At 51.4% G+C, this 56,792-nt stretch carries 56 protein-coding genes (1 of these 56 running past the window's edge); 36 read left to right on the forward strand and 20 right to left on the reverse strand.

All coding sequences use genetic code 11. The features are described 5' to 3' along the window. The 3 genes from ACK5LI_RS03910 to ACK5LI_RS03920 form a co-directional block, all read left to right on the forward strand. On the forward strand, positions 1 to 229 hold a 229-nt coding region (locus ACK5LI_RS03910; RefSeq protein ID WP_416946176.1), incomplete at its 5' end, for a hypothetical protein. 241 nt (positions 230 to 470) lie between these two features. Continuing rightward, a complete protein-coding gene (locus ACK5LI_RS03915; RefSeq protein ID WP_416946430.1) occupies positions 471 to 653 on the forward strand; it encodes a type II toxin-antitoxin system HicA family toxin in 183 nt (60 codons plus the stop codon). A 48-nt stretch (positions 654 to 701) separates the two neighbouring features. After that, positions 702 to 1,112, forward strand: a complete 411-nt coding sequence (locus ACK5LI_RS03920; RefSeq protein ID WP_416946432.1) for a type II toxin-antitoxin system HicB family antitoxin — start codon at positions 702 to 704, stop codon at positions 1,110 to 1,112. 629 nt (positions 1,113 to 1,741) lie between these two features. Here ACK5LI_RS03920 and ACK5LI_RS03925 read toward each other — a convergent pair. Further along, a complete protein-coding gene (locus tag ACK5LI_RS03925; protein WP_416946434.1) occupies positions 1,742 to 2,032 on the reverse strand; it encodes a hypothetical protein in 291 nt (96 codons plus the stop codon). 737 nt (positions 2,033 to 2,769) lie between these two features. Here ACK5LI_RS03925 and tig point away from each other — a divergent pair. From tig to ACK5LI_RS03965, 8 genes are all read left to right on the forward strand, one after another. Further along, the gene (gene tig, locus ACK5LI_RS03930) at positions 2,770 to 4,095 is read left to right on the forward strand and encodes a trigger factor (RefSeq protein WP_416946436.1); all 1,326 of its coding nucleotides are present in this window, start codon (positions 2,770 to 2,772) and stop codon (positions 4,093 to 4,095) included. A gap of 353 nt (positions 4,096 to 4,448) precedes the next feature. Then, positions 4,449 to 5,051, forward strand: coding sequence for an ATP-dependent Clp endopeptidase proteolytic subunit ClpP (clpP, locus tag ACK5LI_RS03935; protein ID WP_416946438.1), 603 nt, complete (start codon positions 4,449 to 4,451; stop codon positions 5,049 to 5,051). 12 nt (positions 5,052 to 5,063) lie between these two features. Next, positions 5,064 to 6,314: an ATP-dependent Clp protease ATP-binding subunit ClpX gene (gene clpX, locus ACK5LI_RS03940; protein ID WP_416946440.1), complete on the forward strand. Its 1,251-nt coding sequence runs from the start codon at positions 5,064 to 5,066 to the stop codon at positions 6,312 to 6,314. A 168-nt stretch (positions 6,315 to 6,482) separates the two neighbouring features. Continuing rightward, positions 6,483 to 8,942 (forward strand): endopeptidase La, encoded by a 2,460-nt coding sequence (gene lon / locus ACK5LI_RS03945; protein WP_416946442.1) that lies wholly within the window; start codon positions 6,483 to 6,485, stop codon positions 8,940 to 8,942. Positions 8,943 to 9,283: 341 nt separating this feature from the next. Beyond that, a complete protein-coding gene (locus ACK5LI_RS03950) occupies positions 9,284 to 9,919 on the forward strand; it encodes a TetR/AcrR family transcriptional regulator (protein WP_416946444.1) in 636 nt (211 codons plus the stop codon). Positions 9,920 to 9,928: 9 nt separating this feature from the next. Further along, positions 9,929 to 10,933, forward strand: a complete 1,005-nt coding sequence (locus tag ACK5LI_RS03955; RefSeq protein ID WP_416946446.1) for a TRAP transporter substrate-binding protein — start codon at positions 9,929 to 9,931, stop codon at positions 10,931 to 10,933. An 85-nt stretch (positions 10,934 to 11,018) separates the two neighbouring features. Then, a complete protein-coding gene (locus ACK5LI_RS03960; protein WP_416946448.1) occupies positions 11,019 to 11,492 on the forward strand; it encodes a TRAP transporter small permease in 474 nt (157 codons plus the stop codon). After that, the gene (locus tag ACK5LI_RS03965; protein WP_416946450.1) at positions 11,492 to 12,808 is read left to right on the forward strand and encodes a TRAP transporter large permease; all 1,317 of its coding nucleotides are present in this window, start codon (positions 11,492 to 11,494) and stop codon (positions 12,806 to 12,808) included. The genes ACK5LI_RS03960 and ACK5LI_RS03965 overlap by 1 nt, the downstream gene beginning before the upstream one ends. Positions 12,809 to 13,223: 415 nt before the next feature. Here the strand turns inward: ACK5LI_RS03965 and ACK5LI_RS03970 are convergent, their stop codons facing one another. The 7 genes from ACK5LI_RS03970 to ACK5LI_RS04000 form a co-directional block, all read right to left on the reverse strand. Then, the gene (locus tag ACK5LI_RS03970) at positions 13,224 to 13,829 is read right to left on the reverse strand and encodes a FlgO family outer membrane protein (protein ID WP_416946452.1); all 606 of its coding nucleotides are present in this window, start codon (positions 13,827 to 13,829) and stop codon (positions 13,224 to 13,226) included. A 22-nt stretch (positions 13,830 to 13,851) separates the two neighbouring features. Further along, a complete protein-coding gene (locus ACK5LI_RS03975; RefSeq protein WP_416946454.1) occupies positions 13,852 to 14,160 on the reverse strand; it encodes a hypothetical protein in 309 nt (102 codons plus the stop codon). Positions 14,161 to 14,170: 10 nt separating this feature from the next. Next, positions 14,171 to 15,010: a FlgO family outer membrane protein gene (locus tag ACK5LI_RS03980; protein ID WP_416946456.1), complete on the reverse strand. Its 840-nt coding sequence runs from the start codon at positions 15,008 to 15,010 to the stop codon at positions 14,171 to 14,173. A gap of 226 nt (positions 15,011 to 15,236) precedes the next feature. Further along, entirely contained in the window at positions 15,237 to 15,677 is a 441-nt protein-coding gene (locus ACK5LI_RS03985; RefSeq protein ID WP_416946458.1) for a Fur family transcriptional regulator, read from the reverse strand. A 41-nt stretch (positions 15,678 to 15,718) separates the two neighbouring features. Next, positions 15,719 to 16,531 carry a metal ABC transporter permease gene (locus tag ACK5LI_RS03990; RefSeq protein ID WP_416946460.1) on the reverse strand — a complete coding sequence of 271 codons (813 nt, stop codon included), beginning with the start codon at positions 16,529 to 16,531 and terminating at the stop codon, positions 15,719 to 15,721. Beyond that, on the reverse strand, positions 16,528 to 17,376 hold the full coding sequence (locus ACK5LI_RS03995; protein WP_416946462.1) for a metal ABC transporter ATP-binding protein: 849 nt from the start codon (positions 17,374 to 17,376) through the stop codon (positions 16,528 to 16,530). Before ACK5LI_RS03995 ends, ACK5LI_RS03990 begins: the two co-directional genes overlap by 4 nt. 1 nt (position 17,377) lies before the next feature. Next, entirely contained in the window at positions 17,378 to 18,448 is a 1,071-nt protein-coding gene (locus ACK5LI_RS04000; protein WP_416946464.1) for a metal ABC transporter solute-binding protein, Zn/Mn family, read from the reverse strand. 217 nt (positions 18,449 to 18,665) lie between these two features. On the opposite strand from ACK5LI_RS04000, the gene ispG reads away from it, so the two are divergent. From ispG to dxs, 7 genes are all read left to right on the forward strand, one after another. Continuing rightward, positions 18,666 to 19,745 carry a flavodoxin-dependent (E)-4-hydroxy-3-methylbut-2-enyl-diphosphate synthase gene (gene ispG, locus ACK5LI_RS04005; RefSeq protein ID WP_416946466.1) on the forward strand — a complete coding sequence of 360 codons (1,080 nt, stop codon included), beginning with the start codon at positions 18,666 to 18,668 and terminating at the stop codon, positions 19,743 to 19,745. 8 nt (positions 19,746 to 19,753) lie between these two features. Beyond that, entirely contained in the window at positions 19,754 to 21,478 is a 1,725-nt protein-coding gene (locus ACK5LI_RS04010) for a proline--tRNA ligase (RefSeq protein WP_416946468.1), read from the forward strand. Positions 21,479 to 21,626: 148 nt separating this feature from the next. After that, positions 21,627 to 23,090 (forward strand): exodeoxyribonuclease VII large subunit, encoded by a 1,464-nt coding sequence (gene xseA, locus ACK5LI_RS04015; protein ID WP_416946470.1) that lies wholly within the window; start codon positions 21,627 to 21,629, stop codon positions 23,088 to 23,090. Further along, entirely contained in the window at positions 23,087 to 24,028 is a 942-nt protein-coding gene (locus tag ACK5LI_RS04020; RefSeq protein WP_416946472.1) for a M23 family metallopeptidase, read from the forward strand. Before xseA ends, ACK5LI_RS04020 begins: the two co-directional genes overlap by 4 nt. A 31-nt stretch (positions 24,029 to 24,059) precedes the next feature. After that, on the forward strand, positions 24,060 to 24,287 hold the full coding sequence (locus tag ACK5LI_RS04025; protein ID WP_416946474.1) for an exodeoxyribonuclease VII small subunit: 228 nt from the start codon (positions 24,060 to 24,062) through the stop codon (positions 24,285 to 24,287). Positions 24,288 to 24,371: 84 nt separating this feature from the next. Beyond that, positions 24,372 to 25,286 (forward strand): polyprenyl synthetase family protein, encoded by a 915-nt coding sequence (locus tag ACK5LI_RS04030; protein WP_416946476.1) that lies wholly within the window; start codon positions 24,372 to 24,374, stop codon positions 25,284 to 25,286. A gap of 169 nt (positions 25,287 to 25,455) precedes the next feature. Then, positions 25,456 to 27,363, forward strand: a complete 1,908-nt coding sequence (dxs, locus tag ACK5LI_RS04035; RefSeq protein WP_416946478.1) for a 1-deoxy-D-xylulose-5-phosphate synthase — start codon at positions 25,456 to 25,458, stop codon at positions 27,361 to 27,363. A 120-nt stretch (positions 27,364 to 27,483) separates the two neighbouring features. Here the strand turns inward: dxs and ACK5LI_RS04040 are convergent, their stop codons facing one another. The 4 genes from ACK5LI_RS04040 to dnaE all read right to left on the reverse strand — a co-directional run bounded on the left by ACK5LI_RS04040 (position 27,484) and on the right by dnaE (position 32,967). After that, on the reverse strand, positions 27,484 to 28,140 hold the full coding sequence (locus ACK5LI_RS04040; RefSeq protein ID WP_416946480.1) for an NAD(P)H-dependent oxidoreductase: 657 nt from the start codon (positions 28,138 to 28,140) through the stop codon (positions 27,484 to 27,486). 321 nt (positions 28,141 to 28,461) lie between these two features. Next, complete coding sequence (locus ACK5LI_RS04045; RefSeq protein WP_416946482.1) at positions 28,462 to 29,085, reverse strand: MarC family protein; 624 nt, start codon at positions 29,083 to 29,085, stop codon at positions 28,462 to 28,464. Further along, positions 29,085 to 29,477 (reverse strand): 6-carboxytetrahydropterin synthase QueD, encoded by a 393-nt coding sequence (queD, locus tag ACK5LI_RS04050; protein WP_416946484.1) that lies wholly within the window; start codon positions 29,475 to 29,477, stop codon positions 29,085 to 29,087. Before queD ends, ACK5LI_RS04045 begins: the two co-directional genes overlap by 1 nt. After that, the gene (gene dnaE / locus ACK5LI_RS04055) at positions 29,470 to 32,967 is read right to left on the reverse strand and encodes a DNA polymerase III subunit alpha (protein WP_416946485.1); all 3,498 of its coding nucleotides are present in this window, start codon (positions 32,965 to 32,967) and stop codon (positions 29,470 to 29,472) included. The genes queD and dnaE overlap by 8 nt, the downstream gene beginning before the upstream one ends. A 276-nt stretch (positions 32,968 to 33,243) precedes the next feature. Here dnaE and ACK5LI_RS04060 point away from each other — a divergent pair, with 276 nt between their 5' ends. From ACK5LI_RS04060 to ACK5LI_RS04075, 4 genes are read left to right on the forward strand one after another with little or no spacing between them, the layout of a single operon-like run. Next, a complete protein-coding gene (locus ACK5LI_RS04060; RefSeq protein ID WP_416946487.1) occupies positions 33,244 to 33,609 on the forward strand; it encodes a hypothetical protein in 366 nt (121 codons plus the stop codon). Then, complete coding sequence (locus ACK5LI_RS04065) at positions 33,610 to 34,494, forward strand: HD domain-containing protein (RefSeq protein ID WP_416946489.1); 885 nt, start codon at positions 33,610 to 33,612, stop codon at positions 34,492 to 34,494. A gap of 45 nt (positions 34,495 to 34,539) precedes the next feature. Then, a complete protein-coding gene (locus tag ACK5LI_RS04070; protein WP_416946491.1) occupies positions 34,540 to 35,715 on the forward strand; it encodes a pyridoxal phosphate-dependent aminotransferase in 1,176 nt (391 codons plus the stop codon). Positions 35,716 to 35,717: 2 nt separating this feature from the next. Further along, positions 35,718 to 36,395, forward strand: a complete 678-nt coding sequence (locus tag ACK5LI_RS04075) for a class I SAM-dependent methyltransferase (protein WP_416946493.1) — start codon at positions 35,718 to 35,720, stop codon at positions 36,393 to 36,395. Here the strand turns inward: ACK5LI_RS04075 and ACK5LI_RS04080 are convergent. Further along, complete coding sequence (locus ACK5LI_RS04080; protein WP_416946495.1) at positions 36,386 to 36,919, reverse strand: GNAT family N-acetyltransferase; 534 nt, start codon at positions 36,917 to 36,919, stop codon at positions 36,386 to 36,388. The two genes, ACK5LI_RS04075 and ACK5LI_RS04080, sit on opposite strands and share 10 nt — an antisense overlap. A gap of 271 nt (positions 36,920 to 37,190) precedes the next feature. Then, positions 37,191 to 37,874, reverse strand: coding sequence for an HAD family hydrolase (locus tag ACK5LI_RS04085; RefSeq protein WP_416946497.1), 684 nt, complete (start codon positions 37,872 to 37,874; stop codon positions 37,191 to 37,193). Between the two features lie 60 nt (positions 37,875 to 37,934). Here ACK5LI_RS04085 and ACK5LI_RS04090 point away from each other — a divergent pair, with 60 nt between their 5' ends. Continuing rightward, positions 37,935 to 39,218 carry an NAD(P)/FAD-dependent oxidoreductase gene (locus tag ACK5LI_RS04090; RefSeq protein WP_416946499.1) on the forward strand — a complete coding sequence of 428 codons (1,284 nt, stop codon included), beginning with the start codon at positions 37,935 to 37,937 and terminating at the stop codon, positions 39,216 to 39,218. 54 nt (positions 39,219 to 39,272) lie between these two features. Here the strand turns inward: ACK5LI_RS04090 and ACK5LI_RS04095 are convergent, their stop codons facing one another. Further along, positions 39,273 to 40,388 carry a DUF3179 domain-containing protein gene (locus ACK5LI_RS04095; RefSeq protein ID WP_416946501.1) on the reverse strand — a complete coding sequence of 372 codons (1,116 nt, stop codon included), beginning with the start codon at positions 40,386 to 40,388 and terminating at the stop codon, positions 39,273 to 39,275. Positions 40,389 to 40,594: 206 nt separating this feature from the next. Between ACK5LI_RS04095 and galE the strand changes: the two genes are divergently transcribed. Beyond that, complete coding sequence (gene galE / locus ACK5LI_RS04100) at positions 40,595 to 41,578, forward strand: UDP-glucose 4-epimerase GalE (RefSeq protein ID WP_416946503.1); 984 nt, start codon at positions 40,595 to 40,597, stop codon at positions 41,576 to 41,578. Between the two features lie 60 nt (positions 41,579 to 41,638). Here the strand turns inward: galE and lpxB are convergent, their stop codons facing one another. From lpxB to rfbB, 4 genes are all read right to left on the reverse strand, one after another. Further along, positions 41,639 to 42,760 (reverse strand): lipid-A-disaccharide synthase, encoded by a 1,122-nt coding sequence (gene lpxB / locus ACK5LI_RS04105; RefSeq protein ID WP_416946505.1) that lies wholly within the window; start codon positions 42,758 to 42,760, stop codon positions 41,639 to 41,641. A gap of 8 nt (positions 42,761 to 42,768) precedes the next feature. After that, positions 42,769 to 43,743, reverse strand: coding sequence for a hypothetical protein (locus tag ACK5LI_RS04110; RefSeq protein ID WP_416946507.1), 975 nt, complete (start codon positions 43,741 to 43,743; stop codon positions 42,769 to 42,771). 151 nt (positions 43,744 to 43,894) lie between these two features. Next, a complete protein-coding gene (rfbD, locus tag ACK5LI_RS04115; RefSeq protein WP_416946509.1) occupies positions 43,895 to 44,779 on the reverse strand; it encodes a dTDP-4-dehydrorhamnose reductase in 885 nt (294 codons plus the stop codon). Further along, the gene (gene rfbB / locus ACK5LI_RS04120) at positions 44,779 to 45,801 is read right to left on the reverse strand and encodes a dTDP-glucose 4,6-dehydratase (protein WP_416946511.1); all 1,023 of its coding nucleotides are present in this window, start codon (positions 45,799 to 45,801) and stop codon (positions 44,779 to 44,781) included. Before rfbB ends, rfbD begins: the two co-directional genes overlap by 1 nt. Before the next feature lie 231 nt (positions 45,802 to 46,032). On the opposite strand from rfbB, the gene ACK5LI_RS04125 reads away from it, so the two are divergent. From ACK5LI_RS04125 to ACK5LI_RS04140, 4 genes are all read left to right on the forward strand, one after another. Beyond that, the gene (locus ACK5LI_RS04125; RefSeq protein WP_416946513.1) at positions 46,033 to 46,881 is read left to right on the forward strand and encodes a sirohydrochlorin cobaltochelatase; all 849 of its coding nucleotides are present in this window, start codon (positions 46,033 to 46,035) and stop codon (positions 46,879 to 46,881) included. Between the two features lie 53 nt (positions 46,882 to 46,934). After that, positions 46,935 to 47,792 carry a hypothetical protein gene (locus ACK5LI_RS04130; protein ID WP_416946515.1) on the forward strand — a complete coding sequence of 286 codons (858 nt, stop codon included), beginning with the start codon at positions 46,935 to 46,937 and terminating at the stop codon, positions 47,790 to 47,792. A gap of 15 nt (positions 47,793 to 47,807) precedes the next feature. Further along, complete coding sequence (locus tag ACK5LI_RS04135) at positions 47,808 to 49,019, forward strand: hypothetical protein (RefSeq protein WP_416946517.1); 1,212 nt, start codon at positions 47,808 to 47,810, stop codon at positions 49,017 to 49,019. Positions 49,020 to 49,131: 112 nt separating this feature from the next. Beyond that, the gene (locus tag ACK5LI_RS04140; protein ID WP_416946519.1) at positions 49,132 to 50,064 is read left to right on the forward strand and encodes a hypothetical protein; all 933 of its coding nucleotides are present in this window, start codon (positions 49,132 to 49,134) and stop codon (positions 50,062 to 50,064) included. A 73-nt stretch (positions 50,065 to 50,137) separates the two neighbouring features. On the opposite strand, the gene ACK5LI_RS04145 is transcribed toward ACK5LI_RS04140, so the two are convergent. Continuing rightward, complete coding sequence (locus ACK5LI_RS04145) at positions 50,138 to 50,326, reverse strand: twin-arginine translocase TatA/TatE family subunit (RefSeq protein ID WP_416946521.1); 189 nt, start codon at positions 50,324 to 50,326, stop codon at positions 50,138 to 50,140. A gap of 200 nt (positions 50,327 to 50,526) precedes the next feature. Here ACK5LI_RS04145 and ACK5LI_RS04150 point away from each other — a divergent pair, with 200 nt between their 5' ends. From ACK5LI_RS04150 to ilvB, 8 genes are all read left to right on the forward strand, one after another. After that, positions 50,527 to 52,158 (forward strand): FAD-dependent oxidoreductase, encoded by a 1,632-nt coding sequence (locus tag ACK5LI_RS04150; RefSeq protein ID WP_416946522.1) that lies wholly within the window; start codon positions 50,527 to 50,529, stop codon positions 52,156 to 52,158. A gap of 11 nt (positions 52,159 to 52,169) precedes the next feature. Then, positions 52,170 to 52,601, forward strand: a complete 432-nt coding sequence (locus ACK5LI_RS04155) for a hypothetical protein (protein WP_416946524.1) — start codon at positions 52,170 to 52,172, stop codon at positions 52,599 to 52,601. Positions 52,602 to 52,628: 27 nt separating this feature from the next. Further along, on the forward strand, positions 52,629 to 53,537 hold the full coding sequence (locus tag ACK5LI_RS04160) for a hypothetical protein (protein ID WP_416946526.1): 909 nt from the start codon (positions 52,629 to 52,631) through the stop codon (positions 53,535 to 53,537). Positions 53,538 to 53,576: 39 nt separating this feature from the next. Next, on the forward strand, positions 53,577 to 54,275 hold the full coding sequence (locus tag ACK5LI_RS04165; protein ID WP_416946528.1) for an HAD family hydrolase: 699 nt from the start codon (positions 53,577 to 53,579) through the stop codon (positions 54,273 to 54,275). Between the two features lie 99 nt (positions 54,276 to 54,374). Then, complete coding sequence (locus ACK5LI_RS04170) at positions 54,375 to 54,677, forward strand: YggT family protein (protein ID WP_416946530.1); 303 nt, start codon at positions 54,375 to 54,377, stop codon at positions 54,675 to 54,677. 13 nt (positions 54,678 to 54,690) lie between these two features. Continuing rightward, on the forward strand, positions 54,691 to 55,194 hold the full coding sequence (locus ACK5LI_RS04175; protein ID WP_416946532.1) for a DivIVA domain-containing protein: 504 nt from the start codon (positions 54,691 to 54,693) through the stop codon (positions 55,192 to 55,194). Positions 55,195 to 55,477: 283 nt separating this feature from the next. After that, entirely contained in the window at positions 55,478 to 55,708 is a 231-nt protein-coding gene (locus ACK5LI_RS04180; protein ID WP_416946534.1) for a DUF465 domain-containing protein, read from the forward strand. Beyond that, positions 55,709 to 56,792: the 5' portion of a biosynthetic-type acetolactate synthase large subunit gene (gene ilvB / locus ACK5LI_RS04185; protein WP_416946536.1), read on the forward strand. It continues 605 nt past the right edge of the window; 1,084 of the gene's 1,689 nt are visible here — the first part of the coding sequence; it begins with the start codon at positions 55,709 to 55,711; its stop codon lies beyond the right edge, outside the window. It abuts the gene before it with no gap.

A 56,792-nucleotide genomic window follows, 5' to 3' on the forward strand; every position in this document is an offset into this window, starting at 1 on the left:
GGTTGCTCTCAAATTTGCGGCAGACGCGGCATATATGGTGAAAGACTGGAAGGCCAGCACCGGCGTGTGGGAAACTCTGGACAAGGCTTTGTTTGAGCGGGTGTACACCGCAGGGGCTGCACACCTTGAAGCAGCTTATGCTTGGCAAAAGGCCAAAGAGGAAGAGTTAGCCGCTACCCCTGACGCAGAGCTTGGCGGGTTTGTCATAACTGAGCGCCTTGAGTTGTAAAAACAAGAAATCGGGCTGCACTCTTTGTACAGCCCGATCCTTTGCAGAGGAACAGGCGGGGGCTGCATGGTGGCAGGTCGGTGCATCGAATAATGGCATGAATTGGTAAAGCTTATTTGCTATAAGTGCTGCCCTCATCTTGTAATAGGTGAGGGCTTTTTTTTGTTTATTTCGGTTTATTCTTTCTTGCGCCTGTTGACCGTGTGTATTTTTGTGTGTATTTATACCACAAGGAGGTTGAATGAAAAGTTCATACATCCTTAGGAAGTTGAAGAAAGCAGGGTTTACAATTCAGGAAGGAGGCAAACACACGAAGGTGTATTCACCGGAAGGGGTGTTTGTCACAACCGTTCCCCGGCATCGTGAAATTAATGATTTCCTAGCCAAGAAGATTGCAAGCCAAGCCGGAATTGAGCTTCCTTAATGAAGAGAGGGGGCTAGCCCCCCTCTCACTAGAACGTAAGGAGTACACATGATTTACTACTTCGCAGTTTTTACTCCCGTTACCGAAGGCGGTTATGTCGTTACTTTCCCAGACTTTCCCGAGGCTTTGTCACAAGGGGAAAGCTTTGAGGAATGCCTTATAAATGCAGAGGATGTGCTGTCTATCGTAATTGAGGAATATACTGCTGCACGCAGGGCGTTACCCAAGGCAAGTACGTTGGAAGAAACACAGCGCTATGCAGAGTCTTTAAAAGAAGAGCTTGATGGTGCTGCTGATTCTTTCTTTCAGCTTGTACAGTCGCCAAGTACCGATACAACACCTGTCAGGATTAATATCAGTTTACCCAAGTATGTGCTTGAACACCTTGACCGTAAAGCGCGTGCTCTTGGCATGAATCGTTCAAAATATATTGCACATAGTGCGCTTCATGGCTCGTAGAAATCCAGCCCTTGCAGCTTTGCAGGGGCTTTTTTTGCGGCTAACCACTTAAACCGCAGTGTCGTATTTCCTGCCATTGGCTAGCCAAGGAAAACCGAAGGACAATAACTGTAATGGTGAGGTTGCTGTATATATAAGGTTACGTGCAAGCGAATGTTTGCAAACGCTATATCACAGCATGATGCGGGGGTACTTTTGGGGGTATTGAAATGGTTTTTTTTGTTTTAAATTTAGATATATAAATGTGTTATGCTGACTTGTTTGTTGCTCCTCTCTCGCACCACAAGCACTTCTTCAGAAGTACTGGAAAGTCCGCAAAAGCTACGGCTGGCGCGGGCTTTCTTGGTTTTGTCGTCCGGTTGTGTCCGGCTACATCTATTGACTTCCGTAAAATTGTTGGTGAGTTATGGTTGCTTAAACGCATGGTGCGCAGTAATACTTCGACGGATAACGAATTTCCGAATCTAGATATGAATAGACTGACGGCCACCTTTTCCGTTTTAGGCACGTCTCACTGAACAGTGAACTTCTGCTGGAAAAGGCTGGCTGTACGCTTTCGTTGAATAAAGGGGGCTAGGTGACTGTGTCTCTGCCAATGGCAATTGTAAAATTTTTTGCTTGGTGAGAACCTACTCTTCAGGCCAAATTCCATTTGTAAAGTAATGGTTGCGGTAGTAAGTGCGAGCCGTGGCTTTAAACTCCTTCCCGTTTTTGTCGCACCATGCTCTCAGTCCCGCAATATCTGCTTTAAGTGTCACGATATCGAAGTGTTGAGTGCGGATATTCTGCAATGCTATTAATACATGCTGGTTGTATTCTTCCCATGTATGCGGGAGCAAAAACTCTTCGCCTAAAAGCTTTAGGGCTTCTGGGTATTCTTCTTCTTCAAATACCAATACAGCAAAGTTTTGATGTTGCATTTGTTCATTTTCCTTTCACTTTATAACGAATAAGAAAGCATTTTCTAATGTAAAATATAGATCTTAGCAATCTGCTAAATTGTTTTGATGTATACGAAAGCAATCTACAGATATGAATACGCCAATTTTAAAAAGAGATATTTGGTATACATTGATCAAGTTAGTGATCCTTGTGGCGGTTCTGCTTGTATGCTGCAGGCCACAATTTGTTAGCTGATGCTTCGTTCTATCCTGTAGTGTAGAGGGAAAAATCATGAATAAATGTGGCTTTGACCTTGGCAGATCGAGTGCTGTTTGCTGGCATTCGTGATGATTAAGCAAAAGATGGAAAATGCCACATTGCTTTTGGTATGGAGTAATGTGGTGTTGTCTTTCGGAGAGGGGTAAGAGATCTTGTTATCATCGAGGACTCTGCTTTGAAATACCTGCCTCATTAGCTGGATTCTGCCTCAGGGATTGACTAGCGGGCGAATTCCGCGTAGCAAAACCCGATTTGCATTTACACTATTTCGCCATCAGGAATGTGTCGTCTATGCGCAGCAAGCTGTTGTTACTGCTTGCTGTCTGTTAGAATTGCATTAAAAAGGGCTCAGTGCCTTTTGTGATGAATATTCAACCGGTACGTATGTGTGTCCGTATTCGGGCCGTGCTGCATAAAAATCCCGCTGGAGCGTCCGCCGGATAAACGGCTAGTGTTGTCCAGCACAGACGCCTCTGGCGTGCAAGGAGCGAATCCCATGGAATATAATGTTGAAGACCTTTCGCCGGTCAAAAAGAAAATTACTATTACCGTTCCTGTAGAAGAAGTGAACGCTGCTCTGGCCGCTACCATTGCGGTATACAAAACCAGCGTAAGCCTTTCCGGCTTCCGTAAGGGTAAAGTACCTTCCAGTGTTATTGAAGGCCGTTTCCACAAAGAAGTGTACACTGAAGCTACTCAGGATCTGGTAAACGTTCACATCAACGAAATCGTGGGTGCCCTTGAAACCCAGCCTGCTTCCCGTATCGACTTTGACGGTGGGCAGTTGGAGCGCGACAAGGAATTTGTATACAGCATTTCCTTCGAAGTTATGCCTGCCTTTGAAATGCCCGACTACGATGGCATGGAAGTAGAACAGGAAAAGCCTGAAGTTGATGAAAAAGAAGTCAACGAAGTGCTGGAACGCATTCGCACCAACTTTGCTGATGTTGTTACTGTTGCAGAACATCGTCCCGCAAAAGACGGTGAAATCGCAGTGCTTGACTTTGCCGCTTTTGAAAACGGTGAGCCTGTGAAGGGTGTTGCTGCTGATAACTTTGAACTGCCCCTTGGCGGAAAGCAGGCCCTTGCTGACTTTGAAGAGCTGGTTAAAAAGGCTGTTCCCGGTGAGCCTATTGAAGGCGACGTTACTTTCCCCGAAGACTTCCTCAACCCCGAATTTGCCGGCAAGACAGTAACCATGAAGGTTACCGTTCATGCTGTTAAAGAGCGTAAGCTGCCCGAACTGGATGACGAGCTGGCTCAAAAGGCCGGTGGCTTTGAATCCTTTGCCAAGATGCGTGAAACCGTGGAACAGTCCTACCTTGAAAGCCGTACTCAGCTTTGCAAAGCTCAGGCTCAGAAGGGTATGATCGACAGCCTGCTGAAGACCCTTGATTTCCCCGTGCCTGAATCCATGCTGGAAATGTATGTCGACAGCTTGCTGGCAGAGCAGAAAGACCGCATCGAGCGTCAGGGCAAAAGCCTTGAGTCTCTTGGCAAGAGCCCCGAAGAATTGCGTAACGAAGTGCTTCCTCAGGCTGAAAACATTGCCCGTACCCAGATTTTTCTGGTAAAGGCTGCCCAGAAAGAAGGCGTTACAGTTTCCGAACAGGAAGTAGACGGACAGCTTCGTCAGATCGCAGCACGCAGCGGTCAGGATTTCCAGACCATGAAGGAACACTACACCCGTACCAACATGATCTTTAACCTGCGCGACCGTATGCTGGCTGACAAAGCAATGGATGCCATCTACGAAAAAGCGAACATCAAAGAAGTTCCCGCAAAGAAAGCAGAAGCTGCTGAAGAAGCCGCAGCTGAATAGCTTTTACTGCCTTAAAGGCTGTTCCGCAGGGGAAGTGCGCTGCACTTCCCCTGTTTTTTGTAAGAGAGTGCCGTCAGTCTATTGACTAGCGGCTTTTGCATGATAACGTTTGAGTTTGGTCTGTTATCATACTTGAGCAGTTGGCGCGCTTTCTGCTAATGTAGTAGCAGACGGTCTTTTGTTTCCGGTCGGGGACCTCCCTTCTTCTTTAGGATAGGTGCCGGAACGAACTACGTGTTGTTTTTACCTGCCCGTCAGCCATTTTTTTGGCTGCGCTATGCGTATATTTACAAAAAAGCCTTATGCGTTGCCTTTACGTGCAACTGCCGAATCTCACGAGGAGTGAACATACCATGCCCATCCCTATGGTTATTGAGTCTACAGGCCGCGCCGAACGTGCCTACGATATTTATTCCAGACTGCTCAAAGATCGCATCATTCTGCTGGGCACCCCTGTAGACGATAATGTTGCTTCGCTCATTTGCGCTCAGCTGCTGTTTCTTGAGTCTGAAAATCCCGAAAAAGAAATTTACCTGTATATTAACTCGCCCGGAGGCGTTGTAACCGCCGGTCTCGCCATCTATGACACCATGCAGTATATTTCTGCTCCTGTTGCCACGTTGTGCATGGGGCAGGCTGCAAGCATGGGCGCATTCCTGCTGGCTGCGGGCGAAAAGGGCATGCGCTACGCGCTGCCTAACAGCCGTATCATGATTCACCAGCCCATGGGCGGTGCTCAGGGACAGGCTACAGACATTGATATTCAGGTTAAGGAAATCCTGCGCCTGAAGGATCAGTTGAATAAACTTCTTGCCCACCATTCCGGGCAGCCTTTGAAAAAAATTGTCGAACACACTGAGCGTGATTACTTCATGAGTTCTGAAGAAGCGAAGAAGTTCGGCATTATCGACCGTATTCTTACATCCCGCAAAGATGTGGAAAAAAGCGGTAAATAGTAGGGTAAACTGATGGATAAGAATCAGGAAGGGACCATGCAGGAGCTGAAATGCTCGTTTTGCCAGAAAGGGCAGGACGGGGTGAAGCGCCTGATCGCCGGTCCTGAAGTGTATATTTGTGATGAGTGTGTCGAACTGTGCAACGAAATTATTGCACAGGAAGCAGTGCAGGAGACTGTAGAGTCCGGCAAGCTGCTGACACCGGCAGAAATCAAGGCCCGCCTTGATGAGTATGTGATCGGACAACATGCAGCCAAAAAGATTTTGTCCGTTGCGGTGCACAATCACTATAAGCGTGTCTTTTTTGCAGAAGCCTTGTCCGACGAGGTTGAGCTGGAAAAGAGCAACATTCTGCTTGTAGGCTCCTCCGGCAGTGGTAAAACTTTGCTGGCTAAAACACTTGCCCGAGTACTTAACGTTCCCTTTGCCATCGCAGATGCAACCACGCTGACAGAAGCCGGTTACGTGGGCGAAGATGTGGAAAACATTCTGGTGCAGTTGCTGCAGAATGCAGATTACGACATAGAAGCAGCTTCAAAGGGTATTGTCTACATTGACGAAATCGACAAGATTTCGCGTAAGGGCGACGGACCTTCTATTACCCGTGACGTGTCGGGTGAGGGCGTGCAGCAGGCACTGCTTAAAATTATCGAAGGCACCGAGGCGAATATTCCTCCCAAGGGCGGGCGTAAGCACCCTCAGCAGGAGTTTATCCGTCTTGATACATCAAACATTCTGTTCATCATGGGCGGGGCGTTTATCGGCCTTGATAAAATTATTGAGCAGCGCATGCATGGCGGGGCTATGGGCTTTGGCGCTACCGTTGCCAAAAAGGAAATTCCGCTTTCTGACCTGCTCAGCAACGTGCACCCCAACGACCTTGTTAAATTTGGCCTGATCCCCGAATTTATCGGTCGTATCCCCGTACTGACTCATGTGAATGAGCTGGACGAGGATGACCTTGTGCGCATTCTGCAGGAACCCAAAAACGCTTTGGTACGTCAGTACCAGAAGTTGTTCGAGCTGGATAACGTGAAGCTGCGCTTCACCAGCAATGCGTTGCGCGCTGTCGCCCGTCAGGCCATTGAGCGCAAGACCGGTGCACGCGGTCTTCGAAACGTGCTTGAATCCGTCATGCTGGAGATTATGTTTAATTTGCCTACCATGACGGGTGTGAAAGAGTGCGTGATCAACACTGCTGTTGTTGAAGAAGGCAAAGAGCCTATTCTGTTGTACCAGGCCGAGGCAAAGACGGGGTCTTAGTGCTGTTAACAGACCGTTCCTTTATCTTGGCGGTTCTGCCGGCGCCTGTGTTTTTGCATAAACACGCGCCAGACAATTGACAATTCCGAAAGGGGCGTTAGCTTTTCATCTGACGTCCCCTTTCTTTTTTTCAACGTGCAGGACGTCGCCCTTCTTCAGGAGGAATAAATGACAGAATTTGATGCAGAATTTTCCGCAGGAAATCCCGAAGGAATCAAGCTTCCGCTTATGTCACTGCGCGAAGTTGTTATGTTCCCGCGTTCAATCGTGCCCTTGTTTGTCGGGCGCGATGCTTCGATAAAAGCCATCGACAGTGCCATTGAAAATTATGGCAAAAACATTTTTCTGGTGGCTCAGCGCGAGCCGGAAATGGAAAAACCCGGACCTGAAGACGTGTTCCCTGTGGGCACCGTCAGCAAAGTCCTCCAGATTCTTCGTCTGCCTGACGGCACCATAAAAGTTCTTTTTGAAGGTCTGTACCGTGCCCGCTGGACTGGCGGTGAACTGGTTGCCGACTCTGAAGAGTCCGCTTTTCCTGTTGTAGAAGTTGAACCGCTGGATGACGACGGAGAAGTCGGGCCAGAGGTGGACGCACTTGTGCGCGCAACGCATGAAGCACTGGAAGAGTACAGCAAGAATAACAAAAAGCTTGCTCAGGAGGCGCTGGCCGCCATCCTGTCGCTTACTTCCGCAGGTAAACTGGCAGATGCGGTGATGCCGCACCTTAAGGTTGATTACCGTAAGAAGCAGGAGATTCTTGAAAATACTGATCCTGCAAACCGTCTGGAAGCTGTTTTTGAATTGCTTCAAGGTGAAATTGCTATCACCTCTATGGAAAAGCGCATCAAAAACCGTGTTAAAAATCAGATGGAGCGGAATCAGCGCGAATACTATCTGAATGAACAAATCAAGGCCATCCATAAGGAAATGGGACGGGAAGATGACCCCCAGGCCGAAGTGAATGATCTGGAAGAGCAGCTTCGCGCTAAAGATATGCCCGATGAAGCTCGGGAAAAGGCTTTGCGCGAGCTGAAAAAACTGCGCCAAATGCCTTCTTCTTCTGCTGAGTACACTGTGGTGCGAAACTACGTGGACTGGATTCTTGATCTGCCGTGGAATGTGCAGAAAGAGACTTCCATCGACATTGATGAAGCCCGTCGTATTCTGGATAACGATCACTACGGCCTTGAAAAGCCCAAAGAGCGTATCCTTGAATATCTCGCAGTACAGAAGCTGGTGAAAAAACTCAAAGGCCCCATCCTTTGTCTGGTCGGCCCTCCCGGTGTGGGTAAAACGTCGCTTGCCCGTTCTGTGGCTACCGCAACAGGGCGCGAGTTCGTACGTCTTTCACTGGGCGGGGTGCGTGATGAAGCTGAAATCAGGGGACACCGCCGTACCTACGTAGGCGCGATGCCGGGTAAGATTTTGCAGTCGCTTAAACGTGTGAAGTTTAACAACCCGCTGTTCTGCCTTGATGAAATTGACAAGATGAGCACCGATTTTCGTGGTGACCCTTCATCTGCACTGCTTGAGGTGCTTGATCCGGAACAGAACTCCTCTTTCGGCGATCACTATCTTGATCTCGATTACGACCTGTCGCAGATTTTTTTCATTACGACTGCCAACAGCCTGCATTCAATTCCGTTGCCTTTGCAGGACCGTATGGAAATTATCCGGCTGCCCGGTTATCTGGAGACAGAAAAGCGCCGTATCGCCCGTGACTTTTTGCTGCCTAAGCAGATTGAACAACACGGCCTGCAGCCTGACAATATCAAGCTGTCTGATAATGCCTTGCTTGACATCATCCGTACCTACACCCGAGAAGCAGGCGTACGTAGCCTTGAGCGTGAAGTAGCCACCATCTGCCGTAAGACTGCAATGCAGCTGGTAGAAAAAGATGACATGGATCGGACAGTAACTGTTTCGAAGCAGAACCTGAGTTCTTTCCTTGGCGTGAAGAAGTATCGTTACGGCGAGAAGGAGAATCAGCCCCAGATCGGTGTTTCCACCGGCCTTGCCTATACGGAGCTTGGCGGAGAACTGCTGATGGTGGAAACAGCCATCATGCCCGGCTCCGGCAAGGTTTCCATCACCGGCAAGCTGGGTGACGTGATGACCGAGTCTGCAAAAGCTGCTCTGTCGTATGTGCGGTCACGCTCTGATATGTTCGGACTGCGGCCTGACTTTCATAGCGAGATTGATATCCACGTTCACGTGCCTGAGGGCGCAACACCTAAGGATGGTCCTTCGGCAGGTATTACCCTGACAACTTCGCTTGTTTCCGCGTTGCTGGGTGTGCCTGTGCGTGATGATCTGGCTATGACTGGTGAGATTACCTTACGTGGCAGAGTACTGCCGATCGGCGGTCTGCGTGAAAAGCTGCTGGCTGCGCATCGTGGACATATCAAGAAGGTTCTTATTCCGAGAGATAACGAAAAGGACCTGAAAGAAGTTCCTGATGAAATCCTCAGAGGGTTGACCATCGTGCCGGTCGACCACATTGATGATGTTCTGCCGCATGCTTTACAGGCAGAGGCTGACGCCATTTATACCAAGATGGACGAACATACTCCCTTGTATTGCTCGTTACGGAAAGGTTCCGAAGAGGTAAGTGCTCAGTCGCACTAAGTTTTCAGATGCGCCAAGTTGGTACCATGTAGTTAGAAAATAGCAAGCCCCTGCTTTTTTAGGAAAGCAGGGGCTTTTTTATGAATGAAAAACTCGCGCTATGCGTGAGGGAGCGTTTGCTGGTTAATTGCAGAAGCCTGACGGTCGTGCGCCTGCTGGGAAGAGAAGTCTTGCAGGCGCGTATGAATACCCCCTAGTTATGCTGCCCCTTTTACAAAGCTATCATGCTAGCTGCGCAATTTTATTGACGAGTCACTAAGGCAGTGCTAATTACATATAAAGATGACCGCCGGTCACAAAGTGAATATGAGTCATGTTTATATATAGCGAAGCGAGGAACCATGGGAAGACGGCAGCAGGAAAAATCCCAGCAGACTCAGGCGGAGTTGCTGGGTGCGGCGCAAAGCCTGTTTGAGGAAAAAGGATTCTTTGCCACAACAATAGCTGAACTAACTGATCGGGCAGGATATGCAAAAGGCAGTTTCTATAGGCACTGGACCAGTAAGGATGAACTGATACTTCAGCTTATTGAGCAAAAGCTGGCTGGATACCGTGCTCAAAGGGCAGAGCGGCTGCAAAGAGCAGCATCTCTGGATGATGCGCTGCAAGGCATATGGGGTTTTTTGGAAAACATTGTTGATGACAGAAACTGGGCTCGTGTTTTTTTGGAGTTCACTATCCATGCCTCCCGCGATGAAAAGTTGAAAGCAGAGTTGGCAAAACGGATGTATCGCCTGTCAGACGCTATGTTTGCGGATATTGTGGGAGAATTTGTCACTTCCGACTATCAGCCGGAAAAAATCGGGGCGTTGAATACGGCTTTATTTGAAGGCTTTCTGATTCATTGCATTCTGGGCACGGGTACGTTGGAAAAGAGTGATGTGCGCCATGCTGCACGTACTCTGGCTCTGGCGCTGGGGAGTAGCGGCAGACAAGGTTCGGAGCCGGAGCAGCCTGCAACACATAAGGGCAATTAAGGAGAAGGTATGAAACGGGTACTTGGTATACTGGTCTGTCTGGGAGTGATGGTGTCCACCTCAATGGCATGGGCCGAAACATACAGACTGACTTACAGCAGTTTTTTTCCGCCCGCGCATGTGCAGTCCAAGCTGGCTGAAGCATGGGCAAAAGAGGTGGAGCAGCGTACAGCCGGAGCGGTAGTCATCGACTTTTATCCCGCCGGTACATTGACCAAAGCCAAGCAGGTGTACGACGGCGTTGTACAGGGGATTTCTGACCTCGGCCTGTCTGCGCTCGCGTATTCCCGTGGCCGTTTTCCGCTCATGGAAGCTGTCGACCTGCCGCTTGGCTATTCCAGCGGCACGGCAGCTACGCAGGTTGCCAACAGTGTATACCGACAGTTTACCCCGAAAGAGCTGGATGATGTGCATGTGTTGTACTTTCATGCCCATGGCCCCGGGTTGTTACATACCCGTGAAAAGGCCGTGCGTACTATGGAAGATATGCAGGGCATGAAGCTGAGAGCCACAGGTAATTCTGCCAAAGTAGTCAAAGCGCTGGGTGCTATCCCTGTAGCCATGTCAATGCCTGAGTCATACCAGTCAATCCAGCGCGGAGTGGTTGATGGCGGCATGTACCCTGTTGAGACTAACAAGGGATGGAAGATGGCCGAAGTTGTGGACTACTGTACTAAAGCTGTACCTGTGGCCTACACCACCACGTTTTTTGTAGTGATGAACAAGAACCGTTGGAATGAATTTCCGCCAGAGTTGCAATCCACGATTACGCAGGTAAGTAGAGAGTGGGAAGCAAAGCACGGCGCCGCATGGGACGAAAGTGACGCTGCCGGCAAAGAATATTTCACTAAACAAGGCAACAGCATTATTGAACTTGATGATACGGAAATTGCCCGTTGGAAGCTGGCTGTGGAGCCCATTATTGAAGAATACCAGACTCAGGCCGCTGCTCGTAATGTAGAAGGTAAAGCTGTGGTAGATTTTATCAGGCAACAGCTTGCCACAGGCCAATAGCAGGGCTGTAGCGCAGAATACACAGGCACAGACTCCGGTTCGTGCCTGTGTACACTATTAGGATTTGATAAATACGGAGTATGAGTTGCTTGAGTCGTTCATAGAAAAAACAGGTGCGCTTATGCGGATTGCAGCGGCCTGTTCACTTTGCTGCATGGTGTTGTTGACCGGTGCGGATGTTATCGGGCGGGCGCTTCAGTCTCCCTTGTTCGGCACGGAAGAGCTTGTAGCTTTTTTTGCCGCGATCACTCTGGGGTTTTCGTTGCCCTATGCTCATAGGGCGAAAAGCCATATTGCAGTAGAGATTTTTATAAGCTCTCTGGGCAGGCGTACTCGTGCGGCAATTCAGTTGGTGGTTAACGGGGTCAACTTTGCGCTTTTCAGTGTGCTTGCATGGCGTTTGTTTGACTATGCGGCTTCTATGCGAGCCTCCGGCGTGTTGTCTATGAATCTGGAATTGCCGGAGTATATGGTTGTTGCTCTGGTAGGACTGGGAGTTGCCACTTTTGCAGCTATGCTGGTGTGCGATGTGCTGCAGTTTTCCAAGGGGGGCGACTAATGGACCCTACCTTGGCCGGAATTTGCGGCATCGCAGCTATGCTGGTTTTGTTTATGCTGCGTATGCCTGTTGCCTATGCGATGCTGTTGGTAGGCTTCAGCGGTTTCAGCCTGCTGACCAGCCTTAACGGCGGGCTGAATATGCTGGGACGGTCAGTGTATTCTACTGTGGCGTCGCATGAACTGAGTACCATCCCGCTTTTTATTCTGATGGGGCAGGTTGCCTTTAATGCCGGTATCAGCAAGCGTCTGTACGATACCACATACTGTTTCTTCGGGCATATCCGCGGGGGACTTGCCATGGCTACAGTCTCTGCCTGCACCGCCTTTGGAGCGGTGTGCGGCTCCAGCCCCGCAACTGCTGCAACTATGGCAACTGTGGGTCTGCCGGAGATGAAGCGTTACGGCTATTCCGACGAACTGGCTGCAGGTTGTGTGGCGTCCGGAGGCGGGCTCGGTATGATTATGCCGCCCAGCGTGGTTCTGCTGGTGTACGGAGTGCTGACAGAACAATCCATCGGAGCATTGTTTGTGGCAGGTATCCTGCCGGCTATCCTGCTTACGATACTGTTCATTATCGCTATTGTCGTGACCTGCGCTGTCAATCCGCAGAAGGGGAGTGCTGGCGAGAAGGCATCTACGGCCGCTAAAATACGTTCTTTAATGGGGCTTGTTGATACGCTGTTGGTGTTTGTGCTGGTGATAGGCGGTATGTTCTACGGTTGGTTTACCCCCACGGAAGCAGCTTCAGTCGGGGTACTGGGAGTGCTGGTGCTGGCTGCTGTAAAGAGGCAGCTTTCATGGGCAGGCTTTGTAAAATCGTTGAACGAAACTCTGAGAACGTCCTGCATGGTCATGTTGCTGATCGCAGGCGCTACAGTGTTCGGCAAGTTTCTGGCGGTAACGCGGATTCCTTTTGATATCGCCGGATGGGTTGGTCATTTTGACCTGCCTGCATACGCCATTATGGCTCTTGTGGTAGTCGTATACTTTATCGGCGGGTGTTTTATGGACTCGCTGGCCCTTGTGATGCTGACAATTCCGGTATTCTTTCCGTTGGTGCTCAGTCTGGGATTTGACCCCGTCTGGTTTGGCATCATTATCGTGCTGGTGACAGAGATGGGAGTTATTACGCCGCCTGTCGGTATCAATGTGTACGTAGTGTACGGCATAGCGCAACAGGTGACACCCGGCGGTATTGCTCTGGAAAGCATTTTTAAAGGTGTGGCGCCGTTTCTGCTTGCTGTTGTTGTTGGTATTGCGCTGATGTTTGTCTTCCCGCAGATCATCACTTTGCTGCCGTCTTTGATGTATTAAATCTGGTTTGTTGGATCAGTGTATAAAAGGCCCTCGTATGTTGGTTCGGGGGCCTTTTTGAGTTGAAGATCGTGGTGTTTGTAATAAGCAGCCCGTAACGTATGTGGTCATGTTCGCAATTTGTAACTGGCTGATGACGCAGGTGCCCTTTTGATTCTCAGCTTTGCCGGACAGACTGTACGGAGTAATGGAGTACGTGGAGCTGTCGCACGCATCAGCCTGGCTTGCTGGCGAAAAGTTACGTCTGTAGCACGTTGTATCTTTGTATGTACGATTGATGTCTGCTGACGTGGCTAGCCCTGCGGTGGTGGTTTCCTATGCAGACAGCATCGTTTTGGGTAGTAATCGTGCGAGAAGAACTAAACGCCCCGTATGATGCTCATACGGGGCGTCTGTCTTTGAATAAAAAAGAAGGCTAGTACTGCAGCGAGGTGTTTACACTGGGCGAATATCCGGTAACCCGCGTATTACCGGCATAGCCGGATGCTAGCAGTGCGCGCAGTTCCTGTGTCAAGGGCAGTGTACCGCTGGCCATGGCAAGAACTTCGTTTGTGGGCGCATGAAGCAGCCGGATGTTGAAGCGCACATGGTTGGGGGTCTGGGTATATGTGCCACTCAGCATTAGCGTGGTGCGCAGGTTCTCGTTTGCCAGCAGGCGTTGTTTACGGGTGAGCATAATCTCGCCTTTACGCGGGGCAAACATCACTCCGCGGCTTTTACGGATTTCCTGAACCTTATAGCCAGCCTGAACAAACCATGCTGCCAACTCTTCGCTCATCTGACGTGCCAGCGGGTTTGCCATTTCAAAGTCATTTACATCAACCGGAGTGGTGACCACCAGTGAGTATCCTTTGACGGGTGTTTCAAACATTCCGAGCCGCTCTGCCAGCTGCTTATCAATGCTTGTGGCAACCTGTGATGCTGCCTGAGGCAGGCTTTGCGCTGCGGCCGCCAGAGGCAGAAGCAGAGCCAGTACAAGCAGGCCCAGAGCCATATGGAAAGAATATGTCTTGCTTTTCATAATCAATTCTCCGTCAGCAGTGCTAACGCGAGCTGCGCAGCATAAGTTCTGTGGCCTGCAGTTCGTGCATCAGCCGTTCGCGCATGTAATCGTTACGCGCAATAGCAAGGGCAATCAGGTATTGCTCCCGTGCCAGCTCGAAGCGCCCCTGGGCCACAAATTGGCGGGCCTGCTGGTAGCTGGTAAGTGCCTGCGCGTCATAGTCCACCACAACCTGTGCAGGGGGGGGCGGTGGGGGCGGCGCATCGGCAGGGGTGGAGCAGCCGGAAAGCAGCAAGACCGCAAGCAGGCTGACCGCGGTACCATACTGTATGAATGAGGCTTTTTTCATGCGTGCTCCGTTAGTGAATGTCATCGCCAAGGTCGATGCTGGTCAGGTCTGTAGCCTGATTCATTGTTTCAAAGTCCTGCATGCCGATGTACGTGGACTCCAGCCTTGTGTCTGTAGAGGCCAGCATGCGTCTGGTTACACCGGTAATGGGAAAAACAAGCTGTCCTGTACGAAGCACTAGACCATCTGCTGCTCTGATGAGACGGGCGTTAACGAACACATTATACTTGTCGCGGTAATAGGTGCCCGCAACGAACAGGCTGGTGGGGGAAGAGGGCATAATCTGTTGATTTTTACGAGACAGCAGAAATTCCCCTTCTGTCTGGCGGGTGGTTATGCTGCTTTGCGCGCGGTACTCCCGTACGGGAAAGCCGCGCTGGTTAAATTCATAAAACAGCTGTTCGGCAACATAACGTCCGAAAGAAGAACTTTGGTCAAAGTTGTCCTGATTCACGAATGAAACAGGCAGCGCCGCGACGCCTTGCAGGGCTTTTTCCGCCTTGCCCTGTAACAACTGGTCTACAAGTTCCCGCACCTTAAGTTTCAATTCCCGTGCATCAGAATATTCCGGTGCCGGTGTTGTCACAGGAACACCGCTCGAGATGTGCACCAGACTGTTTTCTCCGGCAGGAACAACAAGGCCATTATCTATCATTTTTGAAGTGCGCAGCGTTGCCCGCCCTCCTTCGACGATGACAGACTGGCCTTCAGGATTTTCTACTGCCAGAGACGTGCCCTCGTTAAATTCATTCGCCACGGCGGGAACCATACCGCCAGCTACCGCAGCAGAAGCTGTGGCAAGCAGTCCGGTTACCGCGCAAGCGATTATGGTTTTTTTGAGGATAGACATCCTTGTCCTCCATATACTTCTGCCGCGTCCTTGCAGCATTTTTTTCCATCTGGAAAGCATATCGGCATACAGGAGGATTTCTTAAGTGCAGAAAGCAAAGAGAAAGGGGAAGAGAAGTGCGGCCCGTAACGATACCCTGTGTATTGATAACGTTACGGGCCGAAGAGTTGCAATAAAACAGGTTCTGGGCCGAAGGAGCAGTATGGCAGCGGGAAAAACTGCAGAGTTACTGACTGTTACGGCAGATGGCGCAAAGTCCGTCAAGGCGCAGCTCTACACGCTCCACAAGTACGCCATGTTCGGTTGCTGTTTTCTGCATCCATGTATTAAGCGCAGCTGGCGGAAGGCAGTGCATTTTGCCACAGTTGCGGCAATAAAAATGGCAGTGGGGCGTTGTACCTTTTCCAGGGGAGCTGCAATATCTGAATGACCTGTCCGCAGCGCTGGTTTTGCTGATGACACCTTTAGCTGCCAGAGCATCCAGAGTGCGGTATAATGTCACTCTGTCCATTGCGCCGGAGGGCAGAGCATCCAGCACCTCCTGCACGCTGGCGGCATACGCCATATGTTGCAGCGTCTGCAACGCGAGGATCCTGTTGGGGGTGGCCTCAAGCCCTGCCTCGGCAAGGCTTGAATATATATTTTTTCCAATGTCCGGTTTGTTCATTTGTAAAAATCCGAATCTGTTTCAGGCTTCGCTGTTGCTTTTTATATATTCTTTCCGCGCAGATAACCTGCCAGACTGATTATCGTAACATAGCAGACACCTGCGGCGATAATGGCTGCGCCGGATGTCAGGTTGAACGTGTACGATAACCATAAGCCGGAAATGCAAAAGAGCATGCTCCACAGCGTTGCCGCCAGCATCATTCCACCCAGTGAACGTGTTGTGCGGGCTGCGGCAAACGTAGGCAGAGTAAGCAGAGCGATAACCAGAATAAGCCCCGCCACGCGAATGAGCATAACCACAGTGACGGCCGCCAGAGCTATAAGCATAAGATGCAGCAGGCGGGCAGGTACACCTCTGGCTTCCGCATATTCTTCGTCAAAAGATGTGACCAGCAACGGGTGGTAAAAAAAGGCCACTGCGCTCAGGATAACAACATCCAGACCGGCCATCAGCCACAGGTCTTCCACGGGTACTGCCATGATGCTGCCGAACAGGTAGCTCATCAGGTCAACATTGTAGCCGGGCGTAAGGTCCAGCAGAATAATACCTGCCGCCATTCCTGCCGCCCACAAAACGCCGATGGCGGCATCGGCGCGTTCTTTATTACGGCGTGAAATGTCGGCCATTACCAACGAGGTGGCAACAGAAAAGCCCAGCGTGCAAGGCAGTACCGGCAGGCCGAAATAAAATGCCAGCCCCACACCGCCATATGCTGCGTGCGCCACGCCTCCGGCCAGAAAAACGAGCCTGTTAACTACTACCAGTGTACCCATAATGCCGCAGGCAATGCTGGCCAGAAGAGCTGCCGCAACTGCGTGTTGCATAAAATCATATGACAACGCTTCTATCATGATCTGTTACCGCCATGCTGTGTTTCCTGCTTACTGCGTTGCGGCAGAGTGGGAAAGATTGTGGAAACCGTATTGATGAACGTTCCCATGGGACAGGTTTTGTCGTGCGTACCATAAAGCATCGCCAGCATTTCCGGTGTCAGAGTCGGGTGCGGGTTGTAGCGCAGTGCCTTGTTTACCAGTGCTACAGAGCTGAATGCCGAGCCTGCAATGGATAGATCGTGGCTGACCACCACAATAGTCATGGGGCCGCGCAGTTCCGCCAGGAATTCGTAAAAGCAGAATTTTCCTTGCGGGTCGATGCTGGACGTGGGTTCGTCCAGCAAAAGGAGCTGAGGGTCGGATACAAGAGCTCTGGCTACAAGCACGCGCTGTCTCTGCCCGCCGGAAAGGTTTGAAATCCGCCTTTGTGCAAGAGCTTCAAGCCCGACGGTTTCAAGGCAGTGCATGGCGCGTTCACGTTCTTGCGGTGTATGCCGCCAGCGACCGAACAACCCTTTGCCTTCGCGGTTGGCAAAGCCCATCATGACAACGTCAAGAGCACTGGCCGGAAAGGCAGGCTTGGTGACAATGCTCTGGGGCACATAGCCGACTTTATGCAATACCTTTGCGGGGGCCTGCCCGAACAGCTTTACACTGCCTTTTGTGGGTGTCAGCAGACCCAGCAGCAATTTGAAGAGCGTTGTCTTGCCTCCGCCGTTGGGACCTAGCACGGCAAGGTATTCTCCCGCGGCAACAGTCAGCGATACATCGTTAAGCACCAGCCCGTTTTCAATATTCGGGCTGGTGAACTGCTTGCTGTAGCTATAGCTGACGTTTTGTACTTCTATGACAGATTGCGACACGTTATTTCCTGAATGATGCGGTAAAAGCATGCGCCACCTTTACCAGATTGTCTGCCCAATCTTTTGCCAGCGGGTCTGCCGTGACGACAGTTCCGCCGATATTTCGCGCGATGGCTGTTGCACTTTTTTGCGAAAATTGCGGTGCTACAAACACAACGGAAATATTATGCTCTTTAGCCGCTTCAACAAGCTGTTGCATGGTTCTGGGGCTGGGCTCTTTACCTTCCAGTTCGATGGGAATCTGCTGCAGACCATAAGCCTGAGCAAAATATCCCCATGAGGGATGAAATATCATAAAGGCGCGCTTTTCTGCAGGAGTATCACCAAAAATGCCGTGCAGCGTTGTCTCCAGCAAAGTCAGTTCGCGTTCAAAAGCCGCCAGATTTGCTGCGTACAAGTCGGCGTGCTGCGGAGCGGCTTTGCTCAGCGCCTCTGCCGTGGTGCGGGCCATTGTTTTCATATGGATTGGAGAAAGCCATACATGGGGGTCGAGTCCGTCTTCATGATGATGGTCTGCATGCCCTCCACGGTGGTGCTCTTGTTCCTTGTGGTCCGCGTCGTGGTGGTGCTCAGCATGTCCGGCGTGCATTTCTTTATCAGCATGGTGGACATCAGCGTGGGAATGATGATGCGTGTCATGATCGTGGCCGTCATGCTCACCATGTTCATCATGCTTGGCATTGCCGGTTTCTTCCGGACCATGAGAATGGGCTGCCATGGCTATTTTGCTGATGTGGCTATCCATGGCAACCATGGTCAGGTGCTTATTTGCCGATGTGATTCGCTCCAGCCATGCGGCTTCGAAAGGGACTCCTATAGAAAAATACATCGAAGCTTTCGAGAGTGCTGCCAGTTGTGCAGGTTTGGGTTCATATGTCGCGGGGCTGGCTCCGGGGTTAACCATGACGGAAACATCAACTGTTTCTCCTGCAATTTTCTCCAGCACATATTGTTGCGGCACAATGCTGACCATTACAGACATGGCATTTTGGGCAAAGCCGTTGAACGGTATCAGCAGCGAGCTGGCAACTGTAAGTAAAGAAATGATAAGAGGGCGAAATGAATAGCTCATGATGGCTCCTTGATATGCGTATACATGAAAAAACATGATGATAATGCAATTCAGTTGCACAGTATGGGCCTGTAGAGTTTCTGTGTCAATGGATATCAGAAAAAGAACAGGGCATAGGTTGGTAAAACCGTATCCGCACCTTGGCAGCCCTTGGCTAGACGAACGAAATGCAGTATGAACCCTGCATCCGTAACCGACCCAACTAAGGAAGCTTTACATGACCATTGCACGTAGGAAATCTCGTGAAGTTACCATAGGTAACGTTCGTATCGGCGGGGATGCCCCCATTGTTGTCCAAAGCATGACCAACACTGATACGCGTGATGTGGAACAGACCGTTGAGCAGATCAACAAGCTTGCGGAAGCGGGCTGCGAGATTGTCCGTCTGGCTATTTTAAATGAAGACGCCGCATGGGCGATCAAGCCGATAAAAGATCAGGTGTCTGTGCCGCTAGTTGCAGACATTCACTTTGACCACCGTCTTGCTGTTTCTGCCCTTGAAGCAGGCATTGATGCCTTGCGTATCAATCCGGGCAATATCGGCGGCCAGAAAAACGTGGATAAAGTGGTGGATGCCGCCAAGGCCCACGGCTCTGTAATTCGCGTTGGCGTGAACGGCGGTTCGCTTGAGCGTGAGCTGGTTGAAAAATATTGCGGCCCCACGCCGGAAGCAATGGTGGAAAGCGCGTTGCGTCATGTACGTATGCTTGAAGACAGAAATTTTGATAATATCAAGATTTCGCTCAAGTCTTCTTCCGTAACAGACTCTGTGCTTGCTTACCGCCTGCTCGGCCAACAGTGCGACTATCCGCTGCATATAGGCATTACAGAAGCAGGTACTATGTTGCGCGGCTCCGTAAAGTCTTCAGTCGGTATCGGCATATTGCTGTGGGAAGGCATCGGTGATACTTTGCGGGTTTCGCTGACGGAAGATCCCGTAGCGGAAATGGCTGTCGCGTGGGAGATTTTGAGATCATTGGGCTTACGCTATCGTGGGCCTGAGATTATCTCTTGTCCCACATGCGGCAGAACGGAAATTGATCTTATTTCGCTGGCGGGTGAAATTGAGCGTCGGCTGCAGAATGAAACCGAAAGCTTCAAGGTTGCCGTAATGGGGTGCGTGGTAAACGGCCCCGGAGAAGCGCGCGAGGCTGACATAGGTATTGCAGGCGGGCGTGACAAGGGTATTATCTTCCGTCACGGAGAAGTTATACGTACCGTTAAAGGCGGCTCGAACTTGCTTGCCGCATTTAACGAGGAATTGGACAAATTTTTGGCAGAACGCCAAGGACGGTAATTAACACGATGCGTTGGAGTAAATTTTATATTCCCACCCTGAAGGAAGCCCCTTCAGATGCAGAAGTCACCAGCCATAAAATGTTGGTGCGGGCGGGGATGATCCGTAAACTTACCTCGGGTATTTACATCTACCTGCCGCTGGGGCTTCGCTCTATTGAAAAGGCCGCTACTATTGTACGCGAAGAGATGAACAACGCCGGTGCTCAGGAACTGCTGATGCCCATGGTGCAGCCTGCGGACCTGTGGCAGGAAACCGGCCGTTGGGATTTTTATGGCAAGGAATTGTTGCGTTTTTCCGACAGGCATGGGCGCGACTACTGCCTTGGTCCCACTCATGAAGAAGTGATTACGGACCTTGTACGCGGTGAAGTGCGCTCTTATCGGCAGCTGCCCCTGAACCTGTTCCAGATTCAGACCAAGCTCCGCGATGAAATCCGTCCCCGTTTCGGCTTGATGCGTGGCCGTGAATTCATCATGAAGGATGCTTATTCCTTTGATCGTGATGCGGAAGGGCTGGATGTAAGTTATCGCGCTATGTACGATGCGTATACACGTGTGTTCAGCAGAATGGGACTGAAGTTTCGAGCTGTAGAAGCTGATTCCGGCTCCATCGGAGGCAGCTTTTCACATGAGTTCATGGTGCTGGCGGAAACAGGTGAAGATACTATCGCTTTCTGCCATAGCTGCGAATATGCCGCCAACGTTGAGCGCGCCGAAGTAGTCTGCGTTGCTGAAACTACTGCCGGTGACGCAGGTGCCATTGAAGAAGTAAACACCCCCGGTGCGCATACTGTTGAAGAAGTGTGCACCATGATGGGAGTGCCTGCCAGCGCGCTTATCAAAACGTTGCTGTTTGATGCGGATGGTGAACCTGTAGCAGCGTTGATTCGCGGTGACCGTGAATTGAACGAAGTGAAGCTTAAGAACCTGCTGGGTGCAGACTCGCTGGAGCTTGCCTCGCCTGAACAGGTGAAAGAGTGGACAAAGGCTCCTGTAGGCTTTGCAGGACCTGTAGGGCTTGAGGTCAAACGTATTTATGCTGATAATGAATTGCGTCTTGCAGACGGTTGGGTGACCGGTGCCAACAAGGGTGACACTCACCTGCGTAATGTCTGCCTGAAGCGGGACGCCAGCGTGACTGATTATGCCGATCTTCGCATGATCACGGAAAGTGACCCCTGCCCCCGTTGTTCCGGCAAGCTTGAGCTGACCCGCGGTATCGAAGCTGGCCATGTTTTCAAGCTGGGAACAAAGTACAGTGAAGCGATGGGCTGCAAATTCCTTGATGAAAATGGCAAGGAACAAGTCATGCTTATGGGCTGCTACGGCATCGGCGTATCCCGTGTGGTTGCTGCCTGCATCGAACAGAACAACGACGAAAACGGTATTGTTTTCCCGCCTCCCATTGCACCCTTTGAAGTGCTGGTTCTGAACCTTGACGGCAAGAGCGATGACGTGAACGCCAAGGTTGACGAGTTGGAAGGCATTATCTCTGCAGCCGGTTGCGATGTGCTGGTTGATGACCGCAACGAACGCCCCGGCGTGAAGTTCAAGGACGCTGACCTGATTGGCGTGCCCATGCAGCTGGTTGTAGGCGGCAAGGGGCTTGGACGTGGTATCATTGAAGCTAAAGATCGCCGTACCGGTGAAAAGACAGAACTGCCAGTGGAAGGCTTTGAAAAAGCCTTTGCCGAGTGGCGCAAGAGCGTTATGCAGGGCTGGGGTCTGTAACAATCATTCCGGCCGCCTGTACCTGCCAAGGCAGGTACAGGCGGCTGTTTGTATTACCGCAACTGTGGCGGGGCCGGACACATCGGGGGATGCTTTACAGCGATACCCTCGTTGTCTTTTTTATCTGTAAGGGCTGGAACAGAAAAACATGACGAAGATATTCTCAGTCGGTGAAGTCACCAGAGGTATCAAAAGCACGCTTGAAGGCGCTTTTCCGTTCGTGTGGGTTCGCGGGCAGGTTTCCAACTTGTCGCGCCCTGCTTCCGGCCATGTATATTTTTCGCTGAAAGATGATGACGCTACGCTTGCCTGCGTATGGTTTCGTAATGCGCAGCGCGGCGAAGAGGCTTTTGACCCGCTTACGGGCGAAGTATTTGACGACGGTCCGCGCCCCGGATTGTCTGCCACCATGCAGAACGGGCAGGAACTGCTGTGTGCCGGACGTGTATCCGTTTACGGCCAGCGCGGAGTGTACCAGCTGATAGTTGAGCTTGCGCAGGAGTTTGGTCTTGGGGAACTCCACCTGCGCTTTGAAGAGCTTAAGAAGAAACTTGCGGCACTGGGCTGGTTTGATGCTGCCCGTAAACGTCCGCTGCCTCGTTCGCCCCGTGAAGTTGCGGTGGTGACCGCTGCCACAGGTGCCGCTGTGCGCGATTTTGTGCGCATTGCTGATGAGCGCGGTAGCGGTTGCGAGATCCGTATTTATCCGACTCCTGTTCAGGGTGATGATGCTCCGCCTCGAATTGTGGACGCCATCAGGCTTGCTGCAGAACACGGATGGGCAGAGGTCATTGTTGTCATTCGCGGGGGTGGTTCGCTGGAAGATTTATGGGCTTTTAACGATGAGCGTGTTGCACAGGCTATTGTGGAAAGCCCGCTGCCGGTTCTGGCTGGAATCGGACACGAGGTGGATACCTCTATTGCCGATATGGTGGCGGACCTGCGGGCAGCAACGCCTTCACACGCCGCGCAGTTACTGTGGCCCGAAAGAACGGAACTGGCTCAGCGGCTGGATGACGCAGAGGCCGACCTTCATCGTTCATGGGAACAGGGCATGCAAAGGCGAGAGCGCGATCTGGCGATGTGTGAGCGTGCCTTACACTGGTTGTCGCCTGCCCGTGCATTGGAAAGGCTCGACGAACGTTTTGTTGATGCGGTCCGCAGACTTGAACGTGGAATGAATTTGTTGCTCGACCGTAAACAGCAGCAGGCAGACATGGCAGGCAGAGCCGTTGCGCTCAGTTACGGTCCAGCAGTGCTGGATGGTCAGTCGCGTCAAGTGCATGAGCTTTCGGCAAGACTTGGCAGGGCAGGGGCCGCTTTTGCTGACAGACTTGAAACGCGGCTTGAGCGGGAAATCCTTCGTCTTGACGGAGTGGACCCGCTGCGTCCGCTGCAACGGGGATATAGCCTTGTTCAGAGGGCGGATGGCAGCTTTGTGCGCAGCCTTGCTGAAATGGAAACCGGTAGCCGACTGCGGGTTACCGTTCAGGATGGTAGCGCAGATGTTACTGTGGATGCACTGCACCCGCAGAAAATTTTGGATGCTGTGGCCGCTTCAGCGGTGCAGGGGGGCAAGGCAGCAAAAAAACGCAAGGAAACTGGTGTATGATGCTGTTTGCAAAACAAGTCTCTGGTAGCGGTGTTCGAATGTTATCCTCTTTTGTCCGGCTTGCTGTAACTCGGTCTTGTGTTCTGGTTTCCAGTCTGAGTTTTCTTCTGGCTTGTGCTGTTCCGTCCGCTTTTGCAGCTGTACGTCTGGAGGCACCGGAAATCATTAATCCCGGGCAGCCGTTTGTTGTCACTCTGATAGCAGATGAACCTTTGCAGAATGTGGTGCTTGAGTGGCGTGGCAAAAAGCTTGAGCTGCCTGTGTCGTCTGTGACGACGGAACAGGGTTATGCTCTTTATGCAAAGGCACTACTTGGTTTGCCGCTGAGTGAAGATTCGTCTTCTGTTCCTCTTCAGGTGCGTGCGTTCGTTTCAGGTGTAGCGCATACCAGTTCGCGCACGTTGAAGGTGCAGCAGAAAAAGTATCCGGAACAGCGCCTGACGGTGAAGAAAAAGTATGTGGATATTGCAAAGAACGACCTTGAGCGCCACAAGAAGGAACGCGAACGTGTAAACGCTGTTCTTGCTTCGATTACGCCTGAACGGTATTGGGATGTGCCTATGCAGCGCCCTGTGCCCGGCAGTGTCTCCAGCGTATTCGGGCTGCGTCGTTTTTTTAATGACCAGCCGCGCAAGCCGCATACAGGCGTGGACTTGCGGGGAGCGGAAGGTACCCCCATTTTATCCTGTGCAGATGGTGTTGTTGCCCTTGCCGAAAACCACTTTTTTTCCGGTAATGCCGTATTTATCGACCATGGAGAAGGTGTGGTCAGCATGTATTTTCACATGTCCCGTATAGACGTAGTGCCGGGGCAGCAGGTTAAAAAAGGCGAAGCCATTGGCGCTGTGGGCAGCACCGGCCGTGTTACCGGTCCGCACCTGCATTTCGGGCTCAGTCTTCAGGGGGTTTCGGTAGACCCGATGCCGTTGTTCGAGTAAGTCATCGCAATCCGTAGCGCGGAGAAACAATATGAGTGATGTCGAGAAAATTTCTTTTGAAGCGCAACTTAAGCGGTTGCAGGATATCGTGGCACGCCTTGAAACAGCGGAACTGCCGTTGGAAGAAGGTGTGGCTTTATATAAAGAAGGGTTGGAACTGGCTGCAGCCTGTCGAAAACAGTTGCTTACTGCCCGCAATGATATCAAAGTGTTCAGCGAGGGCGTTCTGTCCGATTTTGAACTGCAGCCTGAAGAGTAGGCTGCTTTTTCTGAAACAGGATTTAAGTTCCAAGTTATTGTAACGCCTGAGCTGATTACCAATTTTCTACACAGGGATATGTTAATGACTCAACCGGTTACCATGTCAGCGCACGTAATGAAGGAGCGTCTGAAGGCGGAAGCTTTGGAAGTGGAAGCGTATCTTGGGCAGTGTCTGAAAGGACGCGGAATCCCATGCCATCTTCTGGAATCCATGGATTACAGCCTGTTGGCGGGGGGCAAGCGTTTGCGCCCTGTGCTTTGTCTGACAACTGCCGGACTTTTCGGTTTGCCGCGTGAAGTGGCAATGCCTTTTGCGGCGTCTATCGAACTGATTCATACTTATTCGCTCATTCACGATGACCTGCCTGCCATGGACGATGATGACCTGCGCCGGGGGATGCCTTCAAATCATAAAAAATTTGACGAAGCTACAGCCATTCTGGCTGGCGACGGCTTGCTGACCGAAGCTTTCTGTCTAATGGCTTCTGTAGGTGCACACGTAGAGCCTGCCCGTGTTCTGGCTGGTATTGCTACCGTGGCTGCTGCAGCGGGTGCCGGAGGTATGGTCGGCGGTCAGGTTCTTGATATGGATTACACCGGTCGCTCGGATGTAAGCCTTGATATGCTGCGGGGTATGCACGCCATGAAAACAGGCGCACTTATCCGCTGCGCATGTCTTGCTGGCGCTCAACTTGCCGGTGCATCTGAAGAGGACCAACAGCTGATTGCCCGTTATGGCGAAGGGATCGGCTCTGCTTTTCAGATTGTGGATGACATTCTGGATGAAATCGGAGACGAAGCCACTCTCGGAAAGCCGGTTGGCAGCGACAGGGAGCAGGGCAAAAATACCTATCCCAGCATGCTTGGCCTGAATGAAAGCAAAGCTCTTGCACAGCAGCAGGTGGATGCCGCTATTGAATGTTTGAACAGTTTTGATGGTGAAAATGTTCTTTTCCTGCGCACTGTTGCGCAGTATATAGTTGATCGCGTGGCGTAGGCTGCCACCCGTTTCCGGCTGCTTCCGGACGGGATATATAATGCCGGTCGCAAGGCACCGGCGCGGCGCGTATCGTACGTGTTGATTCTGCGGGGGACACGGCGAAAGCACACTGCGCGTTGCGTATACACAGTGCCGAATTTGCCCGCTGATATAACGGGATGAAATAATGAGCCAAAGTGGCGATATGATAGAAAACGTGCTTGATAGCATCAAACACCCTACGGATGTGGCAAAGCTTGATGCTGATCAGATGAAGCAGCTAGCGGCAGAGTTGCGCGAGCGCATAATCAGTACAGTGTCACAGAACGGCGGCCATCTTGCGCCTTCGCTTGGCGTGGTGGAACTCACACTTGCCATGCTGTCTGTATTTGACCCTGAAAAAGATAAATTCATCTGGGATGTCGGACATCAGGCATATGCATGGAAGCTGCTTACCGGAAGGCGTGATGAGTTTTCAACTCTCCGTCAGTTCAACGGGGTAAGCGGCTTTCCTAAAATGTCCGAAAGTCCTTACGACCATTTCGGCGTCGGGCATTCTTCCACCTCGATTTCTGCCGCCGCCGGTATGGCTATGGCGCGTGACCTTTCCGGTGATGATCATGACGTCATTGCTGTTATTGGTGATGGCTCCATGACAGCCGGTCTTGCCTTTGAAGGACTTAATCAGGCCGGTCATCAGGGGCGTCGCCTGCTTGTCATTCTTAATGACAATGAAATGTCTATTTCAAAGAATGTCGGGGCGCTGTCTTTGTTCCTCAGCCGTAATCTTTCTTCCCGCTGGGTACGGCGCATGAAGCGCGACGTGGAAACATGGCTTAAGTCCGTTCCCGGCATTGGTGAAGAAATGCTGAATTATGCCAAGCGTAGCGAACACAGCCTGAAAAGTTTTTTTACTCCCGGTATGCTTTTCGAAGCATTCCGCTTTAACTACGTAGGTCCTGTAGATGGGCATGACGTCCGTAATCTTGCAAAGGTTATGGAAATGGCCCGTAAGCTTGACGAGCCTGTGCTGCTGCATGTGCTGACCAAGAAAGGCAAAGGCTATGAGCCTGCAGAGCACAACCCGACGTATTTCCACGGGGTGGGTAAGTTCGAGCTGGAAACAGGCGAAGCATGCAAGTTTGTAGATTCCGACTCGCTGCCGTCGTATACCGAGGTATTCGGTAACACGCTGTGTACTCTGGCGGAAAAGGACGAACGCATTATTGCAATTACCGCAGCCATGCCCGAAGGCACCGGAGTCGGTACGTTCAGCAGGCGTTTTCCTGACAGGTTTGTCGATGTTGGTATCTGTGAACAACATGCCGTCACATTTGCGGCAGGGCTTGCGGCACAGGGCTACCGGCCTGTAGTGGCTATTTATTCCACCTTCCTGCAACGTTCGTATGACCAGATTGTTCATGATGTCTGTCTGCAGAACCTTCCTGTAACGTTCTGTCTGGACAGAGGCGGGCTTGTCGGAGAAGACGGACCTACGCATCACGGTTCGTTTGATCTCAGCTATCTGCGCCATATCCCGAATCTGACGATTATTGCTCCCAAAGACGAGGCTGAGCTGCAGGATGCGATGAAAACAGCCATCAACAGCAACGGGCCTGTGGCAATCCGGTATCCCAGAGGCATTGGTAGCGGGGCCTGTCTGAAGTCAGAGCCTGATTCCTTGGAAATTGGTGTTGGCGAAGTTCTTAAACAGGGAAGCAGCGTTGCAGTGGTGGCTGTGGGTAGCAGGGTGCATCCCGCACTGGCAGTTGCCAATGAAATTGAAAATGAAACCGGCAAGGCCGTGACTGTTTTTAACGCCCGTTTTGTAAAACCGCTGGATGTGGACAAGCTTGTCGAGCTTGCGTCTACCCATGAAAAGTTGCTTTTGCTTGAGGAAAACACCATTGCCGGCGGATTCTCTTCCGCTGTGCTTGAGGCTTTGGCAGACAGAACCTGTCTAGGCGGTGTCACGGTCAAGCGTCTTGGCTTGCCGGACAGCTTCGTTCCTCACGGTACCCAGAAGCAGCTTCGTAAACTGGTTGGAATTGATAAACAGTCAATCCGAAATGCCTTGTTGGAACTGCTGGCTTAGCAAATACACTATGATGACTAGAAAAGCGCCTCCCGTTTGTGAGGCGCTTTTTTTTATTGTATACTAAAGCGCCCCGCATTGCGGGGCGTCAGTGTTTTTATAAGAACGTAAAAAAGCTTCCTACATCCATTCAACCACTTCTGTCATGGGATGACGGGCTTTGGGGCGCGGTTCCCGTGCTCTGTAGCCAAAAGCGCACATGCAGGCGACGCCATACTGGCTGAGGTCTACTCCCAGATGATCGCGGACTGCGTTGTTCAGGTCTTTTTCCACAAAGCCTTCCAGTGCGCAGCTGTCGATATCCATCATGGCAGCGGCGGTCATCATGTTTGCAAGCGCGATGTATGTCTGTCGGCACGACCATTCAAACAGGCGCATTTCATTGTCAATCATGTCGAAGTCGTTGCGTAGAAAGTTGCCGTAATAATCGGTTTTCAGAGCAATGATGTCATCGGGCAGGTTCAGTACTTCCTTCATGGCTCTTTGAATGTAGTCGCTGTCCGGCAGCAGGCGCGGGCGCTTGTGTGCAAGATACACTACCAGATGGCTGCAGTTGGGAATCTGCTTTTTGCCGCCCCATGTGTGTTTATGTAGTTCGGCGCGTTTTTCCGGTGATTGCACAACAATAAACTTCCATGGTTCAAAACCGAACGAGCTGGGAGCAAGCCTGCCTGCTTCAAGAATCGTTGAAAATTGATCTTCCGGGATAGTATGGTCTGGATCAAAGTCCTTACTGGCATGTCTGAAGCGAAATGGTGCAAGTACAGTGTCATTCATAGTGTGGCTCCGTTGTTGAGTACTATGTTGGTAGCTTTATAGGGTAGCCACCTGCGGGAACTTGTAAAGTAAAAAAGTTTCCTGCCGCGCTGAAAGCTGAACAAATTGTGTGGGGAAAGCGTGTTTTTAGCGTTGCCAGTTGGCGGCAGTTTGAATGTTCAGTAACGCCGGATTGTGGGCTGGTAAGCGTATGCGGGACAAGTGCAGGTGAGTGCCTGTCAGAGCAGGAGCAGGCGTAATAGTACTATAAGCGGTTAGATATGAAAAAAGCCCTGTATGAGCTTGCATACAGGGCTTTATGTCTGGGATGGATAGTGTGCTTTACAGAGAGTTTCTGAGGCTCTGAACCAGCAGCATTAGGCCGTTTTCCAGCATCTGCACTGCCAGCAGAACCAGAATAAGACCCATCAGGCGCTCTGCCGCGCGCATGCCACGCTTGCCCAGAACTCTGGTCATTTCCGGAGTCAGCAGCATTATGACAGCCGTTGCAGCCCACGCACTTAAAATACCCAGCAGAACAACAGGGGAGCCGGGGAAAGGAGCTTCCGCTTTGTGCGCATACAACATTACTGCAGCCAGAAGTGACGGCCCCGCGATAAGCGGAATGGCAATGGGCACAATGAACGGGTCCTGTGTTTTTTCCACTACCCCCTCTTCACGCGGAAAGATCATCTTGATTGATATCATGAACAGGATAGTACCGCCTGCCAACCTCAGGGTGGAAGGGTGAATATCCAGCATGGCGAGCATGGCATCGCCAACGTAGTAGAACAGGAAAATAATACCAAGCGCTATGCACAGCTCGCGGAACAGAATGGAGCGCATGGCTTTGGACGGGGTGCCCTTGAGCATACTGATGCACAGCGCGGCATTACCCAGCGGGTCCATGATAAGAAAAAGAGGCAGCGCCACTTCAAAGACACTGCGGAAAGATAGCTCGGTCATTAGTCTTCAATTTCCATATACGTTGCAGACTGCGCGGCTTTTTCAGAAACGGTGATGCTGTGCACAGCAACGCCGTATTCCTGAACCAGCGGTGACAGGTTCTGGTAAATAAAGCGTGCGAGGTTTTCAGATGAAGGATTGCACGCATCAAAGGGCGGAACCTCATTGAGCATGGTGTGATCTAGCTTTGAAAGTACTTCCTTGAGCGCAGTTTTAAGCACTTTGAAATCCACCAACAGCTCGGTGTCTTTCGTCAGTGTGTCGCCTTCGATGGTGGCCTCTACGCCAAAGTTGTGGCCGTGCATCGCCTCGCACTTGCCGCAGTAATTACGCAACGAATGAGCAGCAGCAAAATCAGAGCGCACAGTAAGGCGCCATTTTCCTTTAGGCATGGGCTGTATGTCCTTTTACTTTCCACTGGTTGAAATCGTTATCGAAAATCGGGCCGGGTTGGATAGAATATTCCGGTCCAAGTTGCAACAGGCACCAGCTGTCATCAATTACCAACTGCACGTTTACGGGAATGGGACCGCGGTTTTTACGTAACAATGCTTTTAAGCTGTCTATGTCTGTACCTTCCAGTTGCGAAAGGCCAAGTTCAATGGTGACCGGCTCTTCACTTTCGTAGCATGCCTTGGATAACGGGATAACAGCTTCGCCTATGATTTTAATTTCTTTAAGAATTTCTTCGCCGTCTTCCTGCTTGGGGGCTGTATCTTCCTCTTTTCTGTCACTGATTTTTGCTTCCAGCAAAAGAGGCTGGTCAGAATGCAGCATTTCACGGCATTCGGCATATGCATCAGGGAAAAACACACATTCACCGGAGGCTGTCAGGTCTTCAACCTGACAAAACGCCATACGGTTGCCTTTTTTGGTGATGATTTCTTTGATGGAAGTAACCAGCACGGCAGTTTTGAATGTTTGCTCAGGTCCCATCTCCCTGCAGTCTTCCAGCAGGCTCAGGCGCAGCCGGAAGATTTCTTTACGGTAAGGCTGCAGCGGATGGCTGCTCAGATAAAAGCCCAGAGCTTCTTTTTCCTTGCGCAGCTTTTCTTCGTCGTCCCATTCTTCCATTTCCTGCTCCGGGCAATCAAACCCCAGACCGGGGCAGACTTTCGGCTCTTCTGTCATTACCGAGAACATGGAAATCTGGTTGGACGCTTTGTCCTTTGCTTTTTTCTGGGCACGGGCGACAACGGTATCCAGCCCTGCAACCATTCCCTGACGCGAACAACCGAGGCAGTCGCAGGCACCGCTTTTAATCAGGTTTTCAAGCACACGCTTGGTAACTTTGCGCAGATTCACCCGGCAGCACAGGTCAAGCAGCGATGCAAAAGGGCCGTCCGCTTCGCGCGACTGTACAATTTCGCGGATGGCTTCATCACCTACGTTTTTAATACCGCCAAGGCCGTACGTAACTTTACCTTCCAGAACACTGAATTCACGGCGCGAAATCTGTACGTTAGGCGCAAGCACTTCCACGCCCATGTCTTTGCAGCAGGCTACATACTTAAGCACCTTCTCCTGGTTGTTCATTTCCGACGTCATCAACGCGGCCATGAATTCAACAGGGTGATGCACTTTCAGGTAGGCTGTGTAGTAAGAAATCAGCGCGTACGCGGCAGAGTGCGATTTGTTGAAGCCGTATTCCGCAAACTTTTCCATCAAGTCAAAAATTTCAGTGGCTTTCGACTCGGAAACGTTGTTTTCTTTAGCACCCTTCGTAAACTTGATACGCTCTTCGGCCATGGCCTCGGCGTTCTTTTTACCCATTGCACGACGCAACAGGTCCGCACCACCCAGAGTGTAATTTGCTACAATCTGGGCAATCTGCATAACCTGCTCCTGATATACGATAACTCCGTAAGTATCGCGCAGGCAGTCCCGCAGTGTTTCCAGCGGGTAAGTTACCGGAACCTCTCCATGCTTACGTTTGATGAATTCATCAACCATGCCCGAGCCAAGCGGACCGGGACGGTAGAGTGCAAGCATAGCGATGACATCGTCAAAGCAGGAGGGGCGCAGCATGCGCAGGTACTGACGCATGCCTGAACTTTCCACCTGAAACACGCCGTCAGTTTCGCCGCGGGAATACAGTTCGTATGTTTCCTTGTCGTCCAGCGACATGGTGTCGAGGTCAGGGGGGGTAAGCCCCTGCATGGAAATGAGGTCGAGCGCATCCTGCACCAGAGTCATCGTACGCAGCCCGAGGAAGTCGAACTTAACAAGGCCGACCTTTTCGACGATTTTCATGTCGAACTGCGTAACAATACCGCCTTTTTTATCTCGGTACAGCGGCAGATACTCAAACATGGGCTTGTCGGAGATAACAACACCTGCAGCGTGGGTAGACGCATGGCGTGAAAGTCCCTCAAGACGCATGGAAATATCAAGCAGTTTACGAATCTGCGGGTCGTTGGTGTACAGAGCCTTTAAGTCCGGCTCCATATCCAGCGCTTTTTTAATGGTCATTTTCAGGTCTTCGGGAATCAGCTTTGCGATTCTGTCTCCATCCTGAAATGACAGGCCCAGTGCGCGGGAAACGTCGCGTACCACCGCTTTTGCCTTCATTTTTCCGAAGGTGGTAATCTGGGCTACCGAGTCTTCACCATATTTACGGCCTACGTACTGGATAACTTCGCCGCGGCGGCGTTCGCAGAAGTCAACGTCGATATCCGGCATGGATACACGTTCGTTGTTCAGAAAACGTTCAAACAGCAGATTGTACGGAATGGGGTCAAGGTTGGTAATCTTCAGAGCCCACGCAACAATGGAGCCCGCAGCGGAACCACGACCGGGACCGACTGGAATATCGTTGTCTTTTGCCCAGTTAATAAAGTCCTGCACGATAAGAAAGTAGCCGGGAAAGCCCATGGAGCAGATAACGTCCAGCTCATTTTCCAGACGCGCCCAGTATGCAGGTTCATCAATCTGATTACGATAAGGAAGCGTTTCCAGACGCTTGTGAAGGCCTTCATGTGAAAGTTTGCGGAACTCCTCTTCCAGCGTCATGCCTTCGGGCAGTTCGTAATTGGGGAAATAGTAATTGCCAAGATCCAGCTTCAGGTCGATCTGTTCGGCAATTTTTACGGTGTTGGAAATAGCTTCCGGCACATGGCTGAACGCAGCAGCCATTTCGTCCGGCGATTTATAATACAGCTCAGTGGTGTCAAAGCGCATACGACGTTCATCCGTCACTTTTGCGCCGGTTTGGATGCACAGCAGGGTATCATGCGCTTCCACGTCTGTGCTTTCCAGATAGTGGCAGTCGTTGGTGGCAACCAGAGGCAGCCCTGTCACTTTGGAAAGCTCAATGAGCTTGTCATTCAGCTCGTCCTGTTCTTTGATGCCGTTAGACTGCAATTCAAGGTAAAAACGATCCGGATAAATTTCAGCGTATTCGTTAGCCAGCTCAATGGCTCTGTCCATCCCTTCATTCAGCAGGGCGCGCGGAATTTCACCCGCAAGGCAGGCGGAAAGGGCAATGATCCCTTCGCTGTATTCTCGCAGCAGTTCCTTGCTGACTCTGGGCTTGTAGTGAAAGCCTTCGGTAAAGCCGCGGGTAACCAGTTTGGCAAGGTTATGGTAGCCGGTGCTGTTTTGCGCCAGCAGTACAAGGTGGTACCGCTTTCTTGCCATATCACCCGTTTTGTCGGTGTGATCTCCATGGGCCACATAAACCTCGCAGCCGACTATGGGCTTAAGGTCCATTTTTTTGGCCATCTGATAAAAGTAGACAGCACCGTACATGTTGCCGTGGTCGGTAATGGCAACAGCGGGCATATTGAAATCTTTTGCTTTTTCGCAAAGGTCTTTCAGGCGGATTGCGCCGTCAAGAAGGCTGTATTCTGTATGGCAATGAAGATGAACGAAATTCGACATGCTGCTGAAGGGGCTAAAGGTGAGTAAACAAGGAATCTAACAGAAAAAAAACTTGCTCTCAATGTATGAAAATGCAAGAGGAAACAGGCGGTTGTGATCTTTTGTCCGGCTTTTGCTGTGTGCCGCATTATTTTGCACAACCGTTTTGCAGGTTGCAACCTGTCGTCAGCCGTCATACATCCAAAAACAGTTAACTGCAGATAGTATGACAACAATTTTCTGATTCCGGCAAGATGCACTAGCCGGAACACTATATCATAATGTGTGGGGAGAATAATGCTTTTTACAACAATCCGCCGGTTGACCTCCGGCGCTCTGGGCACCGTGTTGCTGCTGGGTGCTTCTGTCCAGCTTGCTCTGGCAGAACAGGCGGAAGCGACTGAAGCCGTTGCAGAGGGCTGGAAGCTGGAACTGGCTCTTTTTCTAAATACCAAATGGGGCCAATACGCCATGATCGGCGTGTTTTTTTTCCTGATTATCGCTTACCTCCGTTTTCTTTTCGGCCCTAAGGGGCTGATGCGTGAAAAAAAATGGGATGAGTGGAACGAGCAGGCCCGCAAGGCGAAAGAAGAAGCGAAAAAAAAGAACCCTGATGCCAAAGAACGCCCCAGCGGTCTTTTTTACAGGGGCGGGCAGGAGTAAATGAAACCTGTCGTCAACGGGCTGCCTGCAGGTGCAGGGAGTGCCTTTGATATGAGTGCCTGCTGCCCTGTAGATGCTTGCGCAGGGATTGATGTCGCCCCTCATGTACAGTGGTTTCGACGGTATGCAGCTTTTTACCTGCAACTGTGTTCTGCGGACAAAGAGCCGCTGCAGCTTAAGATTGATCACACTATGAGGGTGTTTGATAATGCGCGCCGGATTCTTGATGATGCATCCTCATGGGAACATACTGTTTTTTCTGAACAGAGAGTCATTCACCGCAGTGCACTGCTGGCGGCTCTCTACCACGATACGGGGCGTTTTCCGCAATATATTGCATACGGCACCTTCAACGACAGAACTTCTGTAAACCACGGGTTTCTGGGGTGTCGTACCTTGCGACAGTTGAATGTGCTTGGCGCGGAGCCCGCCAGAGTCAGCCGGAATGCACTTGCGGCAATTGTCATGCACAACAGAATGGCTCTGCCCGCAGGGATTTGCGCTGAACTGCGCTTTGTCACCGAAGTCGTGCGTGAGGCAGATAAGCTGGACATTATGTCTGTAATTGCAGAATATCTGCAACCGGACGGGCCTCGTAATGATGTGGTCACATTACATCTTGCAGACGAGCCGGAAAAGTGGACCGCCGGAATTGCGGAAAGCGTTCTGTCGGGGGGCGCTGTCCGCTATGAGGATATGCGCTATTTAAACGATTTTATTTTGTTGTTGTGTAACTGGGTGTTCGGCCTGCATTTTACTGCAAGCTGTAAAATGGTACGCAGGCAGGGCGTCATGGAAAAGCTGGTACATCAGTTACCGGCGGATAAGAGCGGAACATTGGGGCTGGTACGCGATAAGGTATTGATTGCTGTAGCAGCGGCCTGAAAGCAGCCGTTACTGACGGGGTAACGGATAGTCACGGAGACAAACATGACGGAAACTGCACGTACGCAAGGTATCAAGCCTTTTTATGCAATGGATGTGCTGGAGCGCGCACAGGAGTTGGAGCGTCAGGGTGTGAAAATCATCCATCTTGAAGTGGGCGAGCCTGATTTTGATGTGCCACCGGCCGTAAAGGATGCGGTCTGCAGCGCGATGGATAACGGCCATACTCATTATACGAACAGCATGGGTATGCCGGAGCTGCGTCAGGCAATTGCAGATGATTATCACAAAAAATATGGTGTGGTTGTTTCGCCGGAACGTATAGCCGTTACCAACGGCACATCACCTGCCATGTTTATGCTGTTTGCAGCTTTGTTGGAACAAGGTGACGAGGTCATCATCTCCGACCCTCACTATGCCTGCTATCCCAGCTTTATCACCTTTGCGGGAGGGGAGCCTGTCAAAGTGCCGGTGCTGGAAGAAGACGGTTTTCAGTACCGTGTTGATGCCATCAAGAAAAAACTGACCTCCCGTACCCGGGCAATTTTTATTAACTCTCCTTCAAATCCTACCGGCAATCAACTTCCGGCAGAGCGCATGGCACGAATTGCGGCGTTAGGGCTGCCGGTTATCAGCGATGAGATTTATCACGGACTTGAATATGGTGAAAAAGAGCACACCATTCTGGAGTTTACGGATAACGCCTTTGTCTTCAACGGATTTTCAAAGTTGTATGCCATGACAGGCTTGCGTCTGGGCTATCTTATTTCGCCCGGGGCGTATGTACCTGTGATGCGTAAGCTGTGTCAGAACTTTTTCATATCTCCTAATGCTGTTTCGCAGATGGCAGGAATTGCAGCGCTGACACAGTGCGAGCATGATGTAAACCGGATGCGTATTATTTACGACGAGCGTCGCAAGTTTATGATCCGTCGTCTGCGTGAAATCGGTTTTGGCATTACAGTTGAGCCTACCGGCGCATTTTATGTGCTTGCCAATGCCCGTTTCCTTTCTGATGATTCCTATAAGCTGGCCTTTGAAATATTGGAAAATGCCCATATAGGCGTTACCCCCGGTATCGATTTCGGGCAGGGTGCGGAAGGGTATATCCGTTTTTCATACGCCAATTCGCTGGAAAATATTCATGAAGCCATGAACCGTCTTGAGCTTTTTGTAAAAGAGCGCCAGCAGACTGAAGGCTGTAAGGCGTTCGCTGTTTAGTCATGAACGAAGACTATGTCGACCCCTACGGACGTTTTGCCCGATACTATGACAGAGTATTGAACCCTGTGCTTGATCCCGTGCGGGGCAGTGTGGCTTTGCAACTGGAAACACTGCAAACTGCCAGCGTGCTGGATGTCTGCTGCGGTACCGCGCGGCAAGCTGCTTTTCTTCCCGCGCCTGTTACACGGTATGTCGGCGTGGATGCATCGGATGCCATGTTGCGTGCCGGAGCTTTGGCACTGAGTCTGGAGGCTGCCGGCTCCGCGCCATCGGAAGTGAGGTATGCGGGTACCAGACGGGGCAGAGCAGCAATAGAACTGCTGTGCACAGACGGGCAGGCACTGCCTTTTGCCGAGAAAAGTTTTGATGCAGCGCTTATTGCTTTTGCTCTGCATGAAAAGCCGCTCGAAGAAGCTTTTACTGTTGCGCGCGAAGCGTTACGGGTGGCAACGAGCTTGGTCATTGTTGACTATACCATGCCGGAGCGCACAATAGAATGTCCTGCCGCGTTGCTGATGCACCTGCCGGAACGGATAGCAGGAGGTGAGCATTATCGCCATTTCAGGGCGTTCATGCGTGCAGGGGGGCTGCAAGGCTTTGCCTATGCCTTGGGATTGAAAGAGAAAGCAAGGCAGCGTCTGTTCTACGGCGGTGCTGCCATTGCTGTTTATGATTGATTTTTGCCAAAAGCTGTCAGCCAGCCCCGCAAGCCTCGCCTTCGGGGCTTTTTTGTAGACAGAAGAATTTCGGCAACCCTTGCCCCTGTGTGGTCAATCCGCTCTCCGATGGCATACGGCTGAAAGCCCAGCTTCGGGTACAGCAGAAGGCCGGGAGTGTTATGATTGAAACATGCCAGGCGGATTTCTGTCGCGTTGTGCTTTGAAAAAGCAATATCTTTCATGACATTGACAAGATAACTCGCCACTCCTTTACCGCGGGCGTAAGGCGCAACAATTAGGTTTCCTATGGCGCAGTGGTCGCCCCATTCGTAAAAGTTGCTAAAGGCTACTGGGTGCCCTTCCAGTGTTGCAATCGTCGGGTCTTTACGTTTTTCTATAATAGTCTGTAATGCCTCAGGAGTAAGTGGATACGAACCCCTGGGGCAAAAGAAGAATACTTCTTCCGGTGTCTGAGCAAAGCCGCAGATGTTTTCATAATCTGATTCAATAGCAGGGCGATGGCTGAGCTTCATATTGTTCATGGATGTCCCTGTTTCAATGCGTTGTCAGATTCGGACAGAGTAAAGCGCGACTGTTTTGCAGATTTCGTATGGTTTGGTGTTTGCTATGCCTTTAGAAAAGCACACAATACTCCGGATAGAAGAGTTTTTAACGCTGATTTATCATGCTCAATTTGTTGTTTTTATAAGAAAAAACAATGCTGTTGCGCTATATGATGTTTAAAAGAGGAGCGAAGCATAACAAAATACGCATCTATGGCACAATGCAGGTATTTTTTTGCTGGTCAGATGGTCAGGATTTCTTTCCGGGCAGGGTGTGCTCAATAGCCGCGTAAAGTTCTGCAAGGCTGTCCACCACATAATCTGCACCGGCATTGTATAGCGCCATGTAATCCGACTCTCCTGTGGTAATGCCTGCTGTCAGTGCTCCTGCATTTTTACCCATCACAATATCCATAACATGGTCGCCCACCATAAGAGACTGTTCAGGCGCGCACCCGCATACCTGCAAGGCGTGCAGCAGGTGTCTGGGGTCCGGCTTTACAGCGGAAACATCGTTTCTGGTGAATACGCCGGTACACAAAGTCTCTGCGTCCGGCAGCATTGCCAGCACGCCTTCTTTGCAGTTTCTCGTAACGATATAGGTCGAGACGCCTGCCGACTTTAATTTCGTCAGCATTTCTACCGCCCCTTCAAACATGCTGCCGTTTCGGGCGGCTTCTACTTCAATATCAATAATCGCCTGCATTGTGTCGCGGTGCAGAAGTTCTACTTTTTCCGGTGCAGACTCTGCCAGTTGAGCTTTGGCTAGTTCCAGCCATTCCAGAATGTATTTTCCCTCATCAGAAGGGGGTGTTGTGTATTTTTCAATGACGGATCTTAGCGTTGCTCTCATTCGGGAAAAATCAATCTTCGAATCTGCAAGTGTTCCGTCAAAGTCAAAGGCAATTGCTTGCATTGTATTTTGTGATGCCATATAGTTTTAGATATCCTGTTGAAACTATTGTGTTCAATCTGTTTTTTGAAACGGGGAAGCATGGTGCCCGATATTGTAAATACGGATTGTGATGCCCTTGTGGTAGGCGGGGGGCCCGCAGGTGCTACCGCTGCCTTTACTCTGGCACAGGCTGGCTTATCAGTCACGCTGATTGAAGCCTGCAAAGTGCCAAGGGCTAAGCTGTGCGGCGGGCTGCTAACTGCTAAGACTCTTTCCCTTTTACAACAATCCCTTTCAATTACCTCTCAGGATATTATCGCAAGCGGTGCGCATGAATCCACAGCACATCGTTACTGCATTTATTCCCGTTCAAAGCTTCTTGTTTCCGGCCGTTATCCTCAGGCGTTCACTTTTATCAGGCGTGCAGCCTTTGATGCTTTTTTGCTGGAAAGAGCAAAAAAAGCCGGTGTACATGTGCTTGATAACCTGCGTGTAAATCATGTTGATGCTGCTTCAGGTGAAGTGCGTTGTGCAAACGGACAGCAGCAGAAAGCAAAATATGTGATTGGTGCCGATGGTGCACATAGTATAGTGCGCCGGAATATCAGCGCATTCAGACGTGTGATGCGGCGCACTACCGCCCGGACAATTGAGGTGCGCATACCGCACCGGCAATGGAAGGCTGCTGCTTTTCCTTCTGTGCACCTAGGCTGGCTGAAACAAGGGTATGCGTGGGCATTTCCGAACCGCAGCCATGTAGTTGCAGGTATGGGCGGCATTATGCAGCAAGGCGAAAATCTGAGCCATCTGATGCGGCAGTTTTTGCAGGAACAAAAGGTTGTTGGAGCGTATCCGGAATTTGCCGGTGCAGCGTTGCCTTTTGGCGGACATCTGCGTGCGCCTGTCCACGGTAAAGCAATGCTTGTCGGGGATGCTGCAGGTTTTGCCGATTCCGTTTTCGGCGAAGGGGTATATTACGCCATTCTTTCTGGCTTGTTGGCCGCAAAGGCCATCTTGAAGGCGCAAAAGTATATCAAGGTACAGTCGATAAAGGACGGTGTGCAGGAAACTGATTCTCTGGAAAGTGTACGCAGGCAGGCAGTCGTAAAGGGTAGCATTGCGGAGGCGCCGGAACCGTGCAGGGCTGTTTGCGGTGAAAATGGTGTTGCCAACTCAATGTATCGGAAAATGATCGCTTCACCAGTTGTAAAGGAACTGGACAGGGCTGCAATGCTCAGCCGGTTTGTATATCATCGGGCAAAGGGGCCGGATCGCTTTGCCGTTAAGTGCTTTTTAAAGCTGGCTCATGGTCGGCTTCTCCGGCATCTGCATAAGGAAGACACTCACGTGCGAAAGCTGTTGTCATCAGAGCAGATTTGGTAAGAAATGCCCCCTTGCCTTCTTTTTTAAGTTGTTAAAGAAGAAGAGCACTCCCTCTTAAAATCCGTTTTCTCCGACCGGAATAACTGCTGTATCAGGAAAAAACGCCTTCCATGCAAACCACATGACTTCCATGGCGGGCTCGCGTTTCAGCTGATACTCCCGCAACATGCCGAATTCACATTTCCCCTCGGCGGTCCATTCTGACTGGCTTTCTCTGTCAACAGGTGTCCGGTCACGCATAAAAAACGATACGGTTTTCTCGTTTACTACTCTGGAAAAAACCCGAACCGCATCAAGCTGCCGATCATACAACGCCACCATCGGCGTTGTTCCCAAAGTAAAGTTGATTGCTCCCTGAAGTTTTACTTCGGCCTTTTGAATGGCAATTTGTGAGCCTTCAAGAGTAAGTCCCAACATAGGTTCTTTAGGAGCAAAGCGGCTGTCAGTGTGCATCACCGGAAACGTGATGGCACTGTTTTGATAATAGCTGTCTGTAGACCTGTATGAGCCGTACGGGTCTTTGCCGTATGAACGGTTGTAGCCGGTTGAGCGGGACAGCACCAACGCGTCGGGCCAGCGCTTTGCCGCCTTTTGCCATGTTGTCCACAGTACGGGCAGGCGTGTAAGCGATGCGCCTTCCAGCGGCCCTTCAATGGCGGTTCCCAGAATCTGCGGCCACATGCTGTTTGTCGCTCTGTCATAAAGGATTGTGTTCGCATTTAATAATTTGCCGGTCACTCCGAATGTCGTCTCAAAGCGTCCTGCCTTTGCACCATATGCCGCAACAGCACCTGTTAGCGGGCTGTAGGTCAGAAGAACGGGGGTGCCGTCTGACGTCACCTCGTTAACCGCCTCGTGCCAGACCATAAGATATTGCGGATAAATGCGGACTCCCTGAGGGAGTTGCAGCACAAAAACAGGTTCATTGTAATCCAAGCTGAGCGAAGCATCTGCTACGGATACATACGATGGTTTAACCAGTGAGGGAATGTTGTCATACTGGATGCCGGTGTCGATGACAGCATCCTGCATGGCTTTGAAATCAGCCGCTGTTGCCTGTGTCAGGATCGGCGAAGCCGTAAAACTTGCCAGACATGCAGCAACACACAAGAGCAAAGCGGGCAGCCTGCCATAGCAGCCGTAGTTTCGGGGGGCGGTGAGTTTTCGCATGATGTACCGTGGTGCTAAACGCTTTTGATGAGTTGAAAGACCGTAACGAACAATGCTATTGTGCACAGAAATTAACACATAATAGGCCGCACACGTTGCATTTGTGTTCACAGAATAGCCGATCTGAGCGGCGTGGGCAACGTGTACAGGCCAAGCTGATACGGCGCTGCCGGCGCTAGGAACAGTACAACAGGAGATAGATGGTTATGCAGCCTCAAAAGGTTCTGGTTTGCGGCGGGGCAGGATACATAGGGTCACATATGGTGCGTGCTCTGATCAAGGCCGGTCATCAGCCTGTTGTCTTTGACAACTTGTCTACAGGACACATTGACTCTATCGGTGATGTTGATTTTATCCGAGGCGACTTGCTGGACATTCAGGTGGTACGGCGGGTCTTCGGTGAATATTGCTTTGACGCTGTCATGCATTTCTCAGCAAAAAGTCTGGTGGGCGAATCAGTTGTTGATCCTGCCATCTACTATACCAACAACGTTACCGGTACAGCCAACCTGCTGGAGGCCATGCGTGAATGCGGCGTGCTGAAGCTGGTTTTTTCCAGCACCGCTGCAGTTTACGGAAATCCGGTAACGGAGACTATCCGAGAAGATCATCCGCGTGCACCGGTTAATCCTTATGGACGTTCCAAACTTATGGTGGAACACATGCTGGGAGACTATGCGGCTGCGTATGATATGCGCTCTGTGTCGCTACGCTATTTCAATGCGGCAGGGGCTGATGAAGCGGGTGACATCGGCGAGGCGCATAATCCCGAAACGCACCTTATTCCGAATGTCCTGCTGGCCGCTTTGGAAAAGAACGAAGGCCTGAAGGTTTTTGGTGATGATTACCCCACCGCGGATGGTACATGCGTTCGAGATTACATCCATGTGACTGACCTTTGCAGTGCTCATCTGGCCGCGCTTGAATATCTGACACTGCATAATGGCGCCCATGCGTTTAATCTTGGCAATGGCAATGGTTTTTCTGTACGGCAGGTGCTGGACGCCGCCATGCGTGTAACCGGAAAAGAAATTCCTTACGCTGTGGAAGGCCGCAGAGCGGGCGATCCGGCCATTTTAGTGGCAGATGCCGGCAGGGCAAAGACTGAGCTTGGCTGGCAGCCTGAGTATACAGACGTGGAAAAGATTATTGAGACAGCCTGGCGTTGGCATCAGGAACAGCGTTATTAGTCCGGCACATAAGGCGATGTAAAATCCCCCGTAACGTCTACCGCGTTACGGGGGATTTGTTTATACCAGTGATTGCAGGATGATGTCTGCAGCGCGGGAAGGTGCACCGGGTGCCCCCAACATAGAGCGTATGACTGCAAGGTCTGCACGCACGCTGTGCAGCTTGTCCGGATTGTCAAGCCAGTCCAGCGCACGGGCCGCCAGCACGTCTCCGTCTGCGTTTTGCTGCAACAATTCGGGAAATACTTCACGTTGCATTATAAGGTTTGGCAGGCTTGCAAACTTAACTTTTACAAGCCGCTTGCCGATGGCGAAAGACAGCGGAGAAACTTTATAAGCCACTAGTGTCGGCGTGCCCAGCAACGCGGACTCCAGCGTGACAGTACCGGATGCTGCCAGCAGCATGTTGCACTCGCGCATGAATTTGTAACGATTGTCCGGTGCATGGATTGTGAGCGGCACATCTGTGGCCCATAATTCACGCAGGTTTTCTTCAGAAACTCCCGGAGCGCGGACACAATGAAATTCCAGTTCCGGACGGGCTGCCTGCATACGCTTTGCTGCAATGGCGAACTGCGGCATTAATGACGTGATCTCTTTTCTGCGGCTTCCCGGAAGCAGACCTATACGTTTCTGGCCCGGTGTAATGGCGTCGACTTCATCCCAGTCCACCATATCCACCAGCGGGTTGCCGACGTAGTCTATCTCCATGCCGTGCTGCCGGTAAAAATCGACTTCAAATGGCAGGATGCTAATGACTTTGTCTACGTAGCGGCGGATGAACTTGACCCTGCCGGTTCGCCACGCCCATATCTTCGGGCTGATGTAATAATAGACGGGAATGCCCAGCTCTTTGGCATATTTTGCAATACGAAAGTTAAAAGACGGGGCATCTACCAGAATGACTGCATCAGGCCGTCTTGTAACCAGCTCCTGCCTGATGCGTTTTAGCATTCCGAGGATGCGGGGCAGGTGCGAAAGAACCTCTGTGATACCCATTACGGAGAGGTCTTCAACCTTGAAAACGTCTTCAAATCCTGTTTTGCGCAGGTCGGGGCCACCCACACCTGCAAACCTGACGTGTGGCGCTTTTTTCTGAATGGCACGAACCAGATTGGCTGCGTGCATGTCGCCGGACATTTCTCCGGCGCTTACCCATAATTGCGAACCAGTGGAATTCATTACAAAGCCTATTGTGCCTTCCGCGGCTGAGGAATTGCCGCACCTTTCTCAGGGGCAAAGCGGGGGTAAATACGCATGAGCAGAGCGACTGTGAGCAGCGAAAGAAGCAGGCGTCCCCAAAGGGTTGCGGACATATGCGCACCGATCAGCATCATCAGCAGGGTGTCTTCAATCAGGGCATGCGAAAAGCCCATAAGAGTCACGGATGAAAAAACATCTTTCTGAGGGACTTTTCCGGAACGTGCTTCATGGATAATCAGCCCGCCGCCGTAGGCAATGCCCATGGACAGACCGATAACGGTAATTGTGGCTGCGCTTTCGCCGATGCCTACCATGCGCAGGACAGGCTTTAGCAGCGAGTTCAGCCGGCGTGAAATACCAAGTATATCCAACAGGCGCATAAAGGTCATCAACCCCAGCACAACCCAGAAGAGATAAAATAAGTTACGGGCCTGACCCAGTGCCCATGCAGTAAGGTCGGCAGGGGCCTGATCCGGTTGCCACATAAGTTGTGCCGGTTGTTGCAGTGTACCTGTCAGCTCGAATGTCACATACAGAATCCAGCCGAAAATAAGTGCAGCCACCATGCGCAGGGCAAATTGCCCCATAAAGCTTAATCCACACCGTTGTGCAATCTTGCATTCCACAAGCAGGTTATGTGCAACAAGAATCATGGTGGACAGGACTGAAACCTGTGCGACTGTCAAAGGCTCAAGTGCGGGAAAAATGGCTGCAAAGACTATGATGCCGCTGTAGATATTCACTACGATGGATGTAGCCCATACCAGCCCCAACTCTGCGGGAAGACCGGTGAAATGCATGAAAGGTTCAAGCGGCAGTGCAAGGTAGCCGATAAGGTCAAGTTCGCTCAGAATTTTTACAGCAATGATGATGGGAATCATCACCTTGTACAGGTCCAGAGTCACCCTGACGGCGTCGGCTCCGACTTTTTTGATAAAACCTGAAACAGCGGATGGTTGCATGGCGCGCAAGCTCCTGTCTTTGCATTGGGTAAAGCCGTGAAGGGCGGAAATTTTTTTAGGATGTACCGTTGCGGCCCTAATCCGGCTCAGGCACTTCGATATGTCCGGCATTTTTTCGTCTGTTGCTTTCGTTCTATATGGTGCACAGGGGCTAATCCGGGCGCCGCTCTGTTGAACACATGTGCTGGAAAATGTAATCCCGTAGCGCTTGTATCCAAGGTCTGGGCCTTACTCCTGTGTATTCGGTAAAGCGGCTTGTATCAAGAACCGAGAACGCAGGTCTTTTGGCCTTTTGCGGATAGCCTGAAGAAGGAATAGGGCGTACCTGACAGGGAAGCTGTGCCAGCGATACTGCCTCGGCCGCCAGCTCACACCAGGTTGCCTGACCGCCGTTGGCAATGTGGAATATGCCTGTTGCGTCTTTTTCAATCAGTAACCTGCTGTTATGGGCAAGGTCCGGCGTATAGGTGGGGGAGCCGGTCTGGTCGTGTACAACGGTAATCTCCGGTCGGGAGCCGCACAGACCCAGAATGGTCTGCACAAAATTACCTCTGCCCGGACCGAACAGCCACGAAGTACGGATGATAGTCAGCTTAGGCAGTTGCAGCGAAAGCAGAGCCTGTTCTCCGGCCAGCTTGGAAGAGCCGTAAACGCTTTGTGGTTCCGGCAGATCTTCTTCGGTGTAAGGCGACTCTTTGTGTCCGCTGAATATAAAATCAGTGCTGTAGTGCACCAGATGCAGCCCCTGATTCAGGGCAATACGGCCAAGAGCAGCGGGCAGAGCTTTATTCAGGCGCGTTGCGGCATCCTGCTCGTCCTCAGCCTTGTCTACCTGTGTGTAAGCAACGGTGTTGAATACGACATCGGGAGCTTCAGACTCAATGTAACGTTCCAGTGCAGCAAAATCGAGGACATCGGCATCTTGCCTGCCATGCGCGGTTACCTGCCAGCCTGCATTTGACAGTTCGGATACAAGAGCCTGTCCCAGCAGACCGGATTGTCCGCCAAGCACTAGTGCTTTACGTGCGGTTGTCATCAGCGTTCTCCGTACCAGCGGGACATGAACTCCATGTAGGCGCCGCTTTTCACGTTATCCAGCCACTCTTTATTATTTTCGTACCATTTCAGCGTATCAGCAAGGCCCTGCTCGAAACTGTGCGCCGGAGTGTACCCGAGCTCACGTTGTGCCAGCGAGTAATCCATAGCGTAACGCTTGTCATGCCCCGGACGGTCTTTGACATATGTTATGAGAGACTCCGGCTTGCCGGTAAGTTTGAGAATGGCTTTTACCACGTCAATATTGCTTCGTTCCGCGTTGCCGCCAAAGTTGTAGATGGCTCCTTCTTTACCGGTACGCAGCGCAAGGTCGATACCGTGGCAGTGGTCTTCCACATGAATCCAGTCGCGGATATTCAGGCCGTCACCGTATACGGGCAGGTTGCCTTCTTCCCACGCCTTGCTGATCATCAGCGGAATGAGCTTTTCAGGGAACTGGTAAGGCCCGTAGTTGTTGGAGCAGCGCGTAATAATTGCCGGAAAGCCAAACGTTTCAACAAACGCACGCACCATAAGGTCCGCTCCGGCCTTTGATGCGGAGTAAGGGCTGTTAGGCAAAAGAGGGTTCTGTTCGGTAAAAGCCGGTTCGTCAGCTTTAAGCGAACCATACACTTCATCTGTAGATATATGTACAAAACGCGGGATACCGGCATCACGGGCTGCCTGCATCAGTACCTGCGTGCCTAGAACGTTTGTCGTTACAAACGGTGCAGGGTCAGAAATCGAACGGTCAACATGCGATTCTGCTGCAAAGTTAATAATGGCATCAGGGGAGAATTTTTTCAGAATGCTCTGAACTGCCGTAGCATCAGCAATGTCTGCCTTTTCAAAAAAGTAGCGGGTGCCGCCGTGTTCTTTTTCGATGTCCGCAAGGTTCAGCAGGTTGCCTGCGTAGGTTAATTTATCGAGGTTCAGAACGGTAGTCTGCGGATGGTTGGCAATCTGGTACCGGATAAAGTTGGTACCTATAAAGCCGCAGCCTCCGGTAATAAGAAGTCGCATTCAGTCTCCCTCACTTGGTTTAACTTTTCTTTCATACATGCACGGCCCGTATGGGGTCAAATCGAAAAAGGGCTGCAAAAGTTCGGAACATTTGTCAGAGTCCGTTTCGGGATATGGGGCAGCGCTACGAAAAGGCTTGCCAAGGCTTAAAGGCAGTCGTTACCATCCCCATGCTTTTTTTACCTGCTGTTTTTTATCTGGTGGTTATGCTGACTAGGGTGGTTTGCTAATATGAAATTCGGTATCCTTCTGGCCGCCTTCGGAGCCAGCAATCAACAGGCTCATCATACGTTACGCTTATTTGACGAAAGGGTCCGTCAGCGTTTTCCGGATATGCCGGTGCGCTGGGCTTTTACCTCTGAGCTTATTCGTGATCGTCTGGCCGCAAGGCGGATGAAAACTGATTCTGTAACCAAGGCGTTGCAGAAAATGTGTTTTGAAAAATTTACACACGTGGCAATACAGTCGCTGCATATTATTCCCGGCGCGGAGTACGACGACTTGTGCCTTGATGCGCAGAACATGCTTCAAGGGCCGGAGTGTGTGGCCTCCGGTCAAGAAGAGGCCGCGGGAAACGGTTTTATGCCCAATCTGTCGCGATTTCAGAATGTTGCAGTTGGGAAGCCCCTTCTGCATCATGAAGGCGATGTTCAGCGTGCGGCTGCGGCGCTAGTTGATAATCTGCCACAGGAACGTCAGGTCGGAGATGTAGTGGTGTTTATGGGGCACGGCACATGGCATACCGGTGACAGCCGCTACGAAGACCTTTCTGCCGCCGTGCGGGGAATTGACCCTGATGTATATATAGGCACGATGGACGGCAGCCACACCATTGATGACGTACTGCCTGCTCTGGTTAACGCCGGAGCACAGCGGGCTTATCTGTTACCGTTGCTTTCTGTTGTGGGAAGGCATGCTATGCGCGATATGGCAGGTAACCAGCCTGATTCATGGCGTTCACGTATTGAACAGGCCGGCATTGAATGTATCCCCGTACTGAAAGGTACTGTCGAATACGGCGGCTTTGTTAATATCTGGATTGATCATCTGGAAGAAGCTGTGAACGCCATCCGGCCCTGACAACCTGATTGTCTGATAGCCGCCAGCTGTTTTTTGATCTGAGGAGCAGAGGTATGAATCGTATTGTCGCTGTTCTGTGCATTGCCTGCGTGTGTCTGTTGGGTTGTGGTGCAGTAGTGCTCGCTTCTGATGATGACGTTAGTTTTGTTCTGGCAGGGGCGAACGGGACAATACAATGGGATGACGGGATTATTCTTGCCAAAGGAACAGGCGTTCCTCCTGCCGGAGCGCTCAGCATGCCTCAGGCTCAGGCTATGGCTGTCAGGGCTGCAACGCTGGAAGCGCGTCGCAACCTTCTGGATACTGTTCGTAATATTCAGATTTCAGGTTCTGAGCGGGCCTCAGAAATTCTTGACAGAACGCCTGCTATGATGAAGCAGGTGTCCGGCCTTATTCAAAATTCTAAAATTGCAGGCCGAAAAGTTTTTCCAGACGGCAGTGTCGATGTGTATGTAACACTTGCCTTTGGTGATGGAGTATTGGAACAGCTTTTACCTGCCGCTCTTCCTTTTACTCCTGCAGAACCGGCTGCAAGAGAAGCCCATGACAATGAAGCTGCCGGACTGCGTGTCACGGGAGTGATTATTGATGCAAGAGGGACGGGCGTTACTCCGGCAGTGCTTCCGCGGGTGCTTTCATCAGACGGCAGGATTGTGTATAGCCTGAAGCAGACTATGCGGGGTAACGTGTTTTCTCACGGCCTTGCTCTCTACGCGGCTTCTCCTGATGCAGAGCAGGTCCAAAGCATGGTAGGCGGCTCGCCTTTGGTTGTAAAAGCTGTTGGGCTGGCTGAAAACTCCGTTACTGATATTGTGGTAGACGAAGCTTCTGCATCTTTTCTGGCTTCTGCTTCGGGGCGGCTGGCACTGGCTCAGTGTCGTGTTGCTGTGATTTTTGATCCTGTAAACTGATAACACTGTTTGCACGTGACGTTGATACACTCATTCAATAATCGTTACGTAAGGCATGCCGCAACGTTGTTGCTGGCACTGAGCCTTTTCTACGGGCTTGCCGGATGTAAGGCCGGAGGTGCCTCTGCGCACCCTGAAGCTGTGGGTTCGTTGGACGCTCGCTCCTCGGCTGCATTCAGGCTGCTTTCTGACGAAAACTGGTCAGAAGCCTGTGCAGAGTACGACTCTGTGCTTGCAGATGATCCTTTTTATAAACCGGCCTTGCTTGCAAAGTCGCTGTGCGAGCTGGAGGCAAGTAGTACAAGATCGGCGCAAGCGTTGTTTCAGCGCGCAGAGTCATATTGTACAGGTGCCGAAGTATCTATAAGGACACAAGATGCAGCACTGTGCTTCAGAGCCGTAGCCTCTATGGGAGAGGCGGGGTTGTTGGATGCGGAAACCGTGCTGGTAAAAACAGAAGCTGTTTTTAAAAATATACTACAGGCAGGCGGGATTCGTTCTGCCGCCCAGTTCTGGCGCGGTGAGGCTCTTTTGCTTGCCGGAAGGCCTGTTGACGCACGTAAAGCATACGAGGCTGCTCTGGCCGGAGCAAACCGGAAACTGCAACGCGAAGCGCGTCAGAAATTGGCCATCATAGATAAACTTGTTTCGCTGGTTACAACACCCGTAGGTATGAGTCTGGGTGGACAAAAAGAGATTACCAGAGCACAGGCAGCAACTCTTGTTGTCACAGAGTTGCTTTCTGCAACCGGCGTGCATGACAGCCTTGCTTTATCCGGTGGTGAATATGCGGTGCCGGGAGTCCACTCTGTGCCGGTGGCAGACGAATTGCCTCGTGACATCGGCGGGCAGGCTGCCGAAGCAAACATAATGGCCGTGCTGCCATACAGGCTTCGGGGTTTGAGGCCTGCAGCGGCTGGCCGTTTTCTGCCGGATGCCCCCTTTACCCGGGCTGATCTGGCCTTACTGTATGAAGACTGTGCCATACGCATGAGCGGTGATCCCTCTCTGGCGGTGCGTTATCTCGATGCCGGATTGGAATTTTCGGATGTCCGCCGCGATGATATGATATTCAACGCCGTGGCGCTGGCTGTGAAGAACGAACTCCTGCCTTTGCGGCGTAAGGGATGTTTTGATCCGGCCTCCACTGTTTCCGGACTGGAGATATTGGAAGTGCTCGCTACGCTTCGCAACTTCGGGCTTAATAAGAGTCATTCCGCACGGTAGAGCCTTACGCTTCTTGCCCGTTGTCATGTTTTGTGCTGGAATGGAAACAACTGTTTCAGTTTTTTGTGCCGTTTTTCGGTTTTGTGATAGTATATTGAGGTTACAAGTGAATATGCGTTTCCCTTTACGTAAAGTGTCTTCAGGTATTTTGACTTCTTTTTTGCTTGCCGGTCTATTGTCTGCAGGCGTTGCACAGGCCCGCCCTGTGGAAGTCCTGTGGAGTGCCGATCGTGATATCCGTGCTGCATCAGGCGATGAAACCATGCCTTCAAATCTTGATGAAGCCCGGACAAAGGCTTTTGAGCAGGCTGTCTGGGCCGAGGCTCTGGCAATGGTCGAGAATGAGCTTACAGACGCCCGTAAGGTTCTGCTTCAGCAGAACCTTACCCCCAAGGCTTCGCTGTTTGTCCAAAGCTATACGGAGCTGGGAAGCAGCAAGACGGAGACGGGAACATTGATGAACGTTGATGTTGCTGTGAACCGTCGGGCTCTTAAAAATACGCTTCGCTCTATGGGGATGCTGCGGTTTGCTGATGAGCCTGTCAGTTACACCCTGACCCTTTCCAGTTCGCAGGACGTGTGGGCAGAGCTGGGCAGGCTGCAGGCTCTTTACAATACCCGTGTGCAGCAATTTGCTGATGTGGCTGTCACACTGGACAACTCCGGAGAGCTCTGGAAAGGGCAGTTGAGTGCTCAGGGACGTGTTGCCGCGGCTTCCGGTAAAACTCTGGACGAAGTGTGGGGGCAGCTGTGGGCACGATATTTTATGGCTGCTTCACGGGCAGCTGGCGCAGAACACGAACTTGTTCTGCAGGTAAGCGGCTGGTTTACTCCCGACGGAGTGGAAACCTTTGATAAAGAGCTTGCCGGATGGGAGAGGGAAATTGATGACGCCAGTCTGGCAGGAGTGAATATGGAGGCTGCGGGTGTTTCTGCCCATTGGGTGATCCGCGGTGCTTCGCGTTCAGCGCTTGAGCGTAGATTGAACGAGGCTCTTGGCGGCAGGGGGCTTAACTGGCGACTTGATTCCGGAGACGAAGTATAAGGTAAAAAATCCCGAGGCACTGATGTGTCTCGGGATTTTGTTCATCGGTGCGCCACATCAGGCGAGTTTATGGTTACTCGTCTTTGGTTTTCTTCTCGGAAGAAGGGGTGACGTCGATTTCGTCAGGTTCGGTCGTCGCTTTTTTAAAGTTTTTGATCGCGCGACCCAGTCCGCCTCCGATCTCCGGCAGCCTTTTGGCACCGAAAACCAGAAGAATGAGGACAAAGATAACCAGCAACTCGGGAATTCCAATTCCGAACATAGCATGCCTCCGTGGGATATTGGAGTCGCTATACACACGTTGGACCTTTGAGGTCAAGGTGCATGGGGGCTTACTATGTATTTAAGCTGGCATTTTTTGAAAAAATAACAGATGGATGAACAGCAGTAATTAACGTAAATCTTAATGACGGAAAGATTGATTTACCGGTGGCTGTCAAATGTCTGTAAGGAGCATATACGATGCGCAGAATTGTTATTGTAGGGGGGGGGCTTGCAGCTGCCAAACTGGCGGCGCGCGTCCGTCGTATGACAGAAAATGCGGAAGTGAATCTGGTCGTGCCTGTAACGGGCAAGGACAGTAAAGGTGTTTTTGGCAGATATGCCAAGTCCCGCAAGGCGTCTCAGGAACTGATGAAAACACGCGATGTCGGAGTGTTGGAGACAGCTGAGCTGGATTTTGATTTTGAAAAGCGCGAAGTGCAGGTCAGCTCGCAACGCGGTTGGCTGCCTATGCGTTTTGACCAGCTGGTGCTGGAAATAGACGCAGTGCCTCGTGTGCCTCGTGCTTTGCGACGCAGCGCGAATGTTGTGCCGTGGCCTGTGGGCGATGTGGCCGCTCTGGACGGCATTCTGGAAGATCTCAAGCCTGCGCAGTGTGTGGTTGTCGGCGGCGGCAGGCAGGCAATGGAACTTGCCGGTCTGTTGCTGGCTTGCAATATTTCTGTGCGGTGGGTCCGTACTGCTGCTGCGGAAGCTCCGTTGCTTGACGCCGACATGTGGTTCCATGTGGACAGGCTGGCGGCTGAACACGGCGGGGATAAATTGCAAATGACAGACTGGAGTGACTACCGGCTGGAACAGCTTGCCACGGTGGCTGATCAGGATGGCTTGCTCGGTTCTGTCGATTCCCCGGACGGCCGCAGTGTTTCGGGTGATCTGTTTTTCTGGGCAGACCCGCAAAGGGCAGTGCACCCCCTGCTTGCCAACGATGGTATTGATCTTGCAGAAGATGGCCTGCTGGCTGTCGATGAAAATTATATGACCGGTATTCCGGACGTGTATGCCATAGGCAGTGCTGTTTCGGTTAAGCGCCCCTTTAAAAGCCTTATGCCCTCAGTGGCAGGTCAGGAAACGGCTTTTGCCATGGCACGGCGCGTCGCGGATACTCTGGCAGGTATGCAAGTTCAGGCCGAGGCCATGTTGACTCCTGTAGTGCAGGCTTTCCCCGGGGGAAAGGTATTCAAGGCTGGCATGTGTTTGTCCGAAGCTGCCGCGGCGGATATTGACGCAGAGTTCGCCATGTTGTTCAGTAAGCCTGAAGGCGTTGAGGAGAACTCCGGCGTAGCTGTTAAGCTGGTGGTAGAAAAAGCGTCCAGCAGAGTGCTTGGGGTTCAGGCTGTAGCGGGCAGCTGCTCCGGCTGGTCTGACGGTTTTGTAACTGCCGGCGCACTTGCCATTGCGGGTAATCTCAGCGTTGATGCGCTTGCAGCACTCGATTTACCCGGCGAAACAGGCCGCATTCTTAATACTGCCGCATGCATTGTGACCAACAAGCTTCAGGGCAAGGTCTACGGCATCAGTCCAGAAGAACTTGTCGCTTCCCGCAGTGCAGGGGCAGAGTTTTTCACCCTTGACCTGCGTGCTCAGCCCGTGTGGAAAAAAGGTCACCTTGAAGGTGCACACAATATCCCGCTGCCGCAGCTGAAAGAGCGCCTGCAAGATGAAGTACCACGCTTCACCCCGCTGGTCATTGTCAGCCAGAACTCCAACGACGCATGGAGCGTTGCCTGCTATCTGGCAGGGCTTGGAGCAGGGCATGTGTATGTTCTTGATGGCGGCATGGATATGTGGCCTTACGAAGTACATGCTTAAGGGTAAAGCCTGTGGATAATGTAAGCAGAATGCCCGGCGTGGCTTGCGACTTATATATCGCAGGCCACTGCCTTTATGAAGAAGATTTGAACCCCGGACTGCATGAACAGTATCTTTGTGCAGAGGTGGCGCGGATTGTTGCCGCATATGAAGAGCTTGTTTCCCGCGCGGACGGATTTACTCTTGGAAATGAGCAGGCCTTTAATGTCATCCATAAGTTGATGGACAATCTTCCTCCCGCAGGTAGTCTGTGCTCAGACTATCGGCCTGCCGGTGGCTGCGGGGGATGCCGTAATTGTGGTGCTGATTCGGGGGATGCTTCCATGGAAATAATCGATTGTGCTCATGCGTTGTCGGAACTGTGCGTTTTGCGGTTACCGATGTGTGAAGGCGTCTGCAAAAAGTTCCGCTTCCGGACGGCTGCCGCCGTCGGTGACGAATAGTTATCTTGAATTACGAGGGTACTTATAGTGGCTGAAAAAACAGTTGAATGTACGGTAGTTGTGCTTGCCGTTCCGCATCTTCATCCGTCATCCGGTACCGGCGTGCTTTCTCTTCCCGCAGTGAAGTATTTCAATCCGGGGCTTTCTGCTGCGGCCAGTACCGGTGCAGAGCTGTTTACGCCGGAAGATCTGCCGTTACAGGGGGCTGCGGCTAAGGGCTGTCTGCATGAACTTGCTGTCATGGCGCAAAATTTCGGCAGTTCACGTGACCTTGTGATGTTTGCTTTGAACTCGGACCAAAGTGAAGGCGGCAGGGATCGCAATCACAACGAGCTGGCTGACCTTACAGCTTTCATTCAGGCGGAAGGTGGTGCTTTTGAAGCCGCCGAGTCTGCAGTGCCTGTAAAAAAGGACCTGCGCATTGAAGCCCAGAAGACTCTTTTGCTTGCGTATTCGCTGGAAGAAAGCGTGAATGAACTGGATTCGCTGCAGGCACGTTATGAAAAAACTCTTGCTTCCATGAGCGATGTCCTTGGAGTGGAGGCTGACGACGACCTGAAAGATTTGCCCGGGCTTGTTGATATGCCGGCAGAGTTGCGCGGAAGCGGCGCAGATATGATGCAGCTTTCGTGGCGGGTTATTTTGGATAATATGGGTGTTTTTTTGCGAAGCGGTACTATTTTAGTCACTGAAGACACCTCAATGTCTGAAACGCTGGCGGAACTGCCCGAGGCAGCACCGCTGAATGCTGAAAAGGCCGCTGCGCTGTGCCCCGCATGGGATGAGACCGCGCTGGCTGGCAAGGGTGAGCTGATGACCGTGCAAGCTCCCTTGTGGCGTATTTTAGGCAACAATGCGCCTGCAGCCGGACGGGAATGGCATCAATACGAGTTCACGGTTGTTTTTTCTGCTGCTGGTTCTGCAGCAAAGTTGTAGAATAATTAATCTGATGCAGCGTTGCTGCAGGAGCGTTTAGTGTATCTGACCGCACAGTATCTGGCTGACCGTTTTCCGGAAGGTCTGCATGGGGTTGTTTTTGATTGTGACGGGGTCATGTTTGATTCCCGCCTTGCAAATATCCGGTACTACAATCTGATTCTTGAGCGTTTAGGGCAAAAGCCCATGACTCCGTCGCAGGAAGATTACGTGCACATGCACACTGTTGATGAGTCGTTGAACCATATTGTGCCGCCTGCTTTGTCGCATAAAGTGCCTGCTGCAAGAAAACAGGTGAACTACCTGAAGGAGATTGTGCCGACGCTGGTGCCGGAATCGGGGCTGATGGAGTTTCTTACCCTGCTTCGGAATCATGGTGTCCGTATGGCGGTGCACACCAACCGTACGAATAGTATGGATTACGTGCTTGATATCTTTGATATGAGCTCTTTTTTCAGCCCTGTGATGACAGCCTCGCGTGCGGCGGCAAAGCCCAGCCCAGAAGGTGTGAATAAGGTTTTGGAATCTTGGGGATGTGAAAAAAGTGATGTTGTTTTTATAGGCGACTCGCTGCTCGACAGTCTTGCTTCGCGTAATGCAGGTGTTTCGTTCTGGGCGTTTCGTAATGAATCGCTTCAGGCAGAGCGGCATATTTTGGATTTCTGGGATATGCGCGCCAGCTTCGTGGAATATTTTTCCATGATAGCGAGCGATCGCGCTCATTCTACGCTTTTTTAGCAAAGATGTTATTTTTTACTTGATTCTGATCGCCGGGAAGTGGAATTATATCCCTAAGGGTGGATTCTTACCCGGCAAGAACCCCTTTCAGGAGGATACATGGAAGTACTTGCCGTAAATTTTATAACTACTGTTGCCAAGATACTGGATTCAGTTCTCAGCTTGTATTTCTGGGTCATCATAGTGGCAGCAGTGCTTTCCTGGGTCAATCCCGACCCCTATAATCCCGTTGTTCGAATTATCCGCGGACTTACCGAGCCTGTTCTGTACAGAATCCGTAAGTGGTTGCCTTTTGTATACCTCAGCGGCATAGACCTGTCGCCTGTTGTGTTGTTGCTTGCTATCGAATTTGTCCGCGGATTTGTAATCCGTTCATTGGCAATGCTCGCCATGAGCATGTAGGAGTGTCTGTACCATGGCTGTCAGTCGCATAGATATCCTGAATCAGGGGTTTTCCAAAAAAATGCGGGGGTATGACCCTGCTGAGGTGGACCGCTACATGCAGGACATGGCAGACACCATCGGCAGGCTGGGAGAAGACAAATCGCGCCTTGAGGCGCGTGTGGCTGATCTTGAAGCCCGCCTGACGGAGTTTCGCGAAAGGGAAGCCGCTTTGCGTGATACGTTGATTGCTACGCAACGCATGACTGAAGATATGAAAACCAACGCCCAGCGTGAAGCGCAGTTGATTATTGATGCTGCTCACGCAAAGGCGGAAAGTCTGGTTAATCAAGGTCATATACGGCTTGCAAGGCTGCAGGAAGATATTCTTGAAGCCAAAAAACTGCGAGCGCAGTTTGAAATGAAAGTGCGTTCTGTAATTGATGCACACATGCAACTGCTTGAAATGTCTTATGAGGAACAAAAGGTGGCGGCAGCCCCTGCACCAATGCAGGAACGCTCTGCCGAGGGGGAATAATTTCTTGCCGGATTGTCCGTGTAGCTGCGGTTAGTTGCCGTATGGCAAGCACGGAGCAATCAGTAAGAGAAACAGGAAATAACGGGAAAGGTGCACAGAAGAGCAAACGCACCTGCCGTTGACAACAAGACTGCACGAACCGGCCATAACCGGCTTGCCTCGTCTGCCTGCCGGTAGCACCGGTGACAAAGCACTTTGTTGATAGAAAGGGATATGCTGCCGTTTACGGGTGTTCCGCAATACGGCACTAGCTGCAACCAACATAGCCAAAGGAGTGAGTTCCATGGAAACACGAGACCTTGAACTGTTGGAACAATTGTCGTCCCGAAATCCTGAACTCAAAGCCTTGTGGGAAGAGCACATTCTCTTTGAAAAACAGCTGGAAAAGCTGGAGAGCAAACCTTATCTCACACCCAATGAAGACAAACACGTAAAAGAACTGAAAAAGCAGAAGCTTGATGGTAAAACGAGGTTGTTGACGATCCTCGAAGGTTACCGCACTAAGGAGCAATAAATGGAGTCGAGCGGGGCCCGCATCCTGTTGGAGTGTCTTAAAAAGGAAGGCGTTGATGTCATGTTCGGTTACCCCGGCGGGGCCGTCATTGATATTTACGATGAACTTCCTAAACATGACATCCGCCATGTACTTGTCCGGCATGAACAGGCCGCAGTACATGCCGCGGATGGATATGCCCGTGCTTCCGGTCGCGTCGGCGTCTGTCTGGTTACGTCAGGCCCGGGTGCAACCAATACGGTAACGGGAATTGCCACGGCGTACTGTGATTCCATTCCCATGGTCGTGCTAACCGGTCAGGTTCCGCGTGCGCTAATTGGCAACGATGCCTTTCAGGAAGTGGACATTGTGGGTATTACGCGTCCGTGCACAAAGCATAACTATCTTGTTAAAGATTTGTGCGACTTGCCGCGTATTATCCGCGAGGCCTTTTATCTTGCCCGCTCCGGCAGGCCGGGCCCCGTTCTTGTTGACTTGCCCAAGGACATTATGATCAGCCGCGCAGAGTGCGTCATTCCCGAGGAAGTGAAGCTGCGCAGCTATAATCCTACGTATAAGCCGAATTTGAATCAGCTTCGCCGTGCGGTGGACCTTATCATGTCTGCCAAGCGTCCGTTGTTGTTTGCCGGTGGCGGTGTGATTGGCTCTGATGCCAGCGAAGAGCTCGGCTGGCTTGCCCGGACCCTGCAGATTCCGGTTACGTCAAGCCTCATGGGGCTTGGTTCATTTCCCGGTGATGACCCGCTTTTTCTGGGCATGCTGGGAATGCACGGAACCTTTGCCGCAAACAAAGCCGTGAACAGCTGCGACGTGCTTATTGCCGCCGGTGCCCGTTTTGATGACAGGGTAACCGGCAAGCTGTCTGCATTTGCAGCCGGAGCGAAGATTATTCATATCGACATTGATCCCACTTCCATCCGCAAGAATGTGGAAGTGGAAGTTCCTGTTGTCGGTGATTGCCGTATGGCACTTTCCGGTTTGAGAGACATCATTGCGGCCCGCCTTGAAGAAGGTGCGACAGCTGCGGATAGTAACGGCTGGATTTCGCAGGTGAAAGAATGGTCTGAAAGCCATCCGCTTGCCT

Source organism: Oleidesulfovibrio sp., from assembly GCF_047973035.1.
In the GTDB taxonomy this organism is placed as follows: Bacteria; Desulfobacterota; Desulfovibrionia; order Desulfovibrionales; family Desulfovibrionaceae; genus Oleidesulfovibrio.

Coding starts and splice junctions, on each gene's coding strand:
- dnaE (WP_416946485.1), bottom strand. CDS start 32,967: ATGTCGAATTTCGTTCATCTTCATTGCCATACAGAATACAGCCTTCTT.
- ACK5LI_RS04175 (WP_416946532.1), top strand. CDS start 54,691: ATGGCTGTCAGTCGCATAGATATCCTGAATCAGGGGTTTTCCAAAAAA.
- ACK5LI_RS03925 (WP_416946434.1), bottom strand. CDS start 2,032: ATGCAACATCAAAACTTTGCTGTATTGGTATTTGAAGAAGAAGAATAC.
- ACK5LI_RS04085 (WP_416946497.1), bottom strand. CDS start 37,874: ATGGCATCACAAAATACAATGCAAGCAATTGCCTTTGACTTTGACGGA.
- xseA (WP_416946470.1), top strand. CDS start 21,627: ATGACGAAGATATTCTCAGTCGGTGAAGTCACCAGAGGTATCAAAAGC.
- ACK5LI_RS03975 (WP_416946454.1), bottom strand. CDS start 14,160: ATGAAAAAAGCCTCATTCATACAGTATGGTACCGCGGTCAGCCTGCTT.
- ACK5LI_RS04075 (WP_416946493.1), top strand. CDS start 35,718: ATGAACGAAGACTATGTCGACCCCTACGGACGTTTTGCCCGATACTAT.
- ACK5LI_RS04065 (WP_416946489.1), top strand. CDS start 33,610: ATGAAACCTGTCGTCAACGGGCTGCCTGCAGGTGCAGGGAGTGCCTTT.
- clpP (WP_416946438.1), top strand. CDS start 4,449: ATGCCCATCCCTATGGTTATTGAGTCTACAGGCCGCGCCGAACGTGCC.
- queD (WP_416946484.1), bottom strand. CDS start 29,477: ATGCCTAAAGGAAAATGGCGCCTTACTGTGCGCTCTGATTTTGCTGCT.
- ACK5LI_RS04110 (WP_416946507.1), bottom strand. CDS start 43,743: ATGCAACCATCCGCTGTTTCAGGTTTTATCAAAAAAGTCGGAGCCGAC.
- ACK5LI_RS04080 (WP_416946495.1), bottom strand. CDS start 36,919: ATGAACAATATGAAGCTCAGCCATCGCCCTGCTATTGAATCAGATTAT.
- ACK5LI_RS03915 (WP_416946430.1), top strand. CDS start 471: ATGAAAAGTTCATACATCCTTAGGAAGTTGAAGAAAGCAGGGTTTACA.
- ACK5LI_RS03980 (WP_416946456.1), bottom strand. CDS start 15,010: ATGTCTATCCTCAAAAAAACCATAATCGCTTGCGCGGTAACCGGACTG.
- ACK5LI_RS04095 (WP_416946501.1), bottom strand. CDS start 40,388: ATGCGAAAACTCACCGCCCCCCGAAACTACGGCTGCTATGGCAGGCTG.
- ACK5LI_RS04025 (WP_416946474.1), top strand. CDS start 24,060: ATGAGTGATGTCGAGAAAATTTCTTTTGAAGCGCAACTTAAGCGGTTG.
- lpxB (WP_416946505.1), bottom strand. CDS start 42,760: ATGAATTCCACTGGTTCGCAATTATGGGTAAGCGCCGGAGAAATGTCC.
- ACK5LI_RS03920 (WP_416946432.1), top strand. CDS start 702: ATGATTTACTACTTCGCAGTTTTTACTCCCGTTACCGAAGGCGGTTAT.
- ACK5LI_RS03950 (WP_416946444.1), top strand. CDS start 9,284: ATGGGAAGACGGCAGCAGGAAAAATCCCAGCAGACTCAGGCGGAGTTG.
- ACK5LI_RS04180 (WP_416946534.1), top strand. CDS start 55,478: ATGGAAACACGAGACCTTGAACTGTTGGAACAATTGTCGTCCCGAAAT.
- ACK5LI_RS04090 (WP_416946499.1), top strand. CDS start 37,935: ATGGTGCCCGATATTGTAAATACGGATTGTGATGCCCTTGTGGTAGGC.
- galE (WP_416946503.1), top strand. CDS start 40,595: ATGCAGCCTCAAAAGGTTCTGGTTTGCGGCGGGGCAGGATACATAGGG.
- ACK5LI_RS04060 (WP_416946487.1), top strand. CDS start 33,244: ATGCTTTTTACAACAATCCGCCGGTTGACCTCCGGCGCTCTGGGCACC.
- tig (WP_416946436.1), top strand. CDS start 2,770: ATGGAATATAATGTTGAAGACCTTTCGCCGGTCAAAAAGAAAATTACT.
- ACK5LI_RS04010 (WP_416946468.1), top strand. CDS start 19,754: ATGCGTTGGAGTAAATTTTATATTCCCACCCTGAAGGAAGCCCCTTCA.
- ACK5LI_RS04000 (WP_416946464.1), bottom strand. CDS start 18,448: ATGAGCTATTCATTTCGCCCTCTTATCATTTCTTTACTTACAGTTGCC.
- ispG (WP_416946466.1), top strand. CDS start 18,666: ATGACCATTGCACGTAGGAAATCTCGTGAAGTTACCATAGGTAACGTT.
- ACK5LI_RS04125 (WP_416946513.1), top strand. CDS start 46,033: ATGAAATTCGGTATCCTTCTGGCCGCCTTCGGAGCCAGCAATCAACAG.
- ACK5LI_RS04020 (WP_416946472.1), top strand. CDS start 23,087: ATGATGCTGTTTGCAAAACAAGTCTCTGGTAGCGGTGTTCGAATGTTA.
- ACK5LI_RS04045 (WP_416946482.1), bottom strand. CDS start 29,085: ATGACCGAGCTATCTTTCCGCAGTGTCTTTGAAGTGGCGCTGCCTCTT.
- ACK5LI_RS04040 (WP_416946480.1), bottom strand. CDS start 28,140: ATGAATGACACTGTACTTGCACCATTTCGCTTCAGACATGCCAGTAAG.
- lon (WP_416946442.1), top strand. CDS start 6,483: ATGACAGAATTTGATGCAGAATTTTCCGCAGGAAATCCCGAAGGAATC.
- ACK5LI_RS04030 (WP_416946476.1), top strand. CDS start 24,372: ATGACTCAACCGGTTACCATGTCAGCGCACGTAATGAAGGAGCGTCTG.
- ACK5LI_RS03985 (WP_416946458.1), bottom strand. CDS start 15,677: ATGAACAAACCGGACATTGGAAAAAATATATATTCAAGCCTTGCCGAG.
- rfbB (WP_416946511.1), bottom strand. CDS start 45,801: ATGCGACTTCTTATTACCGGAGGCTGCGGCTTTATAGGTACCAACTTT.
- rfbD (WP_416946509.1), bottom strand. CDS start 44,779: ATGACAACCGCACGTAAAGCACTAGTGCTTGGCGGACAATCCGGTCTG.
- ACK5LI_RS04140 (WP_416946519.1), top strand. CDS start 49,132: ATGCGTTTCCCTTTACGTAAAGTGTCTTCAGGTATTTTGACTTCTTTT.
- clpX (WP_416946440.1), top strand. CDS start 5,064: ATGGATAAGAATCAGGAAGGGACCATGCAGGAGCTGAAATGCTCGTTT.
- ACK5LI_RS03990 (WP_416946460.1), bottom strand. CDS start 16,531: ATGATAGAAGCGTTGTCATATGATTTTATGCAACACGCAGTTGCGGCA.
- ACK5LI_RS04130 (WP_416946515.1), top strand. CDS start 46,935: ATGAATCGTATTGTCGCTGTTCTGTGCATTGCCTGCGTGTGTCTGTTG.
- ACK5LI_RS04150 (WP_416946522.1), top strand. CDS start 50,527: ATGCGCAGAATTGTTATTGTAGGGGGGGGGCTTGCAGCTGCCAAACTG.
- ACK5LI_RS04170 (WP_416946530.1), top strand. CDS start 54,375: ATGGAAGTACTTGCCGTAAATTTTATAACTACTGTTGCCAAGATACTG.
- ACK5LI_RS03965 (WP_416946450.1), top strand. CDS start 11,492: ATGGACCCTACCTTGGCCGGAATTTGCGGCATCGCAGCTATGCTGGTT.
- ACK5LI_RS04070 (WP_416946491.1), top strand. CDS start 34,540: ATGACGGAAACTGCACGTACGCAAGGTATCAAGCCTTTTTATGCAATG.
- ACK5LI_RS03970 (WP_416946452.1), bottom strand. CDS start 13,829: ATGAAAAGCAAGACATATTCTTTCCATATGGCTCTGGGCCTGCTTGTA.
- dxs (WP_416946478.1), top strand. CDS start 25,456: ATGAGCCAAAGTGGCGATATGATAGAAAACGTGCTTGATAGCATCAAA.
- ACK5LI_RS04145 (WP_416946521.1), bottom strand. CDS start 50,326: ATGTTCGGAATTGGAATTCCCGAGTTGCTGGTTATCTTTGTCCTCATT.
- ACK5LI_RS03955 (WP_416946446.1), top strand. CDS start 9,929: ATGAAACGGGTACTTGGTATACTGGTCTGTCTGGGAGTGATGGTGTCC.